The sequence below is a fragment of the Fundidesulfovibrio butyratiphilus genome, from assembly GCF_054657235.1.
In genome coordinates this window covers 2,024,183-2,080,720 of sequence record NZ_BAAHXA010000001.1, presented here as the reverse complement: position 1 = coordinate 2,080,720, position 56,538 = coordinate 2,024,183, and the positions used below count along the sequence as shown (strand labels likewise).

Below are 56,538 nucleotides of genomic sequence, written 5' to 3'. Positions count from 1 at the left end.
GACGGGGTTTGTCCCTGCGCGCCACGCGGGGTTTCCGCCGGGAGAAGTTCGCTCACCGCCATGCGGAGCTCCCGGCTCCGCGGCCTTTTTCCAAACCGCCCGGCCCGGCCGGGTCAGATCGGAGCGCCTATGGAACCGACTTTTTTGGTCGCCGTCTCGCTGGGGGCGATGTTTGCCGCGTGCGTTCAGGGCATGCTGGGATTCGGCACCACTCTGGTGGCCCTGCCGATCATCAGCCTGGCGCTGCCCCTGCGACAGGCCGTGCCCGTGTGCTGTCTGCTGGCTTTGGCGATCAACGCCCTGCTCACCTGGCGGCTGATGCGCCATTTGCGCGTGCGAGCCCTGCTGTTTCTGCTGGGAATCTCCCTGCCGGGCATGGTCCTGGGCGCCCGGGTGCTGACCGAGGCCCCGGAAAACGCCCTGCGCCTGCTTCTGGCCGTGGTGATTCTCGTCTCGGTCTGGCGCGGCATGCGTCCCCGGGCCGCGCGGCGCGCGGTGGGCCTGGCCTGGGGCCTGGGAGCGGGCCTGCTGGCCGGGGCCATGGGGGTGTGCCTGGGCATCAACGGCCCGCCCATCGCGGCCTGGGTTCATCGGCAGGATTGGAGCCGCGAAGCCATGCGGGCCACCCTGGGCGCGTATTTCCTGCTGGCCGGCGTGGGCATCGTGGGCGTGCAGGCCTGGCAGGGATTGGTGAGCGCGCGCGTGGTCTGGGCTTTCGCTTCGGGCCTGCCCGCCCTGTTTCTGGGATTGTGGCTCGGCATGAGCGCTTGCCGGCGCATGGACGCGCGTCTCTATCGGCTGGCCGTCCAGGGCTTTTTGGCCGTCATCGGGGTGTCGCTGCTTTTGCAGGTCGTGCGCGTCGTGGCGGCCTAGCGCCGGGACGGACGAATTCTCGACTCAAGATGTTTGCCTTTCCCCACCCGAAACGCAGAAGCGCCCCGTCCGGGGGCTCCGCCTCCTGTTGCCAGGCGAAAGCCCCGGCGGTATGCTTCCTTCGGCCCTGCGCCGCATCTTTCCCGAAAGGAGGGACCATCCCCTGCACTACGAAGGAACCATCATCCGTCCGCCCAGCGAGGCGGACAGCATCCTCCTCCAGGCCACGGTGGCCTGTTCCCACAACAAGTGCGCGTTTTGCGGCGCGTACGCCGGGGAACACTTTCGCATCAAGAAAGAAGAGGTCATCTTCGAAGACATCGAATTCGCCGCCGCCCACATGCCCTTTTTGCGCCGCGTGTTTTTGTGTGACGGCGACGCGCTCATCATCCGCCAGGCCACCCTGGTGAAATACCTGGAGCGCATTCGCGAACGCCTGCCCCAGGTGACCCGGGTGGGCACCTACGCCAACGTCAAGAGCATGAAGACCAAGAGCGTGGAGGACCTGAAGGTTCTGCGTTCCCTGGGCCTGGGCATCGTCTACATGGGCCTGGAGTCGGGCGACGACGAGGTGCTCAAGCGGGTCAACAAGGAGGGAGACCTGGCGCGGATTCTGGAAGGAGCGCAAAAGGTCAAGGAGGCCGGCATCAAGCTTTCGGTCACCGCCATCGTCGGGCTGGCCGGCATGGACAACTGGGAGCGTCACGCCCGCCTCACGGGCGAGGCCTTCACCACCATGGCCCCGGACTACGCCGCGGCGCTGTGCCTCATGCCCGCCCCGGGCACCAAGGTGTGGGACCGCATCCGCTCCGGCGAGATGGTGTTGCCGGACGGCCTGCAAATGGTGCGCGAACTGCGCGTGCTGCTCGAACACACGGAGATGAAGCGGGGTATGTTCCTGGCCAACCACGCCTCGAACTACGTGCCGTTGCGCCTGCGCCTGCCCCAGGACAAGGAGCGCGGCCTGGCCCAACTCGACGCGGCCTTGGGCGGCAGGACGGGCATCCGCCCGGAAGGCATGCGCCGTTTTTGAACGCAACCGCGCCGAGGCGGGGATGGGCCGGCTCTCCCGAGGCTCGCGTCCCCCGGACCGGACGCCCGTGCGGCGCCTGTCGCCGGGGAAGCCGTTTCTGGGGGAGCGACGTCGGTTTCCCCGCCTGGCGCACGAGATCATGACCGTGGTTTCTCTCGTTACCGCGCGGGCGCTCCCCGCATGAATCGACTCGGACAGTGGGCCGGCCTCCTGGCCGTGTCCGCGCCGCTTTCCTGGCTGCTGGACCGGGCCGGATTCCCGGCCGCCTTGCTGCTGGGCCCCATGTTGGCCGGCCTGGCCTTCGGGCTGCGCGGGGCCACGGTGCGCATTCCCTCTTGGGGATTCGCCGCGGCCCAGGCCGTGATCGGCTGTCTGGTGGCCAGGGCCGTCACCGCGTCCATCGTGCTTTCCTTCGTGCATGACTGGGCCGTCATGGTGTTGGTCATCGCCACCACCATCGCCTCGGGCGGTTTCGTGGGCTGGACGCTCATGCGTCTGCGCGTGCTGCCGGGGAACACCGCCGCCTGGGGATCGTCGCCGGGCGGGGCCGCCGCCATGATCGCCATGGCCGAGGAGTACGGCGCGGACGTGCGCCTGGTGGCCTTCATGCAGTATCTGCGGGTGCTTGTGGTGGTGCTCACGGCTTCGGCCGTGTCTCGGTTGCTACTCGGGGAAGGGGCCACGGCGCTTCCGGCCCAGACCCCCGCCACGCTGTCCGGCTGGTTCGAGGCTCCTGTCGCGCCGTTTGTGGAAACCCTGGCCGTGGCCGGGATCGGGGCTTTCCTCGGCCGTCGGTTCGGGATTCCGGCCGGGGCCATGCTCGTGCCCATGCTGGGCGGGGCGACGCTCAACTCCCTGGGCATGGTGGCCATCACCTTGCCGCCCTGGCTCTTGGGCGCGGCCTACGCCGTGCTGGGCTGGTTCATCGGCTTGCGCTTCACGCCGGGCGTGGTGCGCCACGTGCTGCGGGCCATTCCCAAACTCGTGCTCTCCACGGGCTTGCTCATGGGCCTGTGCGGACTTTCGGCCTGGATGCTCACCGCTTTCCTGCGCATCGACGCCCTGACGGCCTACCTGGCCACCAGCCCCGGAGGGCTGGACTCCGTGGCGGTCATCGCCGTGGGCTCGGGAGCCGACGTGCCCTTTGTGCTGGCCCTGCAGACCCTGCGTCTGGTGAGCGTGGTGCTGGCCGGACCGGCCATCGCCCGGATGCTCAGCCGTCGGGGGTGAGGGGCGCGTCTTGCACGGCGCGGGGCGTTTGCTCGTCGCGGTTCCGGGTTGTCGTCAAGGGGGTGACTAGCTCAGGCCCTTGGCGTCCAGCATGGCCAGGGCGGACTGCTTTTCATCGGCCAGGCGCGACGAGACGGCGCTGCGGGTGCGTCGCGAACGCGAAGAGAACTGGGCCAGTCGGATGGCGTAGACCTCCTCGATGAGATCCTTGTCGTTGGCGGTCTTGTCCGTGGCTTCGAGCTTGTCCAGGGCCTGTTCGAAGATGTCGGACGCGCCGTTGGGGCCGTGCTGCACGGCGGTGCTCCAGAGGACCTCCCGCACCGCCTGGGACCGGGTGGAGACGTCGGTCCCGGTGGAGAGCGTGATGGAGCGAAGCGCCGGGATGTAGTGGGTCTGCCGGATGAAATCGTGTTGCAGGGCCTCGAAGCGCTGGGGCTGTTCGGCGGAAATGCGCTTCCACTCCTGGGCCATCCCGCCGTGGCGTCCGCCGGAGTTGGCCGGGCCGGCGTTTTCCAGGCGCGTGGCCAGCTCCGGGGCCTTGTCGTCCAGGTATTGCAGGAACTTGTTCATGGTGCCCACGCCGGAGGCGATCTGGTACAGCCCGTAGGAGGTGCCCCCCCGGCCGTCGTAGCCGATGGCCGAGATGGACCCGCCGGATTCGTAGGCCGCGCACAGGGCGCCGGTGCCGTCGCGCGGGGTGCCGCCGGATGCCGCGGACGAGGACTTGCCCTTGTGGGAGCTGCGGCGCTTGGCGGCCAGGAACCGCGACTCCGCGGACGCCGCGGCGAAGAGCAGGTCTTCCTCCTCCTTGGTGAAGCACTGGGGCAGGGCGCCCTTGCTGCCCGGTCCGGGCAGATGGCCCAGGTCGTCCTTTTCCGGGTCGACCTTGGTGGCGGCCTGGATCACCTGCCCGCGCACATGGTGCGGCCGGGTGCGGGTTTGTTGGGCGGTGTCCGATTGGGCCTGGACGGTATCGCCTCGCGCTGCGGCCTGGGCTCCTGATTGGGACAAGGCCTGCGCGTCGTGCGCCAAGGCGATGACGCGTCCCCTTACCACCGGGCCGCTCTTGCCCGAGGCCGACTGGCTCTGATTTTGGCTGGCGTTCGAAGGCGTGTACAAGCCTTTGCCGCCCTCCTGGCGGGTGAGCAACCCCGGAAGGTTGGCCAGGGGGCTGACCAGCGAGGGCGGCTTGGAGCCGAACACCTGGTTGCTCACGCCCAACTGACTGGTCAGCATGGTCTTGAAGGAACCGGGGTCCTGGGCCAACTTGGATGGGCCAAGACGTTCCAGTTCGGGCCTGGCGGCCAGGGATTGCGCTTGCGCAAGGGGAGTCAATGCCATGACGCCGTTACCTCGTGAAAGGGGTTTGGAGCAAGCATAGCAAGGCATGTGCCAGAGGGCGGGGTTTCCTTGGGGCGGAAAACGCGCTACGCCCCGGACATGGAAGCCTCCCACCGTTTTTTCCGGAACCGGGCCTGCAAGTACTTTCCCTGTCACTCCGGCGTGTCCGAGGAGACGTTCAACTGCCTGTTCTGCTTCTGTCCCCTCTATTTTCTGGAGGAGTGCGGCGGCGACGGCCAGGTCAAGGGCGGGGTCAAGGACTGCACCTCCTGTACGATTCCGCACGGGCCGGGCGGTTACGACCGGGTGTTGCTCGTGTTGCGCGAGGAGTTCGCCCGCAGGCGCAGGACCGGGGGCAAGGATGAAAGCGGGGGGGAAGCGTACAAGGACGCCCCCGCCGGAGGACCGGAGGGATGACGTTGCGGCCCCTCGCCCGCCGACGCGCGTCCAGCAGCCGCGAGCTGGAACGGTCCGGTCAGCGAATCAGGGTTTTTCCCGGTCCGAAAGCCTTGCCCAGGCTTGACCCCAGGCCGAAGTACTCCTGTCGGTTGGGGCTGTAGACGATGGCGCCGGTTTTGGCGGGGTCGATCTTGCCGTCCGGGTCCAGAACGGACTTGTCGGCCTTCACGTCCACGATTTCGCCCACCAGTTGCATGTGCGCGCCCAGGTCGTGGGTGGCGAAGAGCTTGCATTCCACGGCCACGGCGAATTCGGCGATGTAGGGGGCGTTCACCAGGTCGCTTTTCACCGCGGTGAGGCCCGCGCCTGCGAACTTGTCGGTGTTTTTGCCCGTGACCATGCCGAAATAGTCGGCCTCGACCACCTGGGTCTGGAAGGGCACGTTCACCGTGAAGGCCTTGGAGTGCAGGATGGCCTCGAAAGTGTGGCGCTCGGGACGCAGGGACACGGCCAGGCACACGGGTTTGGACGAACACGGTCCGGCCCAGGCCACGGTGGCGCCGCAGGCCTGGCCTTGGGGGTCGTAGGCGCACACCACCCACACGGGCGTGGGGGTGGCCGCCTGGATCGCTCCCAGGGAGATTTTCATGTTTTTTCCTTGTGGCAAAGGGTTCTGCCGATGTTCCAGCACTTGGCGATGGGTTGGCCCAGGGCGTAATAGCTGAGCGTTCCCATGTCGAAGAGCAGGGGATCGACCTTCAGGGGATCGATCTGTCCGGCTGTGAGCACGTCGGGGTCGGCGTAGGTTTGCACGACCCTGCCGATGAACACGTCGTGGGTGTCGAAGTCCACGATCCGATCGAGCTTGCATTCCATGCACACCGGGCAGGCCGCGATCATGGGCGCGGTCTCCAGTTCGCCGTAAAAGACCTCGAACAGGGCGGACTTGTCCATTTTTTCGCCGCTCACCAGGCCTACGTAGTCGGCTTGGGCCACCAGGGTCTGGCCGGGAACGTTGACGCTGAAGGTCTGGAGTTGAATAATGCCCTGGTTGGTGTAGTGCGTTTTGGACATGGAAAGGGAGAGGTAATTCTCCTCCCCGTAGTTCATGATGCCCACATGGGCGATGCAGTTGAAGTTGGGCTTGCCCCCCACCAGCGCTCCGGCCAACACCGTGAGCGAGGGATACAGGGCGTTTGTCTTGCCGAGTTTGCTTTTCATCGCCGGGACCACCTTTTCGCGATTTTCGCTCGCAAGGCTTGAGGCCGGGACCGTCTTTGGGCGAGTCCGCGCCGGCAAGCGACGCGCGGGCGAAAAACGCACGCGCCACACCACGAGGATCCTTCGGCCATGGAACATACCAAGCGCGTTTTGCACCTGGACATGGACGCCTTTTACGCCTCTGTGGAGCAGCAAGACAACCCCGAACTTCGCGGAAAGCCCGTGATTATCGGCCGAAACATGCGCGGGGTGGTCTCGGCCGCCTCGTACGAGGCCAGGGTTTTCGGGGTGCGCTCGGCCATGCCCGTGGCCCAGGCCAAGCGGCTTTGCCCCCACGGGGAGTACCTGCCCGGGCGCATGAGCCGCTACGCGGAGGTCTCCCGCCAGGTGATGGCGGTGCTTGGCGAGGTGTCGCCCCTGGTGGAGCAGGCCTCGGTGGACGAGGCCTACGTGGACGTCACGGGGGTCGAGAAGCTCTTCGGCCCGCCCGAGGCCGTGGCCCGCCTGCTTCAGGACAGGGTGCGCGCGGTCACGGGGTTGTCCTGCTCCATCGGGGTGGCGCCGGTGAAGTTCGTGGCCAAGATCGCTTCGGACTTTCGCAAGCCCGGCGGCATTACCGTGGTGGAGCCCGAAGCGGTGCTCGCGTTTCTGGAAACCCTGCCCGTGGGCCGCATTCCCGGAGTGGGAGCCAGAATGCTGGCCCGGCTTGCCGACCTGGGCGTGGTCACCTGCGCCGACGTGCGGCGCTACTCGCTGACCTTTTGGGAGGACCGGCTGGGCGAATGGGGCCGGGCGCTCTTCGACCGGGCCTGGGGGCGCGGATCGAACCGGGTGGTCACCGAGCACGAAACCAAGTCGTCCAGCGCTGAAAACACCTTCGACGCCGACACCGCCGACCCGCGCTTTCTCAAACGCTGGCTCACCCGCCAGTCCGAACGGGTGGGCGCGGACCTGCGCGCCCACGGCTGGAAAGGCCGCACCGTGACCCTCAAGGTGAAGTTCGCGGACTTTCGCCAGATCACCCGGTCCAAGACCATCGCACCCACCGATTCGGACGAGGTGATCTACGCCACGGCGGCCGGACTGCTCGACCAGGTGAGCCTGGCCCCCAGGGTGCGGCTCATCGGGGTGGGGGTGTCGAATTTCGCCAAGTCCCCGGAACAACTGAGCCTGTTTCCCGACGAGCGGGTGGAGAAGATGCGCCGCATCGACAAGGCCCTGGACGCCATACGGGGAAAGCACGGCCGGGGGGCCGTGCGGCGGGGCCGGACCATGGAGGAGCGCGACGAGTAGGCCGGGCGCGCGGGGCTAGCAGCCCGCCCAAAAAGTCGATTCGTGTAGCCTGTTCAAAAAACGTGCGGGCAAGGCACACAAAAAAGTCAAGTCCGAAGGGTAGTTGTCATCCGTTGAGGGTTTGCGTGTTTCGCAGCAACGCAGCCAGCAAGAATTTTTTAACAGGCTGCTAGCCCTGTCCCAGGAGAAAGATGCCGTAGGTGGCCCGCAGGTTGGGCAGGCGGCGCAGCACGGTTCCGTGGTGTTCCTTGTAGTAGGTCTTGACGGCCATGGTGTCGTGGATGGTGAAGCCGTGGCGGGAGCAGAACCGGCTGAAGTCCTTGATGGTGATGACCCGGATGTTGGGGGTGTCGTACCACTGGTAGGGCAGCTCCCGGGTGACCGGGGCCTGGCCGTGGAAAAACAGCTGCATCCGGTTGCGCCAGTGGGCGAAGTTGGGAAAGCTGACGATGCCGCGCCGCCCCACGCGAAGCATTTGGCGGATGAGTTCCAGGGGGTGTTCGACCTGTTGCAGGGTCTGGCTCAGGACCACAAAGTCGAAGAACCGGTCCGGGTAGTCGCGAATTTCGTCGTTGATGTCGCCTTGCAGGATGGAAAGGCCCCGGCTGATGCCGTCGGCGGCCTTGGCTTCGTCGCGTTCGACGCCGTAGCCGAGGACGTTTTTCATGGAGCGCAGGATTTCCAGGAGCTCGCCCCGTCCGCACCCCAGGTCCAGGATGCGCGAGCCCGGCGTGATCCAGGAGGCGATCAGCGTGAGGTCGAAACGCATGGTTCAGGCTCCGGGTCGGGGCTGGCCGCCGCCCAGGTGTCCGGCGATGAGGGCGGCCAGGCGGGGGTTGTCGAGCAGAAAGGCGTCGTGCCCCCACTGGGCGTCGATTTCGCAGAAGCTCACGTCCTGGCCGTTGCGCTTGAGGGCCTGAACGAATTCGCGGGTCTGGTACGTGGGATAGAGCCAGTCCGAGGTGAAGGACACGGCCAGAAAGCGCGACTTGGCTCGGGACAAAGCCTGGGTGAGCGAGCCGCCCCCGTGCGTCTGGCCCAGGTCGAAGTAGTCTGCCGCGCGGGTGATGTAGAGAAAGGAATTGGCGTCGAAGCGCTCGACGAACTTGCGGGCCTGGTAGTGCAGGTAGGATTCCACCTGGAAGTCGGGCTCGAAGCTGAAGGAAAAGTCCGCCCGGTCCTGGAGGCCGCGTCCGAACTTGTGGCGCATGGCCTCGTCCGAGAGGTAGGTGATGTGGCCGATCATGCGGGCCACGGCCAGCCCGTGCGCGGGCAGGTTGCGGCCGTAGTAGTCCCCGCCGTTCCAGTCCGGGTCGCTCACGATGGCCTGGCGCGCCACTTCGTTGAAGGCGATGTGTAAGGCGGTGTGGCGGGCGGCGGTGGCCAGGGGGATGGCCGCGCCCACCTGCTCCGGGTAGCGCGCGGCCCATTCGAGCACCTGCATGCCGCCCATGGACCCGCCGATCACCGCGTGCAGCCGTGTGACGCCCAGGTGATCCACCAGGCGCTTTTGGGCCCGCACCATGTCCGCGATGGTCAGCACGGGAAAATCGAGCCCGTAGGGCCGCCCTGTTTCCGGGTTGACCGACGAGGGGCCTGTGGAGCCCATGCACCCGCCCAGCACGTTGGAGCAGATGACGAAATATTTGTCGGTGTCGATGCCCTTGCCCGGGCCGATCATGACCTCCCACCAGCCGGTCTTGGCCTCCTGGCCTTCGTAGATTCCGGCCGCGTGGGAGTCGCCGGTCAGGGCGTGGCACACCAGCACCGCGTTGTCGCCGGACGGGGAGAGACGGCCGTAGGTTTCGTAGGCCAGGGTGACGGGACCAAGCGAGGCCCCGCTTTCCAGGGAAAAGGGGGCGTCCTCGGCAAAGGTGAAGAAGCGCTTCTCCACCACGCCCACCGAAGAGCCGCTTTGGAAGGATCCGGTGTATTCGCTCACGCTTCGGGCCTACAGCCGGGGCGACCCGCGGTCAAGTTGGACGTCGAGTCGGCGGACGGCCCGGCCGCTCTCCCGCAAACGCCGAGAGGAGGACCCGGCCGGGACGACCGGCCCGGCCGGACGACGTGACAAGCGCGGGCTTTGGCGCTAACACCCCCCCCATATCCCATTCGAAGGAGTCAGCATGCGCAGCAAGCTCATGACCAGCGGGCTGGAAAAAGCCCCCCACCGTTCCCTGCTTTACGCCCTCGGCCTCACCAAGGCCGAGATCGAACGTCCCCTGGTGGGCATCGTCAACTCCGCCAACGAGATCGTTCCCGGCCACATCCATCTGAACACCCTCGCCCAGGCCGCCAAGGCCGGGGTACGCATGGCCGGCGGCACGCCCCTCGAATTCTCCACCATCGGCGTCTGCGACGGCCTGGCCATGAACCACATGGGCATGCGGTATTCCCTGCCCAGCCGCGAAATCATCGCCGACTCCATCGAGATCATGTGCACGGCCCATCCCTTCGACGCGTTGGTGTTCATCCCCAACTGCGACAAGACCGTGCCCGGAATGCTCATGGCCATGCAGCGCCTGAACATTCCGTCCATCCTGATTTCGGGCGGCCCCATGATGGCCGGGGCCCAGTCCGGCAACCCCGTGGACCTCATCACCGTGTTCGAGGCCGTGGGACGCGCCAAACGCGGCGAAATCGGCGAGGCCGAGCTCGATGAACTCGAACAGTGCGCCTGTCCGGGTTGCGGCTCCTGTTCGGGCATGTTCACCGCCAACTCCATGAACTGCCTGAGCGAATCCGTGGGCCTGGCCCTGCCCGGAAACGGCACCGTGCCCGCCGTCACCGCCGAACGCGTGCGCCTGGCCAAGACCGCCGGCATGAAAGTCATGGAGCTTCTGCAAAAGAACATCCGCCCCCGCGACATCCTCACCGAAAAAGCCCTGCGCAACGCCGTGGCCATGGACATGGCCCTGGGCTGCTCCACCAATACCGTGCTCCACCTGCCCGCCATCTTCGCCGAGGCCGGCATCGACCTGCCCTTGGAAGTCTTCGACGAAATGTCTCGCGTCACGCCCAATCTGTGCAAGCTCTCTCCGGCCGGACACCACCACATCCAGGACCTGCACCGCGCCGGAGGCATCCCGGCGGTCATGAACGCCCTGGCCGGGAAGGGCCTCATCGACACCTCGGTCATGACCGTCACCGGACAAACCGTGGGCGAAAACCTGAAGGCCCTCAAGCCCGTGATCAAGGACCCCGACGTCATCCGCGTGGACACCCCCTACGCGGTCCAGGGCGGCATCGCCGTGCTGCGCGGCTCGCTGGCCCCCGGCGGCGCGGTGGTCAAACAGTCCGCCGTGGCCCCGGAAATGATGGTGCGCACCTGCACCGCCAAGGTCTACGACTCCGAGGAAGACGCTTACGCCGCCATCCTGGGCAACCAGATCGTGGCCGGGGACGTGGTGGTCATCCGTTACGAAGGACCCCAGGGCGGACCCGGCATGCGGGAAATGCTCTCCCCCACCGCCGCCATCGTGGGCATGGGACTCGGCGCCGACGTGGCGCTTATCACCGACGGACGTTTCTCCGGCGGAACGCGCGGAGCCGCCATCGGACACGTTTCCCCGGAAGCCGCCGAAGGCGGTCCCATAGGCCTTGTCCAGAACGGCGACAAGGTCGCCATCGATATCCCTGGACGCAAACTCGACCTGCTCGTCGACGAAGCCGAACTTGCCAAACGCCGCGCCGCCTTCAAGCCCGTGCAAAAAGAACTGCCCAAGGGCCTGCTGCGCCGCTACGCCAAGCAGGTGAGCTCCGCCGCCCAGGGGGCCGCGTATAAAGAGTAGGAAGGAAGATACGAGAAGATGAAGATCGGGGGGAGGGAACCCCTTTTGTGAACAAAAGGGGTTCCCTCCCCCCTGCCCCCTCCCTCCCCAAAAAACTTTTATTCTGGGTGTGAAGCAGGGCGAAGTGTTGGGGCCGGATGAACGTCCAGAACGTGTTGCTTCATTAAGCAGGGAACGTCCGTTGTCCACAGGCTGCTAGAGGCGAGCAAAAAAACTTTTACATCAGCCAGAACGCCGCTCTTTTCTTTCACTTCGAATCTGCACGTTACTTACATTCCCATTTCGTCCAACCGCTTCAGTCCAAATCCAAAGTACATTGTTTGGGAAGCCGCTGACGCACCATCGTCAGCGACAAGAATGCGCTTCAGTCCAAACCCACGGTAAAGTTTTTGGGAAGAGGGGGTTCGGGGGAGAAACCTTTTGTTCACAAAAGGTTTCTCCCCCGATTCTTTCTCTTCTCTACCGCTTTGGCAGCAGGGCGTCGGGAAAACGAATCGGGTCGGCGAGCAGCTCCACGGCCAGGGGGTGGTCGGCGTTGAGGCGCGGGAGCGGTTCGTCGGTGTGCGGCGGGGCGGCTTTTTGGGCGTCGAGGGTGAGTTCGAGGCGCAGGCGGGCGTCGGGGGCGCTCCAGAGTTGGGCGTCCTGCCCGGAGAGGTCGAAGCGTACGGCCACGGTGCGGGCCGGGTGGGGCAGGGTGCGCACGGCCGCCCGGCGGGACTTGAGCCCTTCCCAGCGGCCGGTGGGTGCGGGCCGGTAGCGGTCCAGGGTGAGGAAGGGGCCGCCGTCCGCGCTCAGGCGGGCCGACACCTGGTTGTTCCCGGCCAGGTCGGCCACCACGCGGGGATAGTATTCCAGGCGCACCGCGGTGACGGGCCAGTCCGAGCGCACGGTGAGGGTGAGCGAGCAGGGCCCGGGGCCGGCGCAGGTCAGGCAGTCCTCGTCGCCCGGGCGTTTGAGGTTTCGCCCCAGGGGCAGGACCTGGCGCGCGCCCGAGAGGTCGAACAGGGGGAGCAGGACGAGTCTGGCCTGCTGACCGAAGTTGATATCCAGCTCGGCCGGCAGGTCGGCGGTCACGGGAAGGCGCACGGACGCCCCGTCCAGGGAAAAGGCCGGTCGGCGCAAGAGGCCTTGAATGCGCGCCGCTCGTATGTGGCGGGCCAGGTCGTCGTCCAGGGCCACCGCTGTGGACGGGCACGGCTTGAGGTCCGCGAAGGGCCTGTCCAGCCCGGGGTCGAAGAGGCTGTAGGCCGGGCGACCGTCTGCCAGGGGCACGGTGAGCACCGGGGACAAGCCGGGGTGGGCGCGAAGAAAACGCTCCAGGTCGCGGGGAGAGCCCACGTTCGGCAGGGGGAGCGCGCCCGGGTGGGCGAAGGCGACAAGTCGGCCCTTGCCGGCCAGCACAAGGCCGGGCGTCCAGGGCGCCAGGGCGTTGTTTCGCGCCACGGTCTCCATGATCCGGGCGGCCAGTTGCTCCGGGCTGGGGGGCGTTCCTTCCAGATGCGCGGCGAGGCGTAGGTCGCTAAGCTCCACCGCGCCGTAGCGGGTCACGGGGCCGTAGTCCACTCGCACGTACAGCTCGCGCGCGCCGCGCAGTTGCGCGGGGAGGTCGAAGGCGCGGGTCAGGGCATGGTGGCCGGAGGGCTGGCGGCCCTGGACGAAGAAGTCGCTAGCGCGCACCGTGGCCAGGGGGAGAAAGGTCGCGCCGTCCAGGCTGTAGGAGAGGGTCACGGTGGCGTCGCAGGCGATGTTGGCCTTGAAGACCGCGGAAAAGGTCGCCTGAATCCGCGCCTGGTCGAGCGTCATGCCCGTGGGGGCCACGAAGGCGAATTCGGCCTGGCCGGGCCGACGGGCGTCGAAAAGGCTCAGGGCTTTGCCGCCGAAGTCCGGGGTCAGGTTTTCGGCCCTGAGGCAGTCGCGGTAGAAGTCCGGGCCCGAGAGGTCGATCCGGTGGACGGCCTGGCCGTTCGGGTCCGGGGCCAGGGTCACGGGCGCGGCCGAGGCCAGACCCAGGGCGTGAATGTCGACCTCGCGGGTGGAGAACAGGGGGGGACGGCCTTCGAACCCTCGGGTCCGTCCCTGGGGAACCAGGGCGAAGGCCCGCTTGTAGCCCCGGGGCGAATAGGATGACAGGTCGTGAAACGCGTCGTCCAGGTACCAGCGGGCCAACAGCTTGAGCCCGCGTCCCGAGGAAAAAAGCAGCCGGTCGGCCTCGCCGGCGTGGCGGTCCAGCCAGGCCATGGCCAGCTTGTATTGGGAGGGTTCGCGGCGCAGGTAGGCCTCCCGGCTGGCCAAACTGGGCCAGGCGCATAGGCTGGCCGCCATGAGGGCCAGGGTCAGGACGGCGCCTTCGCGGGCGAAGTCCGGCAGGGGGATGGGGCGCAGGACACGCTGGCCCAGGGCGCACAGGGCCAGGGCGGTGAGCAGGATTCCGGCCAGGTAGGCGCTTATGATGTAGCGTGAGGTGGCGTCTATGCCGGTCTTGGCCGCGATCATGGCGGCCACGGGCACGAGCGCCCACAGGGCCAGCAGGGCGAGTTGGCGGCCCAGCCTTCGTTGCCAGGCGGCCCAGGCCCCGGCCAGGGAGAGCAGGGCGAAGGCCGCGCCCACGGGCAGGGGGCCGGTGTAGGCGAATCCGGCGAACTCGTTGGCCGCAGTGGCGAAAAAGGACCAGGCCAAATGGGCGGTGCGCGGGGTGTCGCGCAGGGCTTCGAGGGTGACGAGCTGGTTGGGCAGCCAGGGCAGGTAAACGGCGAGAGCCGCCAGCCAGGCCGCGCAGGCCCGGACCAGCACGCCCAGGGCGCGCCGTCTTTGGGGGCCGGGGCGAAGCATGTCCGGCGCCAGGGCCAGCAGGGTGAACAGCCCGTGGGCGGCCAAAGCCGTGGAGGCCATGTAGGAGGTATAGAGCATGGCGGCCATGGACGCGGCGTAGACCGGCCAGGCCCTGGCCTTGCCCCGGACCACGGCTGCGTGCAGGGCGGTGAGGGCGACCAGGCTCAGCAGGATGAACAGGGAGTAGGGCCGGACCTCGCGGGAGTAGTGGATGTGGTAGGTGGAGGTGGCCAGCAGAAAGGAGGCGATCAGCCCGGCGGGACGTCCGAAGAGTTCGCGTCCGAGCGCGAACATTGCCGGAATGGAGGCCACGCCGAAGGCCACGCCCACCAGGCGCAGGGCCGCGTCCGAGCGACAGAGGGCGAGCGCGCCGTGCAGGAGGAAATGATACAGGGGGGGGAAGAGCTCGATGCCCGCGTCGCCGGTTCCCCAGGCGGCCAGGGTGGGCCAGAGCTCGCGCAGGGGAAGCAGGGCCTTGTCCAGGGAGATGACTTCGTCCCACCACAGGCCGGGCTGGCCGAGTCCTTCCAGGCGGATCCAGGCCCCGATCAGGGTAAACAGGGCCACGAGCCAGACTTCGACCGGCAAAGACCCCCGACGGGTCGCAAAAAAGACCTTTCTGAGCGCGCGCATGATAAAGGGGCCCGCACGGAAGCGGGCCAGGGGGTGAAACCACATCCGGCCCTGTTTGGCAAGTCCGCGTCCGGCAACCGGCCTTGACAGGCGGGCCGCCCTGTGTTGGGTTCCCGGCCAATCATCATGCAATCCACAGCTTCCCCTTCCCTGGTCGTCGTGGCGCCGGTCTTCAACGAAGAACAGCTCGTGGCCGAATTCCTGGACCGTATGGCCCGGGCCGCGCCTTCCATAGGTTTGGCCGGGGTGGTGCTGGTGGACGACGGCTCCACGGACCAGACCGTCACCCGCATCGAGGAGGCCGCCCGGACCTTTCCCGTCGCGTTGGAGGTGGTGCGCCTGTCGCGCAACTTCGGCCACCAGACCGCCGTGGTGGCCGGATGCGAGGCCGCCTGCGCCCTGGCCGAAAAGCTCGGGGCCGACTGGGTGGGCGTGATCGACGCCGACCTGCAGGACCGACCCGAGGACTTCGCCGCGCTCCTGGCCCATCACGCCGCCTACGACGTGGTCTTCGCCGTGCGCGGCCAACGCCTGGACGGACCGGTCATGCGGGCCTGCGCGCCGGTGTTCTATCGGCTGCTTTCGAAGTGGTCGCACATTCCCATCCCGGAGAACGCGGGCACCTTTTCGGTCATGCGCCTGCCCGTGTGTCGGCTCATCGTGGAAAACAGCGACACGGAGCCCTATTTCCCAGGGCTGCGCGCCTGGGTGGGCTTTCGTCAGAAGGGCGTGACCCTCACCCGCCAGCCCCGGGCCAAGGGCGAGTCCAAGGTGGCCCTGCGCGGGCTCATCCGGTTGTCGCTTCGGGCCTTCATGCTCTATTCCGACCTGCCGCTGCACATGTTCTTTCTGCTGGGGCTGTTTCTCATGGCCCTCATGGGCGCGGCCGGATTGGTGGTGGTGGGGCTGCGCCTGGCCCACCTCATCGATCCGTCGGGATTCACCACGCTGTTCATCGTGCAGATCGCGTCGCTGGGACTGGTGCTCTTTTTCATGGGCGTGCTGGCCTTCATGGTCAATCGGGTCAAGCACAACTCCTCGCGCCAGCGGGCCTGGGTGGTGATGGAAGACCGGGTCCTGGGCGCGCAAAAGGGAAAAAAATCGTGAGCGTTCCCCTGCAATCGCGCTTTCCCCGGCTGTGGCTGGTGGCCCAGTACCTGCTCTGCGGGGTGCTCTTTCGCCGTCGCTACGTGGTGAAGGACGTTCCGCCCGGGGCCAGGGTGATGGAGATCGGCTGCTCCCTGGGGCTGGACAGCATCCATTTCAGAAAGAACACCAGCTTCCTGGGTGTGGACATCGATCCGGTCGCCATCGCCCAGGCCCGCAAGCGCTTCGCCACGTACCCGAACATGCGCTTCGTCTGCCAGGACGCCCGCACCCTGAAAGACGCCCGCGGCCGCTTCGACCGGGTGATCCTGTGCGGCTCGTGCCATCACATTCCCGATGCGGAGCTGGTTTCCATCCTGCGGGCGGCGGCCGACTACCTGACGCCCAACGGGCGCATGGTGCTGGTGGACTACGCTACCAACCCCAATCCGGGCCTGTTCGCCCGTTTCATCCTGGCCCTGGAGGAGGGCCGCCACGTGCGCACCACCCGGGCCCTCTCGGAACTTGTCGGCCAGGCCGGCAACCTGCGCGTGGTCGACCTGGAGGAATTCGACAATCCGGCTTTCGTGGGGCCCTGGCCCATCATGGGCCGCAAGCTGCGTCTGGAACTGGCCCGGGCCGGGGACGCCTCCTGATGGACCGGTTTCGCGCCTCCCCGACGGAGCGACCCGCGCCGTGAACGCCCTTTTCCAGACCGCCAAGCAGCGTCTCGGCCGTTGTCCCGACCAGGCTCCCGGCCCGGGAGGCCTGGACTTTCGTCTGCCCTGGCTGGCCTGGCTGGCCGTGGCCTTTTTTTTCACGGTCAACCTCACCTGCATCCTGAACGCCAGGGGCGTGGCCGATCCCGAAGGCTATGCCCTGAGCACGTCCAAACCCTTCCAGGTCAACATCTACGACGACGACGGCGCCGTGAGCCTGCACCACGCCCTGGGCTACTACCACGGGGTCTACGACACCTTTTCCATAGCCACCAACTTCGGCGGACCGTTGCTGCACGCGGCCAAGCCGGTCATGCGTCTGGCCTCGGGGCTGGGCGTGTTCACGCGCTTCGACAGCCCGGACCAGTACACGCTCTATCCGGGCGAGCTGCTCAAGGCCTGGAAGGTCTTCGGGGTGTTCAAGCTGCTGCTCATGCTCGGCCTGCCGGCGGTGTTTTATCTCCTGGGGGCCAATTTCGTCTCGCGCGGGGCCGGACTGCTGGCCTGCTGGATGGCTGCCCTGCTGCCGGCCGTCCCGGTGTTCGAAATGCGCATGAAGCCCGACGGCGTGGTGCTCATGCTGACGTTGTGGGCCGTGCTCTTTTTGCTGGAGTACGTGCGCTCGGGCCGGGGCCGTCCGCTCTACGCGGCCGCGGTTCTCATGGGCCTGTCCTTTGCCATGAAGTTCACCATGGCCCTGCTCGCCCCCCTGTATCTGCTGCTCTTCTGGACCGGCGCGCGCCGCCACGGCGGGCTGGACCGGGCGCGCCTGCTTCTCCTGGTCAAGAGCCTGGTCCTCGCCGTGGCGGTCTTTCTTCTTTCCAACCCGCTGCTGCTGGAAAACCCCGGCATCTTTCTGAGCTTTATCGGCCGGTATACGGCCATCGCCCTGAACCCGGACCTGCCCCAGTCCTTCTGGTGGACGGCCCAGTACCGGTTGCGCCACTTCGAACCGTTTCTCGGGCCGGTTCTCAACCTCCTGGTCCTGCCGGCGCTGGCGGTCCTGATCGCGCGGGCCGCGCGCCGTCGCCTGGCCCTGGACGCGCCCACCGTGATTCTTTTGCTGTTTCTGGCCAACGTGGCCTATCTCTGGAAGATCGCCCACAACCACGTGGTGGACAACATCACGTACTATTATTACGGGCAGTCCCTGCTGGTGACCCTGCTCATCGCCCTGGCCCTGCGCGAGGCCTGGGTCTGGCTGCGGGCCGGGGGCGTGCTGCGGGCCGGCCTGGCCGACGCCCTGGCGCTCGGCGCGGGATTCGTCCTGGCCGCCACGCTGTCCACCCAGTTGGACGTGACCCGCTACATGTGCGGTCCCTCCTCCCGGCAGGAAGTCCACGCCTGGGCCAAGGCCAACATCCCGCCGGACGCCGTGATCGGCACGGGCGCGTCTTCCCCCGGGCACGTGCAGTTTCTCGAGCGTATCCTGCTCGATCCGTTTCGCAACCCCCTGGCCAATCTGGGACGTCCGGCCCGGGACGTGGACCGGCTGCGGCCGGACTATGTGCTCTGGTATCGCACCCACCGCTTCGAGCCCGAATTCACCGATCCCCGCTACACCCTCGTGGCCGAGTTCGATTCGAGCAAGCGTCTGCCGCGCGAGACCTGGAACTTCATGCAGAACGACCTCTACCAGGTGTTTCGCCGTACGGGGGGCGCTCCGGGCGCGACACCTCCCAGGCCCGCGGCCCCCAATGCCGGCGAGGTCTTTCTCGACCGCGCCCTGGGCGGCGTGCCCGGCGGATTCACCGTGCTCTGCTACCGTTCGCTCGGGGAGTTTCCCCTTTCCACCCGCCTGGTGCTGCGCCAGCCCCAGGGGTTTTCCCCCCTGCCGCCAAGCGTGATGACAGGAACCTACCGTCCCCCGTCGGCTCCGGTGGAATACGCGCACCAGTTGCCGCCCGAGGCCCTGACCTTTTGGGGCGTGCGCTACGTTCTGGCCCTGCAAGACCAGGCCTTTGCCCACGACACCCTGGGCGACGCCCGTTACGCCCTGAAACCTGAAGCGGGACCGGTCGACACGCCGGGCGGCCAGGTGGCCCTGTACGAAAACGCGGCCTTTGCCGGGCAGGCGTTTTTTCTGGCGGACCCGGACCCCCAGGCCGTGTATCGTCAGTCCCAGCGCTACCTGGGGCTTTTGGCCCGCCATCGACCCAAATCGTATGGCCGCCTCTATCCCGAAGCCTTCTTGAAGCGTTTTCAGCCGAAGCTGTTGCGGGTGCGCATGGTGGTGGAAGCAACCGGAACCATGGACCTTCTGCTCAAGGCCGGGCGAACGCGGTCGGTCATATTGCCCAAAGGGCAAAGCGTGGTGGACCTGCCTTTGGCTGTGGACCAGGCCGGTGAAGTGGGCTACGAAATCAACCCCGCCCAGGCCGGGGCAACCTGCGCGGTGCGTTCGGTCGAAGCCTGGCCCATAAATCCCCGGCCGGCGGACGAGGTGGTTTCGTGCGACCTTTCCGGGGCCTTCGTGCGGGTGCGCGCGGCAGCGCCCGGCGTTTTGACCGTGGCCCTGCCGAACGTGCCCGGTTGGCTGGCCGATGCGGATTCGCGCCAGGCCCGGGTGCTGCCGGGACCGGCCGGAACCGTGGCCGTGCCCCTGGGAACGGGCGAGCACCTGGTGCGCCTCTACCGGGACCGGTAGAACGGAAAGCGGGCAAGCGCCTCCGGCGGTCAACGCGACGAACTCCTCCCGGACTGCCCGGTGGCGTGCGGGAAGGGAATCGGACGCGCGTCGGATTTGGGCGCGCGGGAAGAGGGCCGGGAGAAAGACAACGCGGGCGCTCCCCTCTGCGGGGCGTCCGAGAGACAAGCAGCCAAACGAGCAACTGGAGAAAGCGCCCATGCGCGTCGAATTCTACCGCCACAGCCTGGACGAGGCCGACAAGAAAAACGTCATGGCCACCCTGGACTCGGTGTTTCTGTCCACCGGTCCACAGTGCGCCGCCTTCGAGAAAAAGTTTTCCGCCTACACCGGGCTCGGTCACGTGGCCCCGGTGTCTTCGTGCACCGCGGCCCTGCATCTGGCCTTGGTGGCCCTGGGGCTTGGCCCCGGCGATCAGGTCGTGGTGCCGGCGATGACGTTTCTTTCCTCGGCCAGCGCGGTGCTGCACGCGGGAGGCGTTCCGGTCATGGCCGACGTGTGCCCGAAAACGGGCCTGCTCACCGCCGAAACCCTGGAGCGGGCCATCACCCCCCGCACCCGGGCCGTGATCTGCGTGCATCTCTACGGCACGCTCTGCGACATGCCCGCGCTTATGGAAGTGGCCAAACGGCGCAATCTTCTGGTCATCGAGGACAGCGCCCACTGCGTGGAAGGCGAGCGCGACGGCTACAGGCCGGGCCACCACGGCGCGGCGGCCTGCTACAGCTTTTACGCCACCAAGAACCTCACCTGCGGCGAAGGGGGAGCCCTGGCCACGCGCGACGCCGAACTGGCCGCCACGGTGCGCATGCTCGCCCTGCACGGCATGACCAAGGGCGCGGCCCAGCGCTACCATGGGCACTACAACCATTACGACCTGGTGCGCCTGGGCTACAAGTGCAACCTGGACGACATTCGCGCCTCGCTGCTCGTCAATCAGCTCGACCGCCTGGACGCCCTGTGGGAGCGCCGCCACGCCCTGTGGAAGCGCTACGAAGCCGGTTTCGCGCCCCACGCCGATCTGGTGGGACGCCCCGAGGTGGTCGGCAAGAGCGCCCATCACGCCTATACCGTCTGGGTCGACCCCGAGCGGCGCGACTCCCTGCTGCACGCCCTGCAGGACCGGGGAATCGGCGTGGCCGTCAATTTCCGGGCCATCCACCTGCTCACCCATTTTCGCCAGACCCTGGGCTACCGGCGGGGCGACCTGCCAAACGCCGAGGCCATCGGCGACAAGACCATAACCCTGCCCTTTTACCCCAAACTCACCGACGACCAGGCCGACTACGTCATCGAACAGGTGCTGGCGGCCGTCCGCCAGGTCTAGGAGCGTCCATGCGTCACGCCGCCGCCGCGTTTTTTTCCTCCCTCGGCCAACTCTGCACGGCCATCACCGTCACCGACTCCCGGGGAGCCGACCTGGGGCTGGGCCCCGGTCTGGAAGCTGCCGCCAACATGGCCGCCGCCTGCTCGGACGCAGGCGGGAAGCTTCTGTTCATCGGCAACGGAGCCAGCGCCGCCATCGCCAGCCACATGTCCACGGACTTCTGGAAGACCGGGGGCATGCGCTCCCAGGCGTTCAACGATCCGGCCCTGCTCACCTGCATGGGCAACGACTACGGCTATCCCCATGTGTTCGAAAAACCCGTGGAGATGTTCGCCGATCCCGGCGACGTGCTGGTGGCCATCAGTTCCTCGGGCCGGTCGGAAAACATTCTGCGGGCCGTTGACGCGGCCAGGGCCAGGGGATGCCGGGTGCTCACCTTGTCGGGCTTTGCCCCGGACAATCCCTTGCGGGGGCGGGGAGACATCAACGTGCATGTGCCGATCTCGGCCTACGGGCCGGTGGAGGTGCTGCACCACGGGGTGTGCCACTGCGTTCTGGACATCCTGGTGGCGGAGCGGGCCAAGTCTTGAGGCCATCCCCCCGCGGACGCCGGGCCGAGGGCCCCCCGTTGGACCCGAGACAACCGGAGCAGCCATGACCGCGTTTACCGTCTACGCCTCTTCGGCGGCCTTTCTGCTGACCTTCGCCCTGGTCTGCCTGGCCTGCGGCCTGGCCTGCGTGCGCCTGTTGGCCTCGCAACGGCCCGACCACGCCGAGGAAGGCCGCCAGGCCGTTTTGTCGCGTTTTCTGGTGGGCGTGGGCTTCGCGCCTTTTGTCCTGGCCGTGGTCCAGTTGGGGCTCATGATCGTTTTCGCCGGCTTTCACCCCCTGTTTCTGGCCTGGTGGCACACGGCCCTGGCCGGAGGGGCCTGCCTGGCCCTGCGGGGAACCCTGGCGGACCTGGGCCGGGCCTGGCGCGAATTCTGGGCCGGCGGTCGGGAAAACCGGGGCGCGACCCTGTTGGCCGGGGCCGTGGCCCTGTTCGTGGCCGGCTTCTGCCTGTTGGCCGCGGCCAAGCCCCTGTGGCACGGCGACACCCTGATCTACGCCGTGGAAACCAAGGCCATGCGCGACGCCAGGTCCTATACGGCCCGGCTTGAACCCACGCCCAAACCCGACGCCAACAACTATCTGCGCTTGCACGGCCATCCCATCGCCTACAACGGCCTCATGGCGGCCGGATGGACCTTTTCCCCGGACCGCCAGCAGGATCTGCCCATGCGTCTGGCCCTGCAAACGCAAAATCTGGTGCTGGTGCTGGTGCTTCTGGGCCTGGGATTGCGCTTCGGTCCTCTGCCCGCCGTGCTTGCCGTGTTGGTTCTTCTGTTCGAGCAGTACTTCGGCGCGCTCATCGACATGAGTTCCCGCGAGAGCTACCGGTTGATTCCCTTGCTGATGATTCTGGGCCTTTTGCCCGGCAGAAGGCGCTCCATGCGCCTGGCCAGCGGTCGGGGAGGTCTGACGTTTGCGGCCTGGACGTATCTCTGGAGCGCCCACACCGGCAGCATCATGGTGGCGCCGGTACTGGCCGTTTGTCTGGTCCCGGCGCTGCGCGGGCGGGGAGCGCTGCGCACCACGCTGCTCTGTTGCGCGTTCGGATTTCTGCTCGGGGCCAATCAGATTCTTCTGGGCGTGGTGCGGACGGGCAACCCCCTGGCCTTTGAAGACAACCACTTCGTTTACGAACTCATTGCCCCGCGCAAGACCTGGGACCCGCCCCTGCGTCCGGCTCCGGGCATGGAGCTCCTGCCCGAACGGTTTCTCAACCAGGCCAGGGGCGACGGGTGGGTCTGCACCCTCTCGGTCTTCGCCAGCTTGTTGGCGGCCGCGGCCTTGGCCAGGCGCAGACGGCCGCTGCCCGCGCCGGTGCTGGCGGCGGCCCTGTTTGTCCTGGTCAACGAGATGCAGGTCCTGGGCATGCTCGATTGGATCAAGAACACCATCAGCGACCACCTCTACAGTGTGCCGCGTTACCGTTTGGCCCTGTACCCGCCGGCCGCGCTCGTCTTGGCCTACGGCCTTTCCCGCATCGCCTCGCCCCGTCCGGACCGCGCCCGGACCGCCCTGCGCCTTTGGGCTTCCGGCGGGCTGGTGGCGTGCGCCATGCTCTCGGCCTGCCTGACGTGGGAGCGCAGTCCCCTGGACCTCACGGTGGTGCGCGGCCCCGACATCCTGGCCCGGCTCGATCCCATGAAAAGCTGCTGGTCCACGACCCTGCGCCTGATCAAGGAGGACGCCTCGGGCCGGCCTCCGGTAATTTTCACCGACTCGCCGGTCATCGCCTGGTATTATACCGACCTGCCCGTGCACTCGCTCTATTCCGAGCGGCTGCGGGTCGCCTGCCTGACCCACGACCCGGCCAAGGCCCTGGCCGAGCTCGATGCCCTGGGCGTGACCCACGTGCAGCTCAACAAGGTGAACATCCTGTCGGGCACGGCCCTGGGCGCGGTCATGGCCTCGCCCGCGTTCGCGCAGGTGGGCGACTGTATTTACGATCGGGTCTACGCCAGGGTCCCGGGGTCGTGAGCCTGGTCCAGGCCCTGTTTTCCGACCGCAACCGGGGGGCCAAGTTTCTGGCGACGCTCGTGGCGGGCGGAGTCCTGGCCTGGTGGGCGCTTGCCCAACGGGTGGAGCTGTGCGTGAACATCGAAGACGCCCTGGCCCATCCCCAGGCCTGCGACGGCGCGCTGGTGGCCATGGGCCTCGGCCGGACCGGGCCGGCGAGCGAGACCGCCTTCACCCTGCGCTTTGGGGGAGCGAACCACGTCTTTCCCCAGACCGATCCTCCCTTGGCCCAGGGGCAATATGTGAGCGTGCGCGGCGTGTTCACGGCGCCGGACGGCTTCCGGCCGGTGTTCATCCATCCGCACCGTTCGCGCGGGATCAAGCTGGCGGTGTCCCTGGCGGCGCTGCTGGGCGTGGGAGCCTTCCTGGCCCGGGCCTTTTGGCCCCGGCGGGGCGGACCGCGTGCCTGACCTCATGACCCACGTCCTGGCGGCCCACGCCCTGCGCCGCGGGACGGAACTCGGGCGGGGGTGGGCCTTTGAGGCGCGCGAGGCCGCCCTGTTCTACCTGGGAACGTGCCTTCCCGATCTGCTCGGCCGCGCTCCGGGGTTTGTGTTCTCCTCCTACCGGGGACAACTCCTGACGGGGTGCCTGCACGACCCGGTCTTTTCCCTGCTGGCGGCCTACGCCCTGGCGTTGGTCGTCCCCCGTCCTTTGCGGGTCAGGGGATTCGTCTTTCTGTGCGCCGGCGCGTTCCTTCATTACCTGCTGGATTGGATGCAATCCCCGCTGGACTTTCACGGAGAGGACTGGCTTTTTCCGTTGCCCTGGCGCATCCCCCACCTGGGACTGTTCTGGCCGGACGCCACGTCCCTGGCCTTGCCCTGGCTTTTGGCGGCAGTGGCGGGCCTGGAAGGGGCGTTTTGGACAAGGCTCGGGCGTGGGAGTTGATAGGCCGGACAATTCAGGGTACAGGCGTTGTCGCCGCCAGGGCGCGATCCATCGCGCTAACAGACCGCAACTCGCCCAACGACGCGGTGAATTTCAGCAAAAAGCGAGAGAGTTCGTATGCTGCACGGCAAGACCGTGGCCGTGGTGGTGCCCGCCTACAATGAAGAACGCCAGATTCTCGGCGTGCTCGAAACCATGCCCGCGTTCGTGGACCGCATCGTGGTGGTCAACGATTGCTCCACCGACCGAACCGCGGAAGTCGTGCTCGACTTCGCGGACAGGCAGGACGACGTGCGCGCCAGCCACGGGCCGAGCCGCCCCCCCCGGGAGACGCGCTACAACCGGGCCGACGTGGTGCTCTACAAGCTCGACCAGGAAGAGCTCAAATACTACGTGCCGGCCGATATCGTCTGTGAGTCCCTGGCCTCCAGCCGGGTCATTCTCATCAATCACCGGCAAAACGGAGGCGTGGGCGCGGCCATCGCGCGGGGGTATCGCCTGTGCCGCGACCTGGGCGTCGACTGCACCGCCGTCATGGCCGGGGACGGCCAGATGGACCCGGCGGAACTGCAAAGCATCTGCGAGCCGGTGGTGTGCGAGGGAATCGACTATGTCAAGGGCAACCGACTCATTCACCGCTCGGCCTGGCTGGTGATTCCCAAGATCCGCTATTTTGGCAACTCCATCCTGTCCATGCTCACCAAGATCGCCTCGGGCTATTGGCGGGTATCCGACACCCAGACCGGCTATACGGCCATTTCGCTCAAGGCCTTGCAGGGCCTGCGCCTGCACAAGATCTACAAGAGCTACGGCATGCCCAACGACATGCTGGTCAAGCTCAACATCGCCTTCTGCACCCTGCGCGAGGTGGAGATCAAGCCCGTCTACAACGTGGGCGAGGTCTCCAAGATGAAAATTTTCAAGGTCATTCCCAAGGTGAGCTGGCTGTTGTGCAAGTCGTTTTTCAAACGCCTGTGGATCAAATATCTTTTCAAGGACTTTCATCCCCTGTTCCTGCTCTACAACCTGGGGTTTCTGCTTTTTACGCTTTCGGGAGTCCTGGGCGTCAAGTTGGCCATCGCCTATTTCGAAAACAAGTCCTGGACGTATGCGTCGCTGATTCTGTTCGTGTTTCTCTGCATGAACAGTTTCCAGTTCATGCTCGCCGCCATGTGGATGGACATGCAGGACAATGACAGGCTCTATAAATAGGGGCGCGAAGCGACCGCGCCCCATGACAAAGGCCCCCGGATCAGACATTTCCTGATCCGGGGGCCTTCGTCGTCCGCAAGCGCCGCAGGGAGTCGCTCCTTTCGGCCGCCTTGAAGGCTCTCTCCGCTTTTTCGCGGCCCGCTACGGACGCGCGCCGCCCAGGATGACGGTCTTTCGCAGGGACTTGCCGTCGCGCACCAGGGTGAACACGGCGGGGCGGCCTTCATATTCGCTCACGGCGGCGTTCCAGGCTCCCTCGCCGTCCACGGCCTTGTCGCCAATGCGCAGGATCACGTCACCGGCCAGGATGCCGGCCTGGTCGGCGGGCGAGTTGTCGCGGACCGCGATCACGTAGGCGCCCCGGTCAAGGTTGTGGGCCTTGCGCACCGGGTCGGGAATGCGGTCGGCCCAGATGCCCAGCGTCATGGGCTCGCGCATCTTGGCCCAGAAGGTGGCGGTCACGTCGAAGCTGTCGCGCACGTAGGGCACGTAGCCGCCGGAATAGTAGCCCGGGGTGTAGACCCCGAAGCCGCCGCCCCAGCCGTAGCCGCCCCGGCCGTAATAGACCATGTAGCCCGGGTTGTAGCTCTCCACGTAGGTGTAGCCCTCGGTGCGCACGGGGCGAAGATGCAACAGCACCTCGCAGGCCCCGAGCTGGCGGGCGAACTCGGTCAGATCCTTGTCGCTCACGCCCTGGGCGTTGTAGGCCGACGTGCCCATGAGCATGAAGCCGCGTCGGTACATGCGGGCCGGGGTTTGGGCGTCGGCCGGGCCCCTGGTGACGACGGGGTCCTGGCAGGGAGTCGTGAGGCTGGCCAGAACGTCGGCCGTGGCTCCGGGCGCGGGCATGTAGCTCTGTTGAAAGGGATTGGCGCATCCGGACACAACGGCCAAACACAGGCCGGCCAGAAGGACGCGTAACGCGGTTCGTGAATGCATGGCGATTCTCCTGAGTGACGAGGGCCGGACGAGGTCTCTCTTTTCGCGAAGACACGCGGTTGCCGGGTTTCGTTACCGATCGTCTTCCGGTTGCTCGCGGGCATCGTCTTCCTCGTGGGGTTTGGGCTTGGGCAGCAGCACGAAAAGCGCGGAGCAGGCGCAGACGGCCACCAGAAGCTCGGGCCACAGGGTGAGTTGGCCGCGAACGTAGGATTCAGCCGCGCAACCCACGATGTATATGCCCCCGCCATAGGCCAGAAGCAGGGGCCTGCGCTCCACGCCCCGGGCCTGGCTGGCGAGCATGAAGCCGAAGAAGATCGGAAACAGCAGGCCCGCGCCGATGAGCGTCCACAGGCCGTCGCTGCCCGTGGCCAGATACAGGGCGGCGGCCACCTCGTGCAGGGGAAGGATTCTGGAAAGAAGCCACGCGGCCACCGCGGCCGCTCCCAGGGCGCCCAGCAGGATGAGGGGGCCGTTGCGCGGCGGGGAGGAAGAGGAGGGTGTCGGATCGTGTTGTTGGGTCACTGTGTCGCCTGCGCTGTGCGGGGTTTGGCCGCCCTGTCGGGACCGAAGGCCTGGCGGGCGGCGTTTTCGAGTTGTTCCGTGCTGAAGAGGTCGCGAAGCACCACGGGCCGTGCGGCGTCCGCCCCGGCCGGGAACAGGGCCGCCACCGGAATGGACGCGCTGCCCAGGGCGCGCAGGAGTTCCATGGCCTTGGGATCTTCACGGGTGATGTCCACGCGCACCAGGGTCACGCGGTGGTGGGCTTTGAGCCTGGCCAGGGTGCTTCGGGTGAGCACGGTTTTTTCCAGGGCCTTGCAGGTGGGGCACCAGTCGGCGGTGAAATCCACGAGCATGTTTTCGCGTCCCAGGGCCTCGCTGAAGCGTTCCGGATCAAAGGGCTTCCAGGCGTCGAGGTGCGGGCCCGGGGGGTCGAGCGCCCACAGGCATGCCGCCACGGCCACGGCCAGGGCCAGGGAGCGCACGCCCCAGCGCAGCAGCGGCGGCTGGGAGAGGTTGGTCCAGGCCCCCCAGGCGTGGCAGGCGAAGCCCGTGAGCAGCAGCGCGAGCAGGGCGGCCGGGAGCATCGCCTGGGGCAGGATGGTCAGAAAGTAGAGGCACGCGCCCAGGAGCAGGAATCCGGCAAGTTTTTCGAAATGCTCCATCCAAGGGCCGGGTCGGGGCAGAAAGCGCACCAGGTCGGGCCGGGCGGCCATGAGCAGGAAAGGCGAGGCCATGCCCAGTCCGATGCACAAAAACACCGTGACCACCACGAGGACCGGCTGCATGAGCGTCCAGGCCAGCACACCGCCCAGAAACGGACCGGAGCAGGGCGTGGCCAGCAGCGTGGAGAGCAGCCCGGTGAGAAAGGCCTGGGACCTGGGATCATGGCCGGCGGCCATTTCGCGCGCGCCGAACTTGAGGTCCACCACCGGCAGATGCACCACGCCAAACAGTGACAGCCCCAGGGCCAGGAGCGCGGCCGCAGCCCCGAGAATAAGCCCCGGCCGCTGGAAGAACTGCCCCCAGGCCAGCCCGGCCGCGCCGAGGATGGCGGCCAGCAGCGCGAAATAGGCCAGGACGCCCAGGGAATAGAACACATTGTGGTCGCGCAGCAGGCGACGGCGTTCCCGTGCGTCGCGCGAGGACATGAAGGCCAGAAGGCCCGAAAGCTTGAGCGTCGCCACGGGTAGCACGCACGGCATGAGGTTGAGGACCAGCCCGGCCAGCAGGGCCAGGGGGATGGCCCGCATGAGGTTGTGGACTTCGAGGGCGGCTTCCGGGTTGCGGGGCGAAAAGCGCCAGGGCAGGCGCTCCGGCTCGGGCGGAGGAAGCGGCTCGTCCGGTTTGGCCAGGACCAGGAATTCGCGCCACCAGGGCTGGATTTCCGCCGGCTGCGGACTGGCCGTCTCCCGGCCGGAGAATACGGTTTCGGTTCGCATGGGCCAGCAGCTCACGTCCGAGCAGGCGAGCAGCGACACCGTGGCCTGAAGGGAAAAATCCGAGGGCAACTCCCGGGGCAGGGGCACGAACACCGGAGTGGGGCCGGCGTAGACGTTTACGGTGATGTTTTTTTCGTAGAGGTCCGGGGCGGGTTTTCCAGGGGGATAGAGCGGGGTCAGTTCTTGCCCGGAAGGCCCCAGGCGGACATCGACCGTGGTAGGCATGCCCGAGGGGCCGGGGTCGTGGGAGTAGGTTTTGTAGCCGGGGGCCGGGGCGAGCCACAGCACGGCCAGCTTTTGCGCGCCGGGGGCGACGAAGAGCTCCCAGCGCAGGGCCACGGGCGCGAGGGGATCCTGGGCCGCCACAGGCGGGCAGGCGATGACCAGGATCAGGGAGATAAGCGAAAGCACACGCATGATGCGGCTCCGAAGGATCGAAACACAGGCCTGCGCAACGCCAGGCAGAGTAGCAGGATTCATGCCGTAAGGTACAAAAAAGCCGCGGCGGCGACCAGGGTGGGGCAGACGGCGGCCGCCAGAAGTTTGAGCGGAGAGATGGTCTGGCCCGGAAACCCCTCCTTGAGAATGGCGTACCCGGCGGGGTTGGGGGCGTTGGCTATGACGGTGAGTCCGCCCCCGGACACCGCTCCGGCCAGAAGGGCGAACTTGTTGGGTTCGGTGAGGTTTTCCACCAGGGTGCCCAGATAGGTGAGGGCGGCGTTGTCGGTCACGGCGGTCAGGGAGGCCGCTCCGAAGAACAGGGCCGAGGAGTCCATGCGGGCCAGCAGCGGTTGCACCCACCACTGTTGGGGTTTGCCCAGAATCACCAGGCCGGCCAGAAACACGGCCACCAGGAAGCTCTCCTTGACCAGAAGCGGGGATTGGTATTTCGGATAGGCGCTGGTCAGGCCCAGAAACACGATGAACACGGCCAGAAAGGCCAGGGGGTGGTGGAGAAGGGCCACCAGCAGCGCCAGCGCGGCCACGTGCGCGGCCGTGATTCTCCAGGGAATATGGTCGCGCAACTCTTCGGGCAGGCGCACCCGCACCTTGCGCAGTTGCCCGCCGAACAGGGCGGAAAGAATGAGCGCGTTGGCCGCCACGGCCAGGGCGGCTTTCCAGCCGAAGTGGGAAAACATGTGCCACAGCCCCCAGCCCCAGGCCGGCGCGCACATGATGACGGGCGGGGCCGCGAAGTGGGTGAGCACGCCCCCGATGGAAATGTTGACGAAAAGCGTGCCTACGATGGCGTAGCGCAATACCTGGCTGATGGGGGTGGTGAAGAAGATGGCGTAGACGAGAAGCGCCGTGAGGGTCATGGCCGCGGGTTCGGTGATGAACGACCCCAACAGCGGGCCGATCACCATGGCGGAAAACAGTGTCGCCTGGCCGGAGCTCAAGGGCAGGCGTTCGGCCAGGCCCATGATGGCCTTGGCGCCCAGGGCCAGCACCGGCCTGGTGGAGGCCGCGACCATGATGGCGAAAACGAAGGCCGGTTCGGTGAAACTCAGGGATTCCAGGTAGCCGATGGCCCCGGAAGGGCCGGTCACCAGGGCCAGGGCCGCCAGGTACGCGGCGGCCCACATGCCGAAGACGACCTCCACCTCGCCCAACAGATGGTAGAGTCCCTTGTGGGGACTGTCGATGCGGCTTAAGCGCCGGAAGGCGCCGCAGGCGAAGGTGTGCGCCACGGCCAGGGCGAAGAACAATGTGCCCAGGCCGGTGGCCAGAACGTTTTGCATGGCTCAGTCGAAACAGAATTCGACGGTGAAATCACCTTGTTGCGTGGTAAAGGGGATGGCCACCACGGGCCCGCTGGTCACGTGGCTGATGGTGTGCCCGTCGCCGAAGACGATGGTCGGCGTGGATGCCTGCATGTTGAGTCCCATTTGGGAAAGGCCGGCTCTGGCCTGGCCGGAAATCATGTTGGTGATTTCGCCGACGGCGTCCTTGGCGTCCTGGAGGATGTCTTGAATGTCGTCGCCCAGCATGCTTTTGACGATCGAAATAGCACACTTTTTGCTAAAGGAAATGGAAATGCTGCCGTGCTTGTCGCCCGTCAGGCCCACCACGGCGGAAACGTCGCCGCTGGCGGTGTTGCTTTTCTTGACGTAGGGCTTGCCGGGCGTGGGTTCCATCATGGCCATGGTGGACAGGACGTGTTTGGTGGCCTGGACAAAAGGCTTGGCGATTTCAGCGTCGGTCGATTTCATCGTGGGGTCCTTGAAACAAGAAGTCAACGCATTGGCGCGGCGAAAGGCCGCCCCCGGGTTGCGCGCACGGACTCAGGGCTTTTGCATGCCCGCTTACTTTGTCATATCCGCAATCGGGAGGAGTTTTCAAGGACATTATTGTATCCGACACAAGGCGAGGCCGTGCGCGCCGGGATGCGAGAAACGTCGGGTTGCGGGTTGCCAAGGCCCTACGCATCGTGTATTTTAGTTAAAACAGACGGCATATTCGACACCATATGAAGCATCCCTCAGCAGTCAGCGCACCCCCGGGCCGCTTGTGGCGGCAAGGGGGTTTTTGTCGTTATGCCCAAAAAAAGTGTTGTTCCGGCAGGTTCTCCTGATGCACGCCGACCAGCGACCCTACGCCTCGCCCAAGCGGCCCGTCACCGGCTATTCCGACGCCGATTGGCGGATGCTGGAAAAGCGCCTGTCCGACACCAGGGACCTGTTGCGCGACGTGCTCAGCCATTTGCGCAAGGTTCTGGACAACCTCAAGATGGCCGGCGACCAGTACAAAAGCGCGGGCCGCGCCTGGCGCAGCCCGGGACAGCCGGCGCAGGGCGCGCGTACGGCATACGGGCGTCGGCAAAACAGCCCCTTCACCGACGCCGGGCAGTCCAGAGGGGCCGCCCCGTCCGCCAGACCTGCCGCACCTTCCGCACACGCCTTCCACGACAAACCCACCTCGACCCGCCCGGAACCCCCTTCCGCCGCGTCGGCTTCACGGTTTCGCCCCGGCGAACACGCCAAGCGCCATGGCGAGGCCCGTAACGCGGCCGGTCCGTTCTCCTGGAGCGCGCGCGGACAGGAAGCCCCGTCCGTTTCCACCGCCCGCAATCCCTGGCGTCCCCAGTCCGAAGCCCGTCGTCCGGTCGCGGACGACACGGCCGCCCAGACCCGCCGCCTCGCTGAAGAGCGGGCCAGGCAGGCGCGCGAGCAACTGCTGCGCGAACGCGAGGCCCAGGCCGAAAAAGCCCGCCGGGAAGCGGCCCGCCAGGCGCGCGAACAGGAAGTCCGCGCCCGCCAGGCCAGGGCCGCCGAGGAGCGCGCCCGGCGCGAAGCCCGCGAACGCGAGGCCAGGGCCCGCCAGGCGGCTCGTGAAAAGGCGCAACGCGAGTTCGAAGCCCGGCAGCGGGCCAAGCGCGAACAGGCCCGGCAGGAGTCCTCGCGAAACGCCTACACGCCCGGCTGCGGGACCATGACCCTCACCCAGGCCTGCGCTCTGCTCTGCGTGGCCTATCCCTGCTCCGTGAACGACATCAAAAGCGCCTACCGCAAGCAGGCCCGCCGCCATCACCCGGATCTGGGCGGTGACGAAGAGATGATGAAGTCCCTCAACCAGGCCTACGAGTTGGCCCTCTCCTGGTGTTCCCCTCTGCGCGGCAAGTCCGCGCCGTCCTGGGCGGCCTAGCCGCCTGTTGAAAAATTCTTGCTGGCTGCGTTGCTGCGGAAAACGCACCCCCCCCAACGGATGCCAACTCCGCTTCGGGCTTGACTTTTTTACGCGCCTTGCCGGCACGTTTTTTGAAGAGGCTGCACGAGTCGGCTCGTCGGGCGGTCCGCTAGGGGCGCGTTCCTCAAAAACTCCCTTGTTTTTCAAAACACCAGGAGTTCCCGATACGCCTCCGCGAAAGAGGTCCGAGCGTCTTTCGTGGACGCCCCCGCGTCGCCTGCCGAAGCGTGTTCCCGTGGTCGCGCGGTTTGAAAAAATTTCACCCCGCGCGCGCGGGAGCGCTTCGCGGGGTGAGTTTGCGTCCGCCTGACCGGCGAACGGTTTTGTGGGATTCGGCAAGACGGCGCGTGGGTGCCCCGGCCGTGTGCTCTCCGGGGGCATCACCCCCTTGTGTTCGTAAAAAATCTTATTGTTTCAATGTGATATCCACGAAAGGAACAAGTGCGGTCCGCACGCGTGTTCCTAAGTGAACATGTTGATGGAACAGGTGCCGGCCAGCTTCAGGTACTGTTCGGCGTTCATGATTTCCACGCCTTCGAGCAGGTCGTCCTCGGGGATTTTCATCATGTCCAGGGTCATCTTGCAGGCGTAGATTTTAACGCCCTCCAACTGGGCCATCTCGAAGATATCTTCCAGACTCGGGATGTTGGCCTGTTCGATCTGTTTTTCCATCATGCTCGTGGCCAGGTTGGACATTCCGGGAATCGCGCCCAGAAATCCGGGCGGATGGAACTTCAGCTTGGCCATGTATCCCTTGCGCACAACGTTGATGCCCATGAAGGTGTAGAACAGAAACACCTCGTGTCCCAGACGCTTGGCGTTGAGCGCCAGGACCAGGGACGGATACGCCCCGTCCAGGGTGCCCTTGGAGCAGATGAACGTGTAACGCTGTTTGCCTTCCGTCGTATTTTCCATGGAGAACCTCCTGCGTAGTGGCGACATTCTTCGGAATGCGACCGATGTGGGAGATAATACGCTCTACCGTGTTGTCAATCGGCTGTTTTGCGCGTGCGCGCACACGGGAAACCTCGGGCCTTGAGGCGGGGCGTTCGCACGCGGGGTCGATTGGGTCGCCGAAGGCGTTGTCATTTTTTTTCAAATGCTGCTATATTCAAAAATAGGAATATTTCCTGCCTGGTTGGTAGGGATTCCTCTGGAAAAGACCTTCGGCCCATGGGGCGGGAGCCTGTTCATCACCCTCGACAGTCAGGAGGAAATGTATGGCCGATTGCGAACTGCTGGCGCGGTGTCTGTTCTTCAACGACAAGATGGCGAACAAGCCCGGAACCGCGGACATGATGAAGAAGAAGTATTGCCGGGGAAACAACGCCGAGTGCGCGCGCTATGTGGTGTGCAAGGCGCTGGGCAGGGAAAGGGTTCCCGGGGACCTGTTTCCCATCCAGATGGACAGGGCGCGCGAACTTGTGAAGTGACGGCCGTTGGGTCTTGGCAGGGGACCGCGCCAGCGCGGGGTCCCCTGCCCGAGTCCGGTTTTGTGATTTTCGCCTACCCCGCCCGCCGCCGGTCCAGATAGTAGGCCACCGGCACCACCATGCGCGAAAACAGGGTGGCGGCCACTTCGCCGGCCATGAGCGAGATGGCCAGGCCCTGGAAGATGGGATCGAACAGGATGACGAACGCCCCGGCCACCACCGAAATGGCGGTGAGCAGCATGGGCCGGAAGCGCACGGCTCCGGCGTCCTCCACGGCCTGTTCGAGGGTTTCGCCCTGGGCGCGGCGCATTTCAATAAAATCCACAAGGATAATGGAGTTACGAACAACCAGGCCCGCGCCGGCGATGAAGCCGATCATGGACGTGGCCGTGAAAAACGCCCCGGCCGCCGCGTGGGCCGGCAAAATGCCGATGAGCGAGAGCGGAATGGGCGACATGATGGCGATGGGCGTGGTATAGGACCCGAACCAGCCCACCACCAGCACGTAGATAAGCGCCAGCACCACGGCGAACGCCAGGCCCATGTCGCGAAACACTTCGTAGGTGATCTGCCACTCGCCGTCCCAGGTGAGCGACCAGGAGTCCACAGCCGGTTCGTCCGGGGTGTAGCGGATGGTCAGGGGTTCGTGTCCCGCGACCTGCCACGCGCCTTCGCCCTTGGCCCCCAGGGTTTCAAGGGTCTTGGTCATGCGGGCCATGGCGTAGATCGGGCTTTCTTCCTTTCCGGCCACGTCGCCGGTCACGTAGACCACGGGGCGCAGGTTCTTGTGATAGATGGCCGTGGGCGCGCTCACGTCCTCGATGCTCGCCACCTGCCCCAGCGACACCATCTGTCCCCCCGAGCCGCGCAGCACCACGGAGGCCAGGTCCTGGCGGCGGGAGCGTTCGGCAAGGGGCAGACGCACCACGATGGGCACGTCCTCGCCGGCCGAGGGATCGTGCAGCAGTCCCGCGGTCTTGCCGCCGAAGGCGGCGGTGACGGCCTCCAGGGCGCGGGCCGGGTCCACGCCGTTGGCCAGGGCCTTGTCGCGTTCGATGCGCACCAGGCGCTCGGGCTGGGGATCGTCCACATACCAGTCCACGTCCACCACGTCCGGGGTGGTGCTGAAGACCTTTTTCACCTGGGCGGCCACCTTGAGGCGTCCTTCGAGGGTGGGACCGTAGATCTCGGCCAGCAGGGTCTGGATGACCGGCGGTCCGGGCGGCACCTCGGCCACCTTGATCCTGGCGCCCAGGCGGGCGGCGGTCTGGACCAGATCGCCGCGCACGGCCTTGGCGATGTCGTGGCTCTGCAGGGACCGCTTGCTCTTGGGCAGAAGGTTCACGGTGATGTCGGCCTGGTTCTGGGCGGACCGCAAATAGTAGTGGCGAATGAGTCCGTTGAAGGTGAACGGACCGCTCGTGCCCACGTAGAGCTGCACGTCGGTCACGTCCGGGCGTTTCAGCACGCGCGAGGCCAGTTCAAGGGTGGCGCGGGCCGTCTCTTCGAGGGTGGTGCCCCGGGGCATGTCCACAACCACCTGGAATTCGGTCTTGTTGTCGAAGGGCAGCATCTTGACCAGCACCGCCTTGAGCGGCACCAGGGCGCAGGCCAGAAGCAGCAGTCCCGTCACCCCGGCGAGAAAGCTCCAGCGCCAGCGCGGGCTTTGCAGCAGGCGGCGCATGAAGAGGCGGTAGAGGTGGGTGGCCCGGTCCTCCTGGTGGGGCTTGGCCGCCTGCTCGCGCGAGAGCAGGCGTTTGGCGGTCCAGGGCGTGACGGCGAAGGCCACCAGCATGGAAAGCAGCATGGCCACCGACGCGCCGATGGGCATGGGCCGCATGTAGGGCCCCATGAGTCCGCCCACGAAGGCCATGGGCATGATGGCCGCGATGACCGTGAAGGTGGCCAGCACCAGGGGGGCGCGCACTTCGCTCACGGCTTCGACGATGAGGTTGGAAAAGGACTTTTTGCGACTGCCCGGCATCTCCAGGTGGCGCACGATGTTTTCCACGTCCACGATGGGGTCGTCCACCAGGATGCCGATGCAGAAGATCAGGGCGAAGAGGGTCACCCGGTTCAGGGTGTAGCCCATCAGCCAGTACGTGGTCAGGGTGATGGCCAGGGTGACGGGCACGGCCACCATGACCACGCCGCTGGCCCGCAGTCCCAGGAACAGGGCCACCACGCCGCCCACGGTGACGGCGGCCAGGATGAGGTGTTCGATGAGCTCGTGTACCTTGAGCCGGGCGGTCTCGCCCAGGTCGCGGGTCAGGCTGACCTCCACCCCGGCCGGAATGAGAAACCCCTTGAGGCTTTCCACCTTGGCCGCGGCGGCCCGGGCCACGTCCGTGGCGTTCTGGCCGGCGCGCTTGGCCACGGCCAGACTCACGGCGGGCAGGAACCGCTCGGCCGTCTCGGCCTGCGCCACGGTTTTCGCACCGCCGTTCCCGGCCGACCCGGCCAGCCCCTTGGCGTAGAGCACGTAGTCGGCCGGCTCGTCGAAGCCGTCGCGCAGTTCGGCCACGTCGCGCAAGAACACGGGCTTGCCGTCGCGCACGGCCATCACGGCCTGTTCCAGGTCCTTTTTCGAGTGGAAGAAGTTGTCCAGGCGCACGCTCACGGCCATGCGGTCCTGGACGGTCTCGCCGATGCGGCTCGACTGGTTCTGCTGGCTCAGCACCTCCAGCACGCTCACGGCGTCCAGGCCGTTGGCCCGCAGGCGGTCCTGCCGGAGCTCCACCATGAGGGCGCGCTTGCGTCCGCCGATCAGGGTGATTTCCGATACGCCGGGCACCGCGCGTACCTCTTCGGCCACCTTGGCGGCCAGGGCGCGCAGCGAGCGCTGCTCCATGTCCTGGCCCCGGAAGGTGAACACGGCCACGGGCACGTCGTCGATGGAGCGCGGCTTGAGGATGGGCTGGGAGCAGCCCTTGGGAATCCAATCCAGGTGTTGGTAGAGCTTGGCGTAGGTCTTGACCAGGCTCTTTTCCACGTCCTGGCCCACCTTGAACCGGACGACGGCCAGGGCTTCGCCGTCGAGCGACGTGGAATAGACGTACTCCACGCCGGGAATCTCCCAGAGCAGGCGTTCCATGGGGCCGGCCACCCGGGTTTCGATCTCCTGGGGGCGGGCGCCGGGCATGGTGACGTGCACGTCGATCATGGGAGCCACGATCTGGGGCTCCTCCTCGCTGGGCGTCCAGGTGACCGCGGCCACGCCCAAAAGCATCGAGGCCAAAATGATGAGCGCCACCAGCTTGGAGTCGACAAAGGCCCTGGTCAACGCGCCCAGCCAGCCCTCGGCCCCCGGGTGCAGGTGTACCTCGGGGGGAGTTTGCGCCTCGGCTCCCGCGTCGGGTCTGGCGTCCGCGCCTTCGGCCGCCGAAGCGTCCCGCGCCCGCCCGGAGTCCCCAGGCTCCTGTGCGCGCTTGTCGGCCGGGTCGTCCGGCGCGCCCGGGGTCACGGCTTGACCTCGCGCAGGCGGTCGCCGTCGCGCAGGGTTTCGGTGTCGGAGCAGACCAGGCGCTCGCCGTCGCTCACGCCGGAGAGCACCTCCACGTAGCGGGGCGTGCCGGGATCGTCGAACGCGTCGGAGTCGGTCAGATAGGTCTTGCCCTCGATGTCCGCCTTGATGAAGCCGGAGCCGACCTTCACCACCCGAAAATGGATCAGGCCCGACGAGTCCACCACGAACACGCACGGCAGGTCGCCGCGCAGGCGCAGGCACTCGCGGGGGATGAGCACCTTGTCGTCCTCTCCGGCGGGCAGAAACACCCGCCCGAACATGCCGGCCTGGGGCGAAGGCTTGTCCGGCGCCGCGGCGGGCACGGCGGCCTTGAGCTTGAAGGTGCGCGTGGCCGGGTCGATGCGACCCACCAGGGCCGTGACATGGGTGACGAACGGTCCCGCGCCCAATGCCGGCACCCTGGCCACCAGGGGCTGGCCCACGCGCAGGCCCGGCAGCAGGGATTCGTCCACCTGGGCGGCCAGGTCGAAGCCTCCCGAGGGGTCGTCCACCAGGGCCAGGGGCTGGCCGGCCGTCACGAAGGCCCCCTGGTCCACGTAGCGCCGGGTGAGCACGCCGCCGCTCAGGGCGCTCACGCGGGTGTAGGCCTCCAGGGCCTTGAGTTCGTCCTGCTGGGCCGCCACGTTTTTCATGCGGGCGGCGATGGCCTCCTCCTCGCGCTTCTGGGACAGGTAGTCGGCCTGGGCCTTGTCGAAGTCGTCCTGGCTGACGGCCTTTTGAGCGAGCAAACGCCCGATGCGGTCCACGGTGGTCTTGGCGTGGGCCACGCGCGCTCCCAGGGCCTGGCGTTCGAGCGAGGCCTGGTTGAGCGAGGCGGCCAGGGCCTCGCGCCGGCCTTGCAGGTCCTTGTCGTCCAGGCTCAAAATGGGGTCGCCGGGACGCAGGGTGTCGCCCTCGTTGGCGTATACCCGCACCACCGTGCCCGAGAGCTTGCTGGACAGGGTGATGCTGCGCTGGGACTCCACCTGGGCGGGAAAGGAGCGGCAGGTGATGGCCCGTTGTACGTGGGCCGTGGTGGTGGCGGCGGAAATTTCGCGCGGGTTGGGACGCTTGGGAGCGTCCGAGCCGCACCCGGCGAGCGCCAGGGCCGCAATCATCATGAACAGCGGGCCCGCGACCCGCAACGCGCTTTTTCGACGTCGCATCATGAACGCACCTCGACCGTGCTTGTCGTTCGTTGGAATCCGGCTTCTCCGGCCGCGTTTCGGCCGCGAAGCCCGGTTGATCTTCCCGTTTCTCCTACGGCACAACGGCGGGCGGCGTAAAGCGCTTCGCCCCTTCGGCGATCGGGAGCCCGCAGGCGCCCCGGGGCGCCGATCCCTCTTCCACGCCCGGCCGAGCCGGCGCGAGGGAATGCACAAACCGGGCCGTGCCGGCCTTGCCCCGCGAGACGACAGCGTTTTCCCTTCGGGTCAGCTCTTGAGCACGGCGTCCACGCGCAGGCCGTATTTGCGCATGCGGTTGTACACGGTCAGCCGGTTGACCCCGAGCAGACGGGCGGCCAGGGCCTTGTTGCCCCCGGCCCGGGTCAGGGCGTCCACCAGGTGTTTCCGTTCGTCGGCGTCGGCAACGGCCGTTTCCCCCGGCGTGGGGAGCACATCGCCCCGGTCCGGCCGGTCGGTCGGGGCGGCGAAAGCCTTCTGGCCGGGCTCCCGGCCGCGCGCGCTTTCCGATGCCTCGCCCGCGTGCGCGGCAGGCCGCGGGTCGTGTCCGGCGGGTTCGCCAACGGGCGCGACCGGACCATCCGCCCGGAAAAAGCAGGGAGGGCAGCCTGGCGGCGGGTTCGCCGCTTCCAGGTCGCAGACGGACGCGGGCGAAACGGCCCTGGAGTCCGGCGCGAGTCCCGAGGGCCAGACCAGCTCCGTCGCCGGCCCTGTGCGGGAAAACCCCGCCCGGTCGGCCCCGGCTGGCATCGGTCCCGCGGGCGTGGTTCCGGGCCGGGTCAGGCTGGCGGGCAAGTGCTCGGGCAGCACCGGACCGCTCTCGGCCAGCACGGCGGCGTACTCCATGGCGCTGCGCAGTTCGCGCACGTTGCCGGGCCAGGGGTGGCGCATGAAGAGGTCCATGGCCTCGGGGGAAAGGCCGGACAGGGGCTTGCCGGTCTTGGCCGCCAGCAGATGGAGAAAATGGTCCGCCAGCAGGGGGATGTCGTCTTGGCGCTCGCGCAAGGGCGGCAGGACGATGGGAATGACCGCGATGCGGTAATAGAAGTCCTCGCGGAATCGGCCCTGGGCGATGAGCCGGTTCAGGTCGCGGTTGGTGGCCGTGATGAGGCGGGCGTCGGCGCGGCGGGGCTTGTCCTCGCCCACGCGCTCCATCTGTCCGGTTTCCAGCACGCGCAGGAGCTTGACCTGGGTGGAGAGCGGGGTGTCGCCGATCTCATCGAGAAAGATGTCTCCGCCCTTGGCGGCTTCGAAGCGGCCCTGCCGGGCGCGTACCGCACCGGTGAAGGCCCCCTGGGCGTGTCCGAAAAGCTCGCTTTCCAGAAGCGACTGGCTGAGCGCCGCGCAGTTGAGGCCCACGAACGGACCCGCCGCGCGCGGCCCCAGGGCGTGCAGGGCCCGGGCGGCCAGTTCCTTGCCCGTGCCGGACTCGCCCAGAAGCAGGACCGGGGCCTCGCTCTGGGCGGCCTTTTCCAGGATGTCGAAGAGCCTGCGCATGGGCGCGCTGCGCCCCACCAGGCCGTGGAAGACGTCCGGCCGGTCGAGCAGGCGCGACAGCTCCTCCACCTTGCGGTCCAGGCGGTCGATCTCGGTCAGGTCGAGCACGCTCTCCACCGCGCCCACCACGCGTCCTTGCTCGTCGCGGATGAGGGACTGGTTCTTGAACACCGCCACCCGCGAGCCGTCCTTGCGCGTGAGCAGGCAGCGCCGGGGACCCGAGGCGCGTCCGGCCAGGAGCGGACACCAGGCGTCCGAACACTTTTCGCGCTCCTCGGCGCAGCCCCCGCAGTCGATCACCTGACAGGGCCGGCCCGTGAGTTCCTCCCGCGTGTAGCCGGTGATGCGCGCCAGGCCTTCGTTGGCCATGACGATGGTCCCGGAAGGGTCCACGAGAAAGACGCCCTCCTGGATGGCGTGGCAGATGTCCTGCCAGTGGTTGCTGATGTCCATGGCGTATCATGTGCTTACACATGTGTTTATGTCAAGGCAGGGCGCTTCGGGGCCGCATGGAAGGGAGAATGTTATTTTTCTAAATTGATACAGTTGGTTACGTTGAAGTGGCGTCCTTTGGCACGCATCCTGCTATTACCGGGCCATGTTCGCATCCCTCCCCTCCTCCACGCGCATGAGCCGGCGCACCCTGTTCAAGGCCCTGGGCCTGGGCGGGGCCGCCGCGCTCGTGCCCGCGCGCTCCCGGGCGGCCCTCTGGCAGGATTCCAGCCAAGAACTGGTCACGTTCCTCAACCTCAACGACTGTATAGGTTGCGGCGCCTGCGTGGACGCCTGCCGCGAGAAAAACGCCGACCGGTATCCCAAGCCCGTGCATCCCATTCCGCCCATGATCCCCTCGACCTCCAAGCCCGAGGACTTTTCGGACAAAAAGGGCGACACCTCCCGGCTCACCCCCTACAACTGGCTCTACATCCAGACCGCCGTGGTGGAGACGGAGCAGGGCAAGCGCGAGGTGAACATCCCCCGGCGCTGCCTGCACTGCCAGAATCCGCCCTGCGCCAACCTCTGTCCCTGGGGGGCGTCGTCGCGCCAGGCCAACGGCATCGTGTCCATCAATCCGGACATCTGTCTGGGCGGGGCCAAGTGCCGCACCGTGTGTCCCTGGCACATCCCCCAACGCCAGAGCGGCGTGGGCCTGTACCTGGAACTGCTGCCCACCATGGCCGGCAACGGGGTCATGTACAAGTGCGACCGCTGCCAGGACCGGGTGGCCAAGGGCGAAAAGCCCGCCTGCATAGAGGCCTGTCCCAACTCGGTGCAGACCATCGGGCCGCGTCGCGAGATCGTGGCCATGGCCAAGCGCCTGGCCGCCGAGACCGGCGGATACCTCTACGGGTTGGAGGAAAACGGCGGCACCAACACCATCTATCTTTCGCCCGTGCCCTTCGAGACCCTGAACAAGGCCGTGGAAAAGGGGCCGGGCAAGCCGCATCTGGCCAAGGTGGCCGACGTGATGGCCACCTCGAACCATCTGGCCTGGGCCGTGTTGCTGGCCCCCCTGGCCGGCGTGGCCTCGTCCGTGCTCAAGACCGGCAAGAAACTTCTGGGAAAATCGGAGGCCCCCCGTGACTGAGCCCTTCACCCGCCTGGAAAAGACGGCCTACCGCCTGGTCATGGCCGTTCTGGCCGTCACCGGCATGGCCCAGATGCCCATCTTCAAGCGCTATCGCATCGCCGATGTGCCCGGCCTGGGCTGGACAGCGGACTTTTTCTTCACCCACTGGCTGCACATTCTCGGGGCCGCCGCGCTCCTGTTTCTGCTCGGCCGTCTGGCCGGGCGCGGCGGACTTTTGGGTCTGGGCCGGGTGCGCGGAGGCTTTTTGGCGGTGCTGGTGGGAACCGGGGTGGTGCGCCTGGCCAAGAATCTGCCCGGCGTGAGCTTCGATCCCACCACCACCATGCTCATCGACTGGATTCACCTGGGGGCCGCCATCGGCCTGGGCATAGCCGCCCTGGCGGCCCTGGCCGTCGGTCTGGGCGGACGCCCGGGCCGCAAGGCTCCCCTGCAAGAGGCCTGATCCGACCCCTGGCCAAGAACTCGCCCCCCCCGTCGGCCGCTTGACTCCCTTTGCCGGGAGTGAAGCGCACGTAAAAGCGGGCGGAGACCCCATGAAGGTCTCCGCCCGCTTCTTGATGGCGCAATGCGGACCGAATGCGTCGACCGCGCGGCGGGTTTGCGGTCGCTCCGCGGGACCGCCCCCGCTGCTTTCCGATGTCGCGGGCCTGAACAACACGGGCGCCGGCTGTTCCGAAAAAACGCGCCCCTCAGCGGAACTGGTCTTCCACGTTGGCCGGAAAGCCCAGCACGAACGATTTGATCTGGTCGCGCACCTTGCGGTAGCAGTCGAGCACTTCCTCTTCGGTCTTGGCGTTGGCGGCCAGGGCCGGCGGGTCTTCGAACCCCACGTGGGCGCGCTTGGCCTGCCCGGCGAAATAGGGGCAGTTTTCGCTGGCGTGGTCGCACAGGGTGACCACGTAATCGAAGACCACCGGCGGCAGCATGTCCACGGTTTTGGATTCCTGCCCGGAAATGTCCACTCCCGCTTCCTTCATCACGATCACCGCGCGGGGATTGACCCCGTGGCGCATGACCCCGGCGCTGTAGGGTTCGAACTCCTCGCCGCGCAGGGAGCGCAAAAATCCCTCGGCCATCTGGCTGCGGCACGAATTGCCGGTGCACAAAAACAAAACGCTGGGCTTGGCGGACATGGACTCTCCTTGGAAATGAACCGTTTGGGCGCTTGGCGTCCGGCCCCTTCTACAAGGCATTGTCCCGCCGGGCAACCGTCATGTGCGAAAGGAAAAACGGGAGCCGTCGGGGGGAAGGCCCCGCATGCGGGGAAAAAAGAAAGCTCTGGAGGAGGGGGAGGCCCCGCATGCGGAAGCCTCCCCCGATGGGTGGCGTTTAGTAGCGGTAATGCTCGGGCTTGTACGGCCCGTCGGCTTCCACGCCCAGGTATTTGGCCTGTTCGGAGTTCAAGCGTTCGAGTTTCACGCCCAGGCGTTCCAGGTGCAGGCGGGCCACTTCCTCGTCCAGGAGCTTGGGCAGGGTGTAGACGCCGACCGCGTAGTCCTTCAGGGCCAGGTCGATCTGGGCCAGGGCCTGGTTGGTGAAGGAGTTGGACATGACGAAGCTCGGGTGTCCGGTGGCGCAGCCCAGGTTGACCAGACGGCCTTCGGCCAGAATAATGATGGAGCGGCCCGAGGTCATGGTCCACTTGTCCACCAGGGGCTTGATCTCCACTTTGGAGCAGGTCTTGGAACCTTCCAGGTAGTGCATGGCGATTTCGGAGTCGAAATGCCCGATGTTGCACACGATGGCCCCGTCGCGCATCGTTTCCATGTGCGCGCCGGTGATGACGTCCATGCAGCCGGTGGCGGTGACGAAGATGTCGCCCTGGGTGCAGGCGTCGTCCATGGTGGTGACTTCATAGCCTTCCATGGCGGCCTGCAGGGCGCAGATGGGGTCGATTTCGGTGACGAGCACCCGCGCGCCGAAGCCGCGCATGGAGTGGGCGCAGCCCTTGCCCACGTCGCCGTAGCCGGCCACCACCACGACTTTGCCGGCCATCATCACGTCGGTGGCCCGTTTGATGCCGTCGGCCAGGGACTCGCGGCAGCCGTAAAGGTTGTCGAACTTGGACTTGGTCACCGAATCGTTGACGTTGATGGCCGGGAAGAGCAACTCCCCGTCGCGCATCATCTGATAGAGGCGATGCACGCCGGTGGTGGTCTCCTCGGAGACGCCCCGGATCTTGGAGGCGATGCGCTGGAAACGACCCGGATCGGCCTTGACCGAGGCCGCCAGCCGGTCGAGAATGATGGCCATTTCCTTGTTGGCGGGCTTTTGCTCCAGGAAGGACGGGTCCTTTTCGGCCTTGACCCCGAAGTGGATGAACAGGGTGGCGTCGCCCCCGTCGTCCACGATCAGGTCCGGCCCGGAGCCGTCGGGCCAGGTCAGCGCCATCTCGGTGCACCACCAGTAGTCTTCCAGGGTTTCGCCCTTCCAGGCGTAGACCGCGGCCGTGCCGGCCTCGGCGATGGCGGCGGCGGCGTTGTCCTGGGTGGAGTAGATGTTGCAGCTCGCCCAGCGGATGTCCGCGCCGAGCTCCTTCAGGGTTTCGATGAGCATGGCGGTCTGGATGGTCATGTGCAGGCTGCCGGTCACCTTGAGCCCCTTCAGGGGTTTTTGCGGCCCGTACTTGGCCCGAACGGCCATGAGGCCGGGCATTTCGCTCTCGGCGATGACCATTTCCTTGCGGCCCCAGTCGGCCTGGGGGAGATCGGCCACCATGTACGGCAGGGTGAGGTCCAGAGGTTTGACGGTCATGGGTTCTCCTTCCATGTGGGATGGTTGGGCCGCCTGGCGACGGTGACGCCAAGGGTCAGGCCCATGTTGACGGGAATGTGGTCGGTTTTTTCCGGCCTGAGCCCGGCCCGGCCCAGCCAGTCGGACAGCTCCTCGGGGGAAAAGCCCAGCCAGCGGTCGCCGTAGCGCTTGCGCAGGTCTTCGTTGTCGTGCTTGAGATAGTCGGCCACCACCAGCACGCCGCCCGGGGCGAGCACGCGTCCGGCCTCGACCAGGGCCGCACCGGGATCGGAGAGGTGGTGCAGGGTCAGACTCAGCACGGCGGCTTCGGCCTCGGCGTCGGCCAGGGGCAGGTGTTCGAGCTCGCCCACGCGCAGGCTCACCGCGTGGCCGGGATTGGTCTCCCTGGCCCGTTCGAGCATGGCGGACGAAGCGTCCACCCCGATCACCCGCTCGGCCTTGCGGGCCAGGGCCGCCACCAGTCCGCCCGGGCCGCAACCCAGGTCGACGGCCACGGCGCAGGTCGGCACGCGGTCCATCAGCAGGCCTTCGAGGTCGAGTCCGCCCAGCACCTCGCGGCGCATGTCCGGCCAGCGTCCGGCCACGGCGTTGAAGAACCGGCGGGTCTCCTGGGCGCGCAAGGCCATCACCTGGGCCGCGCGATCCAGATCCTGGCCGTGGTCCAGGTCCTGCAGAAAGGGGGCGAGGGCGGCCAAAAGTTCGCTGGCCCGGCCGGACTGGGCCGGCGCGTAGAAGGCCCACAGGCCGTCGCGGCGCACGCGCAGCAGGCCGCACTCCACCAGAATGCGCAGGTGGCGCGACACGCGCGACTGGCCCATGGCCAGCGCCGCCACGATTTCGCCCACGTTGAGCTCGTGGCGCGCGAGCAGGCGCACGAGACGCAACCGGGTCTCGTCGGCCAGGGCCTTGAACACGGCGGGGACGTTCATCGGCCAAGGCCTTGGCGCAGGCGGGGCAGCCAGGTGCCGTGCAGGACCGCGTCGGCGACCATGCCGGCCGCAAGGCCCCAGAAGGCCGAGCCCACGCCGAAGGCGGAAAATCCCGAGGCCGTGGCCAGAAAGGTGACCAGGGCGGCCTCGCGCCGGTCGGCCTCTTCCATGGCCTGGGTCAGGCCCGAGGCGATGGCCCCGAACAGGGCCAGGCCCGACACCACGGCGATGAGCGCGCCGGGCAGGGCCGTGAAGAGCCCCACCAGCGTGGCCCCGAAGGCTCCCACCACCAGATAGGAAACGGCGCAGGCCACGCCGGCCACGTAGCGTTTGTTCGGGTCCGGGTGGGCTTCCGGCCCGGTGCAGATGGCCGCCGTGATGGCCGCCAGGTTGATCGCATGGCAGCCGAACACCGAGAGCGCGGCGGAAAAGGCCCCGGTCGCCGCGATGAGCGGTCCGCCGGGCGCGTCGAAGCCGCTGGCGCGCATGACGCCCAGGCCCGTGGCGTTCTGCCCGGTCATGGTGACGAGAAACAGCGGCGCGCCCAGGCCCAGGATGGCTCCCAGGCTGAAGACCGGGGCGGTGAACACCGGCCAGGTCAGGGCGGTTTCCACCTGCTCCACCCGCAACAGTCCTTGGCTCCAGGCCGCCGCGACTCCGACCAGCAGGGTGGTGAGCACGGCGTAGCGCGGGGCCAGCCTGCGACAGAGCAGATAGACGGCGCACATGCTTCCCACCAGGACCGGCGCGCCGGGCAGGCGCACGAACACGTCCATGCCGAAACGCAGCAGGATGCCGGCCAGCATGGCCGAGACAACGGCCTTGGGGATGCGGTCCATGAGGGCGGAAAACAGTCCCGTGACGCCGCACAAAGCCATGGCCGCGCTGGAGACGAGAAACGCGCCCACGGCCTCGGGGTAGGGATAGCCGGCCAGGGCCGTGACCAGGAGGGCCACTCCGGGCGTGGACCAGGCCACCACCACGGGTTGGCGGTAGCGCAGCGACAGCCACAGGCCCGTGATTCCGCTGCCGATGGAGATGGCCCAGATCCAGCTCGAGAGCTGGGCCTGGGAAAGGTGCGCGGACTGGGCGGCCTGAAAGATGAGCGCGGCGGGCCCGCCGTAGCTCACCACCACAGCGAGGATTCCGGCGGTAAGGGCCGACAGGGAAACATCCCGGCGAAGCGATCGGTTCATGGGGTGGGGTCTAGCTCAACCGTGTGACTATATCAAGATATATTGATGTAGTTGCGCGGTTTTTCCGTCTCCTCCGCCAAAGGGCGCGGCGTGGGCGCTTATCCTGCGTGGAACGTAACGAGATCCTTGATGAAATCCCCGGGTCGCTCCCAATGCAGGGCGTGGCCTGCGTCATAGGTCCAGAGGGCGGCGCCTGGGATCAGGGCGAGGAGTTCGTCCTGGTCGGCCCTGGAAAAGAGGCCGTCGTTTTGTCCCCAGGCCAGGGCCGTGGGGCAGGCGATGGAGGACAGCAGGGGGCGGTTGTCGGTGGCGGCCAGTGCGGCCAGTGCGGCCTTCCAGATGGCCGCGGGCAACTTCAGGCTCTGGTCGATGATCGTGCGAAGAAATGCTCCCGGCACGGGCTGGGAGGGGTCCTGAAAGGCTGCCACGAAGGCGCGGGGGATGGGGTCGGACAGGGTGCGCACCTCGTCCAGGAATTCCAGGATGATGGGGGTGTTCCCCGCCGGCGCGCTGGCCATGAGCACGAGCTTGTCCACCGTTCGCGGATGGGTCGCGGCCAGGGTCTGGGCCACGAAGCTGCCCATGGAGTGCCCGGCCACTGTGGCGGAGGCCAGGCCCAGGGCGTCCATCAGGGCGGCCACGTCGGCCGCGTGATCGGCCATGGCGTAGCCTCCGGCCGGCCGGTCCGAATCGCCGTGGCCGCGCAAGTCCGGCGCCAGCACCGGGATGCCCGGAGGCAGGGCGTCCAGCACCAGCTCGAAGGACTGCCAGGAATCGGCGAAGCCGTGCAGCAGCACCACGGGGGAGCCGGCCCGGACATCGCCGCGCAGGGCGTAATGAAGGGTGACGCCGGTGGGCAATGCGGCGCGGCCGAACTGGAGCGCTTGCGCGTCTGGCATGGGACACCTGCCTGAAAAGATGGATTGTGCGCACGATAGCCGCAATCGGGGGGCAAAGGCAACCGGCGGGCACGGGGGCTCGGGTCGAACTTCGGAAAACAGGACCGGCGCGGGCGAACGGGGTACGGCGTGGGAAGAGACGGGGGCTGGCGCCCGAAGCGACGCGTCTTGCGGGCTCGCGGGTTCACGGGCGGGCGCTCGGGCGGGCGGATCGTGGTGCGGGAAACTGTGCTACAATTTTGTGACTGGAGTGGGGAGGCGGGTCGGATTGAGGCTCCGGCGTTGGCCTGGCCCGAGATGGGAGACCCGGGACCAGGCCCGTCACAGCGCCGGCGGCGGTGTTGAAGTGCCGTGACAGCTTTTTGCCTACGCCATGTGTACGCGAAGGACAAGTAAAACCCGTGGTCCGTTTTGGGGAGACACCGGGGTGAAGGAAAAGTTTCAGATTGGTTATTGACAGGGCTGGACGCGGACAGTATTTACATTTATGTGAAATGCGCGTGGCAAGAAGACCTGTCCGCTTTGGTCGGCGTATGGCGCTGCGCCGGCTTGGGACAAGTCGATAACGCGCGATGGAGGTTTTCGGCGTTTCCGCTCGCGGCCTGCGGCATGGCGGAACCCTGAGGCGAAATCCATAGAACGACCGACTCTCTGACCAGGCGCGTGTCCCACTTGGCCCGACGACCGGCCATCATTGGATTCTGGCAATTTTGTCAACTGCGCAACGGCCTTTTACGGGAATGGGGAAACAGGTATGAAGAAGTATCTCCCGGTGTTTCTTGTGCTGATCCTGCTCACGATGGCGACCGCTCCGTCGGTCCTCCTGGCTGACGAGCCCAAACCGGAAACCCCGGCCGCCGAACCGGCCAAGCCGGATCCCACTGGCGCCAACATCGGCACGGCCGCCGACATCGTGGGCTATGCCGCCAACGGACCCACCAAGGAAGACCTCGCGACCATGAGCGAGAAAGAGCCTCTGGCCGCCAAGGTCGCCGAGGCCGCCGGCAAGAACAAGGTGTCCATCAATTTTACCTGGACCCTCATGTGCGGCTTCCTGGTCATGTTCATGCAGCTGGGCTTCGCCCTGGCCGAGACCGGCTTCACCCGGGCCAAGAACGCCGCCCACACCATGACCATGAACTTCATGGTTTACGGCATCGGCATGCTCGGCTACTGGCTCACCGGCTACGCCCTGCAGATGGGCGGGGCCGGCCCCTTCGCCACCCTCGGAGGCGGAGGAACCCTGGACACCGAGTTCACCATTTCCCTGTTCGGCAAGGACTTCGGCCTGTTCGGCCTCAAGGGATTCCTGCTCGGTGGCGATACCTATGACGTGGCCATTTTCACCATGTTCCTCTTCCAGATGGTGTTCATGGACACCGCCGTGACCATCCCCACCGGGTCCATGGCCGAACGGTGGAGCTTCAAATCGTTCGTTATCTACGGATTTTTCATGTCCATGCTGGCCTACCCCCTGTACGGCAACTGGGTGTGGGGCGGTGGCTGGCTGGCCACTCTGGGCAAGAGCTTCGGTCTGGGACACGGCGTGGTGGACTTCGCCGGCTCCTCGGTGGTGCACATGACCGGCGGCGTGGCCGCCCTGGCCGGGGCCATCGTCCTGGGGCCGCGCCTGGGCAAGTACGGGCCTGACGGCAAGATCAACGCCCTGCCCGGCCACCACATCCCCATGGCCATCGCCGGCTGTCTGATCCTGGCCTTCGGTTGGTTCGGCTTCAACGCCGGCTCCACCCTGGCCGGCTCCGATCTGCGCATCGGCGTGGTGGCCACCAACACCATGCTGGCTTCGGCCGCCGGAGCGGTCTCGGCCATGTGCTACATGTGGATGATCTACGGCAAGCCCGACGCCTCCATGGCCGCCAACGGCCTGCTGGCCGCCCTGGTGGCCATCACCGCGCCTTGCGCGTTCGTCACTTCGGGCGCGGCCGTGCTCATCGGCTTGATCGCCGGCGTGCTGCTCTGCGTGAGCGTCTTCTTTGTGGACCGCACCCTCAAGATCGACGACCCCGTGGGCGCCATTTCGGTGCACGGCGTCAACGGCGCCTGGGGCGTTCTTTCGCTCGGTCTCTTCGCCGACGGCGTGTACGGCGACGGCTGGAACGGCGTGGACGGAACCGTCACGGGTCTGTTCTACGGCGACGGCGGTCAGTTCGTGGCCCAGTGCGTGGGCGTGCTCACCAACTTCGTGTTCATCTTCGTGATCTTCTACGTGTTCTTCAAGGTCTTGAACATGTTCGTGAAGATGCGCGTGAGCCCCGAGATCGAACGCGAAGGCCTGGACCTCGAAGAGGTGGGCGTGTTCGCCTACCCGGATTTCTCCCTGACGAAGACCAACCGGTAAGGAGCGTCCCAGATGAAAATGATCACGGCAATCATCAAGCCCTTCAAGCTCGATGCGGTGAAAGAGGCCTTGGACAAGGTTGGCGTGCACGGCATGACCGTGACGGAAGTGAAAGGCTACGGACGCCAGAAAGGCCATACCGAAGTCTACCGGGGAGCCGAATACCAGGTGGTGTTCACGCCCAAGGTGAAGATAGAATTGGTGGTCAAGGCCGACCAGGCCTCCGCGGTGGTGGAAACCGTGAAATCCACGGCCAACACCGGCAACGTGGGCGACGGCAAGATCTTCGTCTTCAGTCTGGAGGAAGTGATGCGTATCCGTACCGGAGAAACCGGGGAGAACGCCATCTAACGTCAAGAGACGCCCGGCGCGGCGGAGAAGGCCATGCGCATTCGCCGCGCCGAAACAGGCAACCGTTCGCCGCGTCGCACCCGGCGCGGCGGATTCCGCGAAAGCGATACACAGCCGCCAGGCGGCAAACACACGGGAGGGGGCTTCGGCCCCCTCCGCGTGTTTTTGGCATGGCCGCCTGCCTGTCGCGGCCCGGTTCCCGTTCCTGTCGCGCCGGGTGGTCCCGGTCTGGGGCGGTCGGGATCGCAAGCCGCGACGGACCCGGACCGTCCCACGCTCCGGGCCGTTGCGGACGGACCGCGAAAGCGATCAGGTGTGGCTGAATCCCGAGGCCGTCTCCGCCGTCAGGGAGTGGGCCACGGGGTTTTGGGCGAAGTAGTCCAGGCAGCGTTTGAGGTCTTCCACCAGCAGGTCGGCCAGGTCGCGGCTGAACCCGTGGCGGACCAGGGCGCGCATGACCACCAGGTCCTTCCGGTTGGCGGGCATGGAGTAGGCCGGCACCTGCCAGCCCCGGGAACGCAGCCGGTCGGACAGATCGTAGAGATTGAAGGCGTGCTTCTTGCCTTCGGCCAGGCTCCAGGACACGGCCGGAATGCCGCCCCGGCCGTCGTAGATGACCTCGAAGTCCGGCAAGGAGCGCAGGGCGTCCCCCAGGTAGGCGGCCGTCTGGTAGCAGGCGTTCTGGAGTTTGCGGTAGCCTTCGCGGCCCAGGCGCAGGAAGTTGTAGTACTGGGCCACGATCTGTCCTCCCGGGCGGGAGAAGTTCAGGGCGAACGTGGGCATGTCGCCGCCCAGATAGTTGACCCGGAAGATCAGGTCCTCGGGCAGTTCCTTGGCGTCGCGCCAGACCACCCAGCCCACGCCGAGCGGCGACAGCCCGAATTTGTGACCCGAGGCGTTGATGGATTTGACCCGGGGCAGACGGAAATCCCACAGCAGGTCGGGTTGGCAAAACGGGGCCAGAAAGCCGCCGCTGGCTCCGTCCACGTGCACCGGGATGTCCAGCCCGGTTTCGGCCTGGAAGGCGTCCAGGGCCTGGCACACCGCTTCAACGGGTTCGTACTGGCAGGTGAAGGTCACGCCCAGGGTGGGCACCACGCCGATGGTGTTCTCGTCGCAGCGCTTGATGACCTCCTCGGGGCTCATGATGAGCCGGCCCTTTTCCATGGGGATTTCGCGCAGCTCCACGTCCCAGTAGCGGGCGAACTTGTGCCAGCAGATCTGCACCGGACCGCAAATCATGTTGGGCTTGTCCGCGGGTTTGTTCGCGGCCTGGCGTCCTTCCCGCCAGCGCCACTTCATGGCCAGGCCGCCGAGCATGGCCGCCTCGCTCGATCCGGTGGTGGAGCAGCCCATGGTGTTGGCGGCTTCGGGCGAATGCCACAGATCGGCCAGCATGTGCACGCAACGCGCTTCCAGCTCGGCTGTTTGCGGATATTCGTCCTTGTCGATCATGTTTTTGTCCAGGCATTCGTCCATGAGCCGATGCACTTCGGGATCGGCCCATGTCTGGCAGAAGGTGGCCAGATTCTGTCGGGAGTTGCCGTCGAGCATCAGCTCGTCGTGCACCACCTGATAGGCGTGCCGGGGATCGATTTCCTTGGCCGGAAAACGGTATTTGGGCATGCGCACCGAAAGGTCGCTCGACGCGTAGACATCATCGAGAAGGTTGTCGCGGACTGTTTTTTTTTCATGCAATGCCATGCTGTCGCCTCCTTGGTGGATGGTTTGGCCGTTGGTTTCTCTTAGTCGAGGTCACGCCGCCATCCGGGTTTCTTGCAGGCGTTTATGACGAGGGGCATACCGACGAACACAACCAGGCCGGTCGCCACCAATCCCACGTACAGGGCCGGATTGCCCACGGGAAGATTCGTCGGCGGGAAAAATCCCACCACCAAAGAAAAGCACACGCCCAAAAGGCCGATCCCGGCGACCAGGTCCATGCCGAAATTGCCGCCCGGCACCTTGTAGGAGCGCGGCAGGTCGGGCCGGGTGCGACGCAGCTTGATGGCCGCGGCGTACATGAGGATGTACATCACGAGATAGAGGGTGATGGTCATGGCCGAAAGGACGAAAAAGGCCACGCTCACGTTGTCCATGACGAAGTAGAGGGTGGCCAGCAGGCTCACGATCACCGCCTGGATGAGCAGGATGTTAATCTGCACGCCGTTCTTGTTGACCTTGGCCATGAAGGGGGGAATCTCGCCCTGCTTGGCCGTTTCGAGCAGGCCCCGGCTCGGCCCGCCCACCCAGGACATGACGCCGCCAATGGCCCCGAAGGCCGTGAGCAGACCGAACACGGGGGTCAGGAAGCCGAGGTGAAACTTGTCGAGCAGGTCCTGGAAGGCCTGCATGAGACCGGCCGTGAGGCTGATGTCGGCGCTTGGCACCACGGCCGCCACGGCCAGGGAGCCCAGCATGAACAGGAGAAAAATGACCGCCCCGGCCAGGAACACGCTCTCGGGGAACTGACGGGAGGGGTTCTCCAGCTCGTTGGCGTGCACGGCGTGGACCTCCACGCCGGCGAAAAGCAGGATGATGCCGGCCAGAAAGGCCACGCTGCCAAGCCCGGTGATGTGGGGGAAAAGCCTGGCGTGGTCCCCGTGGTGGACCAGCCGGCCGGCTTCGGCCGCGCCCTGGACCGGATCGAGAAAGGCGATGGGATTGCCCTGGTCGATCCACAAAAAACCGAGCACGATGACCACCACGCCGGGCAGGACCGTGCCCAGAAGCACGCCGTACTTGGTGACCGAGCTGGCCACTCCCGACCCGGCCAGGGTGAGGAACGTGGCCAGCCAGTAGCACACCAGGATCACGACGCCGGTGTAGACGCCGTTCTGGGCCAGTTCCGGGCGCATGACCGCGTAGGCCAGGCAACTGGCCGCGAAACCGAGGACCGTGGGATACCACACCACGTTCTGGATCCACTGAAGCCAGATGGCGGTGAAGCCCCAGCGCGAACCGAAGGCTTCCTTGATCCAGGTGTAGACGCCGCCGCCTTTGTCGCTGAAGGCGCCTCCCAATTCGGCCGCCACCAGCGAGGCGGGGATCAGGAACAAAACGGTGGAGAAGAGGATGTAAAATACCAGGGAAAGCCCTTCCTTGGCCATCATCGGCAGCCCGCGCAGGCTCACCACGGCGGCCACGGTCATCATGCTCAGCGTAAAAACCGACATTTTCGTTTTTTTCAATGGCGAATCCTCATTGTTTAGCAGCATGCGGCAAAACGTCCGGGCCTGGCGGACTCTGTGGACAATCGAGGCCGATGTGGTGAAACGGCCCCGCGCGGTCAAAGCCGTGGGCGTGGTTCGTCAGGGGGGCGAAGAACCGGAACGTCCGCAGCGCTTTCCAACCGGCAAGCGCGTGGATTGGTGCGCGCTTGTTTTCACCGTGTTCGCGTCTTCAGGGATTGAGAAGGCCGCGAACGTGTCCGTTGTAATCGCCGCACCGGTTCCTTCGTGGGTGGAAGGCGGCGGCGCCCGCCCTGGCGAAAGTTCTCCTTCTGTCGCATGCTGGAAGTTTACGGGAAGCCAACTATCCGTAAAAAGATACAACAATGAAGGAGGATAGACGCCGACAGGTCTTCTTGCAACCCTTGTCGATTTTTTGTCGCCAAAAAGAGTCTTTCGGTCGGGCTTGTTCGGGGCACGCCCCGTGGGGGAAGGTTCTCGGGCGATACGCCCGCGAGGTGGGCGCGTTTTTGTTCGAACAAACGCGCCGAGAGGGAGGGTGCGGGAACCTGAAGCGGACTTCGGGCGGTTTCTTTCTCGTCTTTCGCCCGCTACAGGGCGATTTCCACCGGGGTCCCAGGCGTAAGTCCCAGCCGGGCGGCGGCGTCGCTTTGGTGGGCGGCGAGTTCGAAATATCCCTGGCTGCCGGGCAGCAGGCCGATTTCTTCCGGGGCGAGTTCTCCGTACGTCTGGACCTGGCGCAGGGCATGGCGGGTCGGCGCGACCAGGACCGGAGCGCGGCGCGGGGCCAGGGGGCGCGCCCATGTTTCGATGGCCAGGTTGAGCACGCAATTGCCGAAACGGTCCACGTGCAGCACCAGGGCGCTGAGCGTGTCGCCGTCCAGCCGGGGGGCGGCCCGGGGCAGGCGGACCAGGGAGTCCAGTTCCACGGGCTCGCCCAGGCTGTGCGGGGGCTCGCCCAGCAGGAAGCGTCCGGCCACGGGGGCGAAGACATCCCGGCCGTGGAAGGTGGGACAGGCGGTGTGGACGAGCAGGGAATGCACGGCGAAGGCGCGGGCCGCTCCCGGTCGGTCGAGCAGCGCGGTGAGCAGGCCGTTGTCCGGCGCGAGCACGTTGCGCGCGCCTTTTTGCAGCAGGATGATGCGTCGAGTGGTGCCCACCCCCGGGTCCACCACCACGAGAAAAAACGTGGACTCGGGGAAGTGCTCGAAGCTGGACGCGAGAAAGAACCCGGCCTGGGCCACGTTGTGGGGGGCCACGTCGTGGGAGAGGTCCACCAGGCGCAGCCGGGGCGCGCAGTCGTAGAGCGCGCCCTTGAGCTGGCCCACGTAGGGGTCGGACAGGCCGAAGTCGGTGAGCAGCACCACCAGAGGGGCCGGGAGCGCGCTCACGGCCGGACCGCCAGATCGCGTTCGGAGCGGGCGATGGCTTCCCAGTCGAAGCGGCCGGCCACCTGGGCGGCCTGGACGGCCAGAGCGGCCCGTTTGGCCGGGTCTTCCAGCAGGGCGAGCACCTGGGCGGCAAAGCCGGACACATCGCCTTGCGGCAGACGTACCATGCCGCCGGGAAAAATTTCGTCGTAGATTTTCAGGTCGTAGGCCACCACGGGCAATCCGCTGGCCATGGCCTCCACGGCCACCTGGCCGAAGCTCTCGTAATGGCTGGGCATGCAGAAAACTCCGGCCGCCTTGAGCAGGCGGATTTTTTCTGCGCCCTGGCGAAAACCCAGCAGTTCCACGTTGCGTTCCAGTCCGGCGGAGGCGATTTCGGAACGCAGGGAGTCGAACCACCACTGCGACCCGCCGCCGATCACGCCCAGCCGGGCGTCCGGTTTCCTGTCGCAGACGGCCCGCCAGATTTTCACCAGATCGAAAAGACCCTTCTGGGGATGGAGCCTGCCCAGGAAAATGCCGTCGAAGCGCGGGGTGTCGGGCAGGGGCTCCACCTGGGCGAACTGGTCCTGATCCACGCCCATGGTGACCACGGTAACGGCGTCGGCTTTCACGAAACGGGCGAGCAGGGCGTCGCGGTCCAGGGAGTTGAGCACAAGGAGCCGCGCGCCGAACGCTCTGGCCAGGGCGATGGCCGCCAACTGGGTGGACCAGTAGAGAAGCCCGCGCACGGTGGGAACGCGAAGTCCCTGGCGAAACACGTTTTCGTAACCTTTGAAGGGATTGGGCGCGAGCAGGAAGACGCAGACCGTGAGCGTGGCCTTGGGGTTTCGCAACTTGGCCAACAGGGCGGGCACCAGGTCCACGAGAAAGTCGGATGGCGCGTAGATGGCGTCCATTCCCTTGGGATAGCGCACGAACAGGCAGCGAAAAAGCCGCCAGAGATAGGTGCGCAACACGTTGCCCAGGCTGTCGGCTTCGCTGGTGAAGGGCTCGGGAAATACCTGATAGTCGAGTCCGCGCACTCCCTGGGATTCGAACACTCCGATCTGGCGCTTGGGCAAGAGCACGGTAAGACGCTCGCCCCAGGCCAGCCAGCGCTTGGCGATTTCGGAAAAGCGGACTTCGCTGCCGTCGCGATTGGCGGTGTTCACCCGGCCCATGGCCGGAATGAAGATGTTCATGCGGTCAAAGCCTCCGGCCGGCCGCCCGGCTGGGTGGCGGCGGTTGTGCGAAACAGACGCTCGCGGATGGGTCAGAAGCCCGCGTGCGGGCCGGACGTTCCCATACCCTCGGGAGCGGGCGGCGGCAACCGTTCATGCGCGGGGCCGACGGCTGAAAGAAAAGAAGCAGCGCGTCCCCGAACGCCCTGGCGCGCTTTCGCGGGCGCGAAAGCCGAACGGGAAGGGCCTCGGCGTGATGATCGTCGGTCGGTCGCGGGCGCGAGCGGGTCAGCGCGGACGGGCCTTCAGGAGGGAAGCCACCAGACGGGAAAGCCCGGCCAGGACAAGCACGGTCAGCCCGTCCCGGAAAGAGCAGAAGAGAAGCGGCAGGCCGATGAGCGTGAACACGAACGGCAGCGCCTTGCCCAGGAATTCCGCCAGGGAGAGCTTGCGGGCCGAGCGGCAGGCCTTGGGGCCTTCCAGGTAATAGGGATAGGGGTGGTCGAAGACCACTTCGGCCAGAAACAGCAGGAATCCGAAACCGATCAGCGTGAGGACGATCATGGACATGTGAATCCTCGCTTCGGGTTGAGCACCCGCTTGAACAATACTCGGCGGCCGTGTCGCCTTGGAAAGGCCGGATCTTCGCGCGGTCCGCGCCCTGTACTCCGGGCTTGCGGCCCGATGGTGGTCGCTGAAAACCCGACCGTTTTGGACGCAATACGGCGACGCCAGAAACGCGCTTTTCGCACAATGGCTTACGCGGCGTGTTTTTTGTTGCGAAGTCTTGGCGAAAAAGGCATGTACGTAATTGACAAAATGTGTAACCAGAAAGCCTGTTCCAGGCAACACCATCACATTTATTTCCCTTTTCGTGATTGTGGAGTCCGGATGCCTGGGTACGTTTTCTGGTAATATTCGTGATGCTCAAGAGCGTATCCAAACAAGGAGGGCGTGAGACGACATGCGGCAAGCGTCTCCAGACACCGCCAAGGGGCCGATAACGGCCCGACCCGCTCCTTTCGCCGTGCCCGAGGACGTGAAACATCTCGGTCCGGCGGAGCTTGCGGCCTTCACCCAGGCCTTCAAGGTCTGGTCCGGGCGCGGAAGGACCCAGGCCACCAGAACGTCGCGGCGGCGCGTCTGGCTTATCTATCTCGTGTTGCGCTACACCGGGGCCAGGCTCGGTGAAGTGTTGTCCCTGGACGAACGCACCGATCTCAATGTTGACGAGGGGGTGGTGGTGTTTCGCGGCCGTGACGGCGACGAAACCTTGCCCCGCGAAGTGCTCGTTCCCCCGGAAGTGGCCGAAGAGTTGGCCAAGGCCTTGGAGAGTCCCGAATTCTCCGGCATGCGCGGCGAAGTGTTTCATATGG

At 66.5% G+C, this 56,538-nt stretch carries 48 protein-coding genes (1 of these 48 running past the window's edge); 23 read left to right on the top strand and 25 right to left on the bottom strand.

Annotation, left to right across the window (positions count from 1 at the left end):
- The first annotated feature begins 129 nt into the window (after nucleotides 1-129).
- From ACYQ01_RS09620 to ACYQ01_RS09610, 3 genes are all read left to right on the top strand, one after another.
- Complete coding sequence (locus tag ACYQ01_RS09620; protein WP_459933623.1) at nucleotides 130-873, top strand: sulfite exporter TauE/SafE family protein; 744 nt, start codon at nucleotides 130-132, stop codon at nucleotides 871-873.
- A 112-nt stretch (nucleotides 874-985) separates the two neighbouring features.
- Nucleotides 986-1,906, top strand: a complete 921-nt coding sequence (locus ACYQ01_RS09615) for a radical SAM protein (protein ID WP_459933622.1) — start codon at nucleotides 986-988, stop codon at nucleotides 1,904-1,906.
- A 180-nt stretch (nucleotides 1,907-2,086) separates the two neighbouring features.
- Nucleotides 2,087-3,136, top strand: a complete 1,050-nt coding sequence (locus ACYQ01_RS09610) for an AbrB family transcriptional regulator (protein ID WP_459933621.1) — start codon at nucleotides 2,087-2,089, stop codon at nucleotides 3,134-3,136.
- A gap of 66 nt (nucleotides 3,137-3,202) precedes the next feature.
- On the opposite strand, the gene ACYQ01_RS09605 is transcribed toward ACYQ01_RS09610, so the two are convergent.
- Nucleotides 3,203-4,477, bottom strand: a complete 1,275-nt coding sequence (locus ACYQ01_RS09605; RefSeq protein WP_459933620.1) for a VgrG-related protein — start codon at nucleotides 4,475-4,477, stop codon at nucleotides 3,203-3,205.
- 69 nt (nucleotides 4,478-4,546) lie between these two features.
- On the opposite strand from ACYQ01_RS09605, the gene ACYQ01_RS09600 reads away from it, so the two are divergent.
- Complete coding sequence (locus ACYQ01_RS09600) at nucleotides 4,547-4,894, top strand: cysteine-rich small domain-containing protein (protein WP_459933619.1); 348 nt, start codon at nucleotides 4,547-4,549, stop codon at nucleotides 4,892-4,894.
- Nucleotides 4,895-4,952: 58 nt separating this feature from the next.
- On the opposite strand, the gene ACYQ01_RS09595 is transcribed toward ACYQ01_RS09600, so the two are convergent.
- A complete protein-coding gene (locus tag ACYQ01_RS09595; protein WP_459933618.1) occupies nucleotides 4,953-5,525 on the bottom strand; it encodes a flavin reductase family protein in 573 nt (190 codons plus the stop codon).
- The gene (locus ACYQ01_RS09590; RefSeq protein WP_459933617.1) at nucleotides 5,522-6,097 is read right to left on the bottom strand and encodes a flavin reductase family protein; all 576 of its coding nucleotides are present in this window, start codon (nucleotides 6,095-6,097) and stop codon (nucleotides 5,522-5,524) included. Before ACYQ01_RS09590 ends, ACYQ01_RS09595 begins: the two co-directional genes overlap by 4 nt.
- Nucleotides 6,098-6,226: 129 nt before the next feature.
- Between ACYQ01_RS09590 and dinB the strand changes: the two genes are divergently transcribed.
- Nucleotides 6,227-7,390 (top strand): DNA polymerase IV, encoded by a 1,164-nt coding sequence (dinB, locus tag ACYQ01_RS09585; protein ID WP_459933616.1) that lies wholly within the window; start codon nucleotides 6,227-6,229, stop codon nucleotides 7,388-7,390.
- A 169-nt stretch (nucleotides 7,391-7,559) separates the two neighbouring features.
- Here dinB and metW read toward each other — a convergent pair whose 3' ends face one another.
- Together metW and metX are read right to left on the bottom strand one after the other, a co-directional pair.
- Nucleotides 7,560-8,159: a methionine biosynthesis protein MetW gene (metW, locus tag ACYQ01_RS09580; RefSeq protein ID WP_459933615.1), complete on the bottom strand. Its 600-nt coding sequence runs from the start codon at nucleotides 8,157-8,159 to the stop codon at nucleotides 7,560-7,562.
- A 3-nt stretch (nucleotides 8,160-8,162) separates the two neighbouring features.
- Nucleotides 8,163-9,332 (bottom strand): homoserine O-acetyltransferase MetX, encoded by a 1,170-nt coding sequence (gene metX, locus ACYQ01_RS09575; protein ID WP_459933614.1) that lies wholly within the window; start codon nucleotides 9,330-9,332, stop codon nucleotides 8,163-8,165.
- A gap of 184 nt (nucleotides 9,333-9,516) precedes the next feature.
- Between metX and ilvD the strand changes: the two genes are divergently transcribed.
- Complete coding sequence (gene ilvD / locus ACYQ01_RS09570) at nucleotides 9,517-11,181, top strand: dihydroxy-acid dehydratase (protein ID WP_459933613.1); 1,665 nt, start codon at nucleotides 9,517-9,519, stop codon at nucleotides 11,179-11,181.
- Between the two features lie 459 nt (nucleotides 11,182-11,640).
- Here ilvD and ACYQ01_RS09565 read toward each other — a convergent pair whose 3' ends face one another.
- Nucleotides 11,641-14,577: a glycosyltransferase family 39 protein gene (locus ACYQ01_RS09565; RefSeq protein WP_459933612.1), complete on the bottom strand. Its 2,937-nt coding sequence runs from the start codon at nucleotides 14,575-14,577 to the stop codon at nucleotides 11,641-11,643.
- A 192-nt stretch (nucleotides 14,578-14,769) separates the two neighbouring features.
- Between ACYQ01_RS09565 and ACYQ01_RS09560 the strand changes: the two genes are divergently transcribed.
- The 9 genes from ACYQ01_RS09560 (at nucleotide 14,770) to ACYQ01_RS09520 (ending at nucleotide 25,150) form a co-directional block, all read left to right on the top strand.
- The gene (locus ACYQ01_RS09560) at nucleotides 14,770-15,750 is read left to right on the top strand and encodes a glycosyltransferase family 2 protein (RefSeq protein ID WP_459933611.1); all 981 of its coding nucleotides are present in this window, start codon (nucleotides 14,770-14,772) and stop codon (nucleotides 15,748-15,750) included.
- On the top strand, nucleotides 15,747-16,385 hold the full coding sequence (locus tag ACYQ01_RS09555; RefSeq protein WP_459933610.1) for a class I SAM-dependent methyltransferase: 639 nt from the start codon (nucleotides 15,747-15,749) through the stop codon (nucleotides 16,383-16,385). Before ACYQ01_RS09560 ends, ACYQ01_RS09555 begins: the two co-directional genes overlap by 4 nt.
- Nucleotides 16,386-16,425: 40 nt before the next feature.
- Nucleotides 16,426-19,095 carry an ArnT family glycosyltransferase gene (locus ACYQ01_RS09550; protein ID WP_459933609.1) on the top strand — a complete coding sequence of 890 codons (2,670 nt, stop codon included), beginning with the start codon at nucleotides 16,426-16,428 and terminating at the stop codon, nucleotides 19,093-19,095.
- Between the two features lie 199 nt (nucleotides 19,096-19,294).
- Entirely contained in the window at nucleotides 19,295-20,422 is a 1,128-nt protein-coding gene (locus ACYQ01_RS09545; RefSeq protein WP_459933608.1) for a DegT/DnrJ/EryC1/StrS family aminotransferase, read from the top strand.
- 8 nt (nucleotides 20,423-20,430) lie between these two features.
- Entirely contained in the window at nucleotides 20,431-21,012 is a 582-nt protein-coding gene (locus ACYQ01_RS09540) for a D-sedoheptulose-7-phosphate isomerase (RefSeq protein WP_459933607.1), read from the top strand.
- Nucleotides 21,013-21,076: 64 nt separating this feature from the next.
- Nucleotides 21,077-23,008: a hypothetical protein gene (locus ACYQ01_RS09535; RefSeq protein WP_459933606.1), complete on the top strand. Its 1,932-nt coding sequence runs from the start codon at nucleotides 21,077-21,079 to the stop codon at nucleotides 23,006-23,008.
- Entirely contained in the window at nucleotides 23,005-23,457 is a 453-nt protein-coding gene (locus tag ACYQ01_RS09530; protein WP_459933605.1) for a hypothetical protein, read from the top strand. Before ACYQ01_RS09535 ends, ACYQ01_RS09530 begins: the two co-directional genes overlap by 4 nt.
- Nucleotides 23,450-23,938: a hypothetical protein gene (locus ACYQ01_RS09525; protein WP_459933604.1), complete on the top strand. Its 489-nt coding sequence runs from the start codon at nucleotides 23,450-23,452 to the stop codon at nucleotides 23,936-23,938. The genes ACYQ01_RS09530 and ACYQ01_RS09525 overlap by 8 nt, the downstream gene beginning before the upstream one ends.
- A gap of 117 nt (nucleotides 23,939-24,055) precedes the next feature.
- A complete protein-coding gene (locus tag ACYQ01_RS09520; protein WP_459933603.1) occupies nucleotides 24,056-25,150 on the top strand; it encodes a glycosyltransferase family 2 protein in 1,095 nt (364 codons plus the stop codon).
- Nucleotides 25,151-25,291: 141 nt separating this feature from the next.
- On the opposite strand, the gene ACYQ01_RS09515 is transcribed toward ACYQ01_RS09520, so the two are convergent.
- The 5 genes from ACYQ01_RS09515 to ACYQ01_RS09495 form a co-directional block, all read right to left on the bottom strand.
- Nucleotides 25,292-26,089 (bottom strand): PDZ domain-containing protein, encoded by a 798-nt coding sequence (locus ACYQ01_RS09515; RefSeq protein WP_459933602.1) that lies wholly within the window; start codon nucleotides 26,087-26,089, stop codon nucleotides 25,292-25,294.
- A 72-nt stretch (nucleotides 26,090-26,161) separates the two neighbouring features.
- Nucleotides 26,162-26,614, bottom strand: coding sequence for a hypothetical protein (locus ACYQ01_RS09510; RefSeq protein WP_459933601.1), 453 nt, complete (start codon nucleotides 26,612-26,614; stop codon nucleotides 26,162-26,164).
- Nucleotides 26,611-28,449, bottom strand: a complete 1,839-nt coding sequence (locus ACYQ01_RS09505; RefSeq protein ID WP_459933600.1) for a protein-disulfide reductase DsbD family protein — start codon at nucleotides 28,447-28,449, stop codon at nucleotides 26,611-26,613. The genes ACYQ01_RS09510 and ACYQ01_RS09505 overlap by 4 nt, the downstream gene beginning before the upstream one ends.
- Nucleotides 28,450-28,508: 59 nt before the next feature.
- Complete coding sequence (locus tag ACYQ01_RS09500; protein ID WP_459933599.1) at nucleotides 28,509-29,774, bottom strand: putative Na+/H+ antiporter; 1,266 nt, start codon at nucleotides 29,772-29,774, stop codon at nucleotides 28,509-28,511.
- A gap of 3 nt (nucleotides 29,775-29,777) precedes the next feature.
- On the bottom strand, nucleotides 29,778-30,245 hold the full coding sequence (locus ACYQ01_RS09495) for a chemotaxis protein CheX (protein WP_459933598.1): 468 nt from the start codon (nucleotides 30,243-30,245) through the stop codon (nucleotides 29,778-29,780).
- Nucleotides 30,246-30,606: 361 nt separating this feature from the next.
- On the opposite strand from ACYQ01_RS09495, the gene ACYQ01_RS09490 reads away from it, so the two are divergent.
- Entirely contained in the window at nucleotides 30,607-31,677 is a 1,071-nt protein-coding gene (locus ACYQ01_RS09490; protein WP_459933597.1) for a J domain-containing protein, read from the top strand.
- A 504-nt stretch (nucleotides 31,678-32,181) separates the two neighbouring features.
- On the opposite strand, the gene ACYQ01_RS09485 is transcribed toward ACYQ01_RS09490, so the two are convergent.
- Complete coding sequence (locus ACYQ01_RS09485; RefSeq protein ID WP_459933596.1) at nucleotides 32,182-32,634, bottom strand: DsrE/DsrF/DrsH-like family protein; 453 nt, start codon at nucleotides 32,632-32,634, stop codon at nucleotides 32,182-32,184.
- A 305-nt stretch (nucleotides 32,635-32,939) separates the two neighbouring features.
- Here ACYQ01_RS09485 and ACYQ01_RS09480 point away from each other — a divergent pair, with 305 nt between their 5' ends.
- Nucleotides 32,940-33,152: a hypothetical protein gene (locus ACYQ01_RS09480; protein ID WP_459933595.1), complete on the top strand. Its 213-nt coding sequence runs from the start codon at nucleotides 32,940-32,942 to the stop codon at nucleotides 33,150-33,152.
- Between the two features lie 73 nt (nucleotides 33,153-33,225).
- On the opposite strand, the gene ACYQ01_RS09475 is transcribed toward ACYQ01_RS09480, so the two are convergent.
- The 3 genes from ACYQ01_RS09475 to ACYQ01_RS09465 all read right to left on the bottom strand — a co-directional run bounded on the left by ACYQ01_RS09475 (nucleotide 33,226) and on the right by ACYQ01_RS09465 (nucleotide 39,791).
- Nucleotides 33,226-36,615, bottom strand: coding sequence for an efflux RND transporter permease subunit (locus ACYQ01_RS09475; protein ID WP_459933594.1), 3,390 nt, complete (start codon nucleotides 36,613-36,615; stop codon nucleotides 33,226-33,228).
- Nucleotides 36,612-37,826: an efflux RND transporter periplasmic adaptor subunit gene (locus ACYQ01_RS09470; protein ID WP_459933593.1), complete on the bottom strand. Its 1,215-nt coding sequence runs from the start codon at nucleotides 37,824-37,826 to the stop codon at nucleotides 36,612-36,614. Before ACYQ01_RS09470 ends, ACYQ01_RS09475 begins: the two co-directional genes overlap by 4 nt.
- Before the next feature lie 264 nt (nucleotides 37,827-38,090).
- Complete coding sequence (locus ACYQ01_RS09465; protein WP_459933592.1) at nucleotides 38,091-39,791, bottom strand: sigma-54 interaction domain-containing protein; 1,701 nt, start codon at nucleotides 39,789-39,791, stop codon at nucleotides 38,091-38,093.
- Between the two features lie 145 nt (nucleotides 39,792-39,936).
- Here ACYQ01_RS09465 and ACYQ01_RS09460 point away from each other — a divergent pair, with 145 nt between their 5' ends.
- Both ACYQ01_RS09460 and ACYQ01_RS09455 read left to right on the top strand, forming a co-directional pair.
- Nucleotides 39,937-40,926, top strand: coding sequence for a 4Fe-4S dicluster domain-containing protein (locus tag ACYQ01_RS09460; protein ID WP_459933591.1), 990 nt, complete (start codon nucleotides 39,937-39,939; stop codon nucleotides 40,924-40,926).
- Entirely contained in the window at nucleotides 40,919-41,371 is a 453-nt protein-coding gene (locus ACYQ01_RS09455) for a FeS-binding protein (RefSeq protein WP_459933590.1), read from the top strand. Before ACYQ01_RS09460 ends, ACYQ01_RS09455 begins: the two co-directional genes overlap by 8 nt.
- Nucleotides 41,372-41,618: 247 nt before the next feature.
- On the opposite strand, the gene ACYQ01_RS09450 is transcribed toward ACYQ01_RS09455, so the two are convergent.
- The 5 genes from ACYQ01_RS09450 to ACYQ01_RS09430 all read right to left on the bottom strand — a co-directional run bounded on the left by ACYQ01_RS09450 (nucleotide 41,619) and on the right by ACYQ01_RS09430 (nucleotide 46,707).
- A complete protein-coding gene (locus ACYQ01_RS09450; RefSeq protein WP_459933589.1) occupies nucleotides 41,619-42,062 on the bottom strand; it encodes an arsenate reductase ArsC in 444 nt (147 codons plus the stop codon).
- Nucleotides 42,063-42,258: 196 nt separating this feature from the next.
- Nucleotides 42,259-43,683: an adenosylhomocysteinase gene (ahcY, locus tag ACYQ01_RS09445; RefSeq protein ID WP_459933588.1), complete on the bottom strand. Its 1,425-nt coding sequence runs from the start codon at nucleotides 43,681-43,683 to the stop codon at nucleotides 42,259-42,261.
- Nucleotides 43,680-44,612, bottom strand: a complete 933-nt coding sequence (locus tag ACYQ01_RS09440) for an ArsR/SmtB family transcription factor (RefSeq protein ID WP_459933587.1) — start codon at nucleotides 44,610-44,612, stop codon at nucleotides 43,680-43,682. The genes ahcY and ACYQ01_RS09440 overlap by 4 nt, the downstream gene beginning before the upstream one ends.
- Entirely contained in the window at nucleotides 44,609-45,808 is a 1,200-nt protein-coding gene (locus tag ACYQ01_RS09435; RefSeq protein ID WP_459933586.1) for a benzoate/H(+) symporter BenE family transporter, read from the bottom strand. The genes ACYQ01_RS09440 and ACYQ01_RS09435 overlap by 4 nt, the downstream gene beginning before the upstream one ends.
- A gap of 98 nt (nucleotides 45,809-45,906) precedes the next feature.
- Nucleotides 45,907-46,707, bottom strand: a complete 801-nt coding sequence (locus ACYQ01_RS09430; RefSeq protein ID WP_459933585.1) for an alpha/beta fold hydrolase — start codon at nucleotides 46,705-46,707, stop codon at nucleotides 45,907-45,909.
- 754 nt (nucleotides 46,708-47,461) lie between these two features.
- Here ACYQ01_RS09430 and ACYQ01_RS09425 point away from each other — a divergent pair.
- Nucleotides 47,462-49,066 (top strand): ammonium transporter, encoded by a 1,605-nt coding sequence (locus tag ACYQ01_RS09425; RefSeq protein WP_459933584.1) that lies wholly within the window; start codon nucleotides 47,462-47,464, stop codon nucleotides 49,064-49,066.
- A 12-nt stretch (nucleotides 49,067-49,078) separates the two neighbouring features.
- The gene (locus ACYQ01_RS09420; protein WP_459933583.1) at nucleotides 49,079-49,417 is read left to right on the top strand and encodes a P-II family nitrogen regulator; all 339 of its coding nucleotides are present in this window, start codon (nucleotides 49,079-49,081) and stop codon (nucleotides 49,415-49,417) included.
- Between the two features lie 309 nt (nucleotides 49,418-49,726).
- Here the strand turns inward: ACYQ01_RS09420 and gad are convergent, their stop codons facing one another.
- Both gad and ACYQ01_RS09410 read right to left on the bottom strand, forming a co-directional pair.
- Nucleotides 49,727-51,121: a glutamate decarboxylase gene (gene gad / locus ACYQ01_RS09415; protein WP_459933582.1), complete on the bottom strand. Its 1,395-nt coding sequence runs from the start codon at nucleotides 51,119-51,121 to the stop codon at nucleotides 49,727-49,729.
- A gap of 41 nt (nucleotides 51,122-51,162) precedes the next feature.
- The gene (locus ACYQ01_RS09410; protein ID WP_459933581.1) at nucleotides 51,163-52,593 is read right to left on the bottom strand and encodes an amino acid permease; all 1,431 of its coding nucleotides are present in this window, start codon (nucleotides 52,591-52,593) and stop codon (nucleotides 51,163-51,165) included.
- Here ACYQ01_RS09410 and ACYQ01_RS09405 point away from each other — a divergent pair.
- Nucleotides 52,571-52,987 (top strand): hypothetical protein, encoded by a 417-nt coding sequence (locus tag ACYQ01_RS09405; protein WP_459933580.1) that lies wholly within the window; start codon nucleotides 52,571-52,573, stop codon nucleotides 52,985-52,987. The two genes, ACYQ01_RS09410 and ACYQ01_RS09405, sit on opposite strands and share 23 nt — an antisense overlap.
- A gap of 211 nt (nucleotides 52,988-53,198) precedes the next feature.
- Here the strand turns inward: ACYQ01_RS09405 and ACYQ01_RS09400 are convergent, their stop codons facing one another.
- The 3 genes from ACYQ01_RS09400 to ACYQ01_RS09390 form a co-directional block, all read right to left on the bottom strand.
- Nucleotides 53,199-53,999, bottom strand: a complete 801-nt coding sequence (locus ACYQ01_RS09400) for an SAM hydrolase/SAM-dependent halogenase family protein (protein ID WP_459933579.1) — start codon at nucleotides 53,997-53,999, stop codon at nucleotides 53,199-53,201.
- Entirely contained in the window at nucleotides 53,996-55,183 is a 1,188-nt protein-coding gene (locus ACYQ01_RS09395) for a glycosyltransferase family 4 protein (protein WP_459933578.1), read from the bottom strand. The genes ACYQ01_RS09400 and ACYQ01_RS09395 overlap by 4 nt, the downstream gene beginning before the upstream one ends.
- A gap of 267 nt (nucleotides 55,184-55,450) precedes the next feature.
- A complete protein-coding gene (locus ACYQ01_RS09390) occupies nucleotides 55,451-55,732 on the bottom strand; it encodes a hypothetical protein (protein WP_459933577.1) in 282 nt (93 codons plus the stop codon).
- Between the two features lie 394 nt (nucleotides 55,733-56,126).
- Between ACYQ01_RS09390 and ACYQ01_RS09385 the strand changes: the two genes are divergently transcribed.
- Nucleotides 56,127-56,538: the beginning of a TOBE domain-containing protein gene (locus tag ACYQ01_RS09385; RefSeq protein ID WP_459933576.1), read on the top strand. 671 nt of this gene lie beyond the right edge of the window; only the first 412 of its 1,083 coding nucleotides appear in the window; its start codon is at nucleotides 56,127-56,129; its stop codon lies off the right edge, out of view.

Bases quoted from the DNA above. Each gene is read 5' to 3' on its own strand.
- ACYQ01_RS09545 (WP_459933608.1), top strand. From the start codon at position 19,295: ATGCGCGTCGAATTCTACCGCCACAGCCTGGACGAGGCCGACAAGAAA.
- ACYQ01_RS09480 (WP_459933595.1), top strand. From the start codon at position 32,940: ATGGCCGATTGCGAACTGCTGGCGCGGTGTCTGTTCTTCAACGACAAG.
- ACYQ01_RS09495 (WP_459933598.1), bottom strand. From the start codon at position 30,245: ATGAAATCGACCGACGCTGAAATCGCCAAGCCTTTTGTCCAGGCCACC.
- ACYQ01_RS09500 (WP_459933599.1), bottom strand. From the start codon at position 29,774: ATGCAAAACGTTCTGGCCACCGGCCTGGGCACATTGTTCTTCGCCCTG.
- gad (WP_459933582.1), bottom strand. From the start codon at position 51,121: ATGGCATTGCATGAAAAAAAAACAGTCCGCGACAACCTTCTCGATGAT.
- ACYQ01_RS09390 (WP_459933577.1), bottom strand. From the start codon at position 55,732: ATGTCCATGATCGTCCTCACGCTGATCGGTTTCGGATTCCTGCTGTTT.
- ACYQ01_RS09425 (WP_459933584.1), top strand. From the start codon at position 47,462: ATGAAGAAGTATCTCCCGGTGTTTCTTGTGCTGATCCTGCTCACGATG.
- ACYQ01_RS09460 (WP_459933591.1), top strand. From the start codon at position 39,937: ATGTTCGCATCCCTCCCCTCCTCCACGCGCATGAGCCGGCGCACCCTG.
- ACYQ01_RS09610 (WP_459933621.1), top strand. From the start codon at position 2,087: ATGAATCGACTCGGACAGTGGGCCGGCCTCCTGGCCGTGTCCGCGCCG.
- ACYQ01_RS09410 (WP_459933581.1), bottom strand. From the start codon at position 52,593: ATGTCGGTTTTTACGCTGAGCATGATGACCGTGGCCGCCGTGGTGAGC.
- ACYQ01_RS09620 (WP_459933623.1), top strand. From the start codon at position 130: ATGGAACCGACTTTTTTGGTCGCCGTCTCGCTGGGGGCGATGTTTGCC.
- ACYQ01_RS09615 (WP_459933622.1), top strand. From the start codon at position 986: ATGCTTCCTTCGGCCCTGCGCCGCATCTTTCCCGAAAGGAGGGACCAT.
- dinB (WP_459933616.1), top strand. From the start codon at position 6,227: ATGGAACATACCAAGCGCGTTTTGCACCTGGACATGGACGCCTTTTAC.
- ACYQ01_RS09535 (WP_459933606.1), top strand. From the start codon at position 21,077: ATGACCGCGTTTACCGTCTACGCCTCTTCGGCGGCCTTTCTGCTGACC.
- ACYQ01_RS09465 (WP_459933592.1), bottom strand. From the start codon at position 39,791: ATGGACATCAGCAACCACTGGCAGGACATCTGCCACGCCATCCAGGAG.
- ACYQ01_RS09520 (WP_459933603.1), top strand. From the start codon at position 24,056: ATGCTGCACGGCAAGACCGTGGCCGTGGTGGTGCCCGCCTACAATGAA.
- ACYQ01_RS09540 (WP_459933607.1), top strand. From the start codon at position 20,431: ATGCGTCACGCCGCCGCCGCGTTTTTTTCCTCCCTCGGCCAACTCTGC.
- ahcY (WP_459933588.1), bottom strand. From the start codon at position 43,683: ATGACCGTCAAACCTCTGGACCTCACCCTGCCGTACATGGTGGCCGAT.
- ACYQ01_RS09440 (WP_459933587.1), bottom strand. From the start codon at position 44,612: ATGAACGTCCCCGCCGTGTTCAAGGCCCTGGCCGACGAGACCCGGTTG.
- ilvD (WP_459933613.1), top strand. From the start codon at position 9,517: ATGCGCAGCAAGCTCATGACCAGCGGGCTGGAAAAAGCCCCCCACCGT.
- ACYQ01_RS09490 (WP_459933597.1), top strand. From the start codon at position 30,607: ATGCACGCCGACCAGCGACCCTACGCCTCGCCCAAGCGGCCCGTCACC.
- ACYQ01_RS09470 (WP_459933593.1), bottom strand. From the start codon at position 37,826: ATGATGCGACGTCGAAAAAGCGCGTTGCGGGTCGCGGGCCCGCTGTTC.
- ACYQ01_RS09430 (WP_459933585.1), bottom strand. From the start codon at position 46,707: ATGCCAGACGCGCAAGCGCTCCAGTTCGGCCGCGCCGCATTGCCCACC.
- ACYQ01_RS09560 (WP_459933611.1), top strand. From the start codon at position 14,770: ATGCAATCCACAGCTTCCCCTTCCCTGGTCGTCGTGGCGCCGGTCTTC.
- ACYQ01_RS09485 (WP_459933596.1), bottom strand. From the start codon at position 32,634: ATGGAAAATACGACGGAAGGCAAACAGCGTTACACGTTCATCTGCTCC.
- ACYQ01_RS09450 (WP_459933589.1), bottom strand. From the start codon at position 42,062: ATGTCCGCCAAGCCCAGCGTTTTGTTTTTGTGCACCGGCAATTCGTGC.
- ACYQ01_RS09435 (WP_459933586.1), bottom strand. From the start codon at position 45,808: ATGAACCGATCGCTTCGCCGGGATGTTTCCCTGTCGGCCCTTACCGCC.
- ACYQ01_RS09405 (WP_459933580.1), top strand. From the start codon at position 52,571: ATGCTCAGCGTAAAAACCGACATTTTCGTTTTTTTCAATGGCGAATCC.
- ACYQ01_RS09515 (WP_459933602.1), bottom strand. From the start codon at position 26,089: ATGCATTCACGAACCGCGTTACGCGTCCTTCTGGCCGGCCTGTGTTTG.
- ACYQ01_RS09420 (WP_459933583.1), top strand. From the start codon at position 49,079: ATGAAAATGATCACGGCAATCATCAAGCCCTTCAAGCTCGATGCGGTG.
- metW (WP_459933615.1), bottom strand. From the start codon at position 8,159: ATGCGTTTCGACCTCACGCTGATCGCCTCCTGGATCACGCCGGGCTCG.
- ACYQ01_RS09595 (WP_459933618.1), bottom strand. From the start codon at position 5,525: ATGAAAATCTCCCTGGGAGCGATCCAGGCGGCCACCCCCACGCCCGTG.
- ACYQ01_RS09590 (WP_459933617.1), bottom strand. From the start codon at position 6,097: ATGAAAAGCAAACTCGGCAAGACAAACGCCCTGTATCCCTCGCTCACG.
- ACYQ01_RS09395 (WP_459933578.1), bottom strand. From the start codon at position 55,183: ATGAACATCTTCATTCCGGCCATGGGCCGGGTGAACACCGCCAATCGC.
- ACYQ01_RS09505 (WP_459933600.1), bottom strand. From the start codon at position 28,449: ATGCGTGTGCTTTCGCTTATCTCCCTGATCCTGGTCATCGCCTGCCCG.
- ACYQ01_RS09605 (WP_459933620.1), bottom strand. From the start codon at position 4,477: ATGGCATTGACTCCCCTTGCGCAAGCGCAATCCCTGGCCGCCAGGCCC.